The sequence below is a fragment of the Bacillus sp. RB3 genome, assembly GCF_030164735.1.
In the GTDB taxonomy this organism is placed as follows: Bacteria; Bacillota; Bacilli; order Bacillales; family Bacillaceae_G; genus Bacillus_A; species Bacillus_A cereus.
The window spans coordinates 1-57,671 of sequence record NZ_JASNGE010000003.1 but is presented as its reverse complement, the minus strand read 5'-3'; the positions used below and the strand labels follow the sequence as shown (position 1 = coordinate 57,671).

Below are 57,671 nucleotides of genomic sequence, written 5' to 3'. Positions count from 1 at the left end.
TTCTTTATTTTCGGTATGTTTAACATCGCTACCTTTTCTCCTTCTTTATGTTCTGTTTGAGAAGAAGGCACTTGAGAAGTTACAGGTGTTTCATGAGAAAGTTGAGTATCTTGTATATTTTTAAGGCTCTTTATTTCTTCTGCCGTTAATTGCCCGGCAGAGCTTCTTCCTTTATACCATTCCACAGCATAATAGGATCCCATGAATAGCCCTATAGCCATCAATATGATACCGATATAATTGAGTAACTTCATTCTTCATTCCTCCATGCCAAAAATGGTAGGAGTAACCTACCATTTTTAATATATGAAATTATCCCATTCTTTATAGGAAAATATTTTATTTACGCTTGAATCTTATTGCGACGATTCAAACCAAATAATGTACCTACCGCTACAAGACATGCACTTAATCCCATCATTGCTACATTATTTGATGCTGTATTTGGTAATTTTTCACCTTGTACAACTGGCTTTGCTTCTTCTTTTTTAGCTACTTCATTCTTTTGCTCGGCTTTTATCGCTGCTTCTTTTTTAGCCATATCGTTTTTTAACTGTTCTTGCGCTATTCTCTTTTTCTCTTCTTCACTTTTTTTCTCAGCTTTTATTGTTTCCTCTTTTTTAGCCATATCATTTTTTTCTTGTACTTGTGCCGCTTGCTTTTTCTCTATTTCACTTTTTTGCTGTTCCTTAATTGCTTCTTCTTTTTTAGCTTTATCCTGTTGTACTTGCGCTTCTTCTTCCTTTGTTACTGTTCCAGTATCCGCACTCGCTACTGAAGAATATCCTACTGTTAAAAGTGCCATTGCACAAATTGGTAATAGTTTCTTTTTCATTTTCACTCTCTCCTTATATTTTATTCACATCTACTCGCATCGGATGTATTACTAGAATAAGCAAGAGATATAAATATAAGATGCAGATGAAATATATTTCATTTAAAGATTTCATTGTAGAAAAAGAAAAAAACATCGCAATATGTACGATGTTTTTTTCGGGTGTGTGTCTCAATTATTTACATGTTACTTTCGCGTGATTTGGAAGTAGAACGGGCCGGAGCGATAACTAATTGTCTCGGCTCAGTTTTCTTGAAGTGATTTTTGACGTTACACTTACGACGTTGAACAACCCACGCTTTAATAGGGTTTGTTAAAATAATCTTTTGCTCTTCGTTAGGGGCCTCTTCTTCAATCTTACAACTCTCGCTCCATTTATTCCATTTCATTGTAAATTTAGAAGAAGAATGATCATTTTCACGATCAAACAAGTGCAAAAAATCCATTTTTCCATCTAGCATTACGGTGTTACTAGTCGCTAAAAAAGAAAAGGTCGTCCAACGTTTCTCCATGCCCTCCTACTCCTTTTTCACATATAGAGTGCCTAAAACTTAATTTACCTAAAATATGCTTGCCTTTTACCTTACACCCATAGTTTATCCAAAATGCTCTTATGCAACTATCGATTTGCCTTACAACTACCTTACATTTTTGTAAGAAACAAAAAAACCTTCACTCTATATAATGAAGGTTTCTCACTTTTTATCTATATGATCTCTCATATCATCAAGTCCAGCTTCTTTTAGCTGCGACATCATACCGTGCGAAATTGCTCCTAACACTAAAGTCATTCCAATTAATGAAATACGAATCGCAGGTACATCAATTACGTAAGCCAACAGGCCAAGAACAATTGTTAAAAGTAATGCTTTTATAAATGTTACACTTGTGTACTGTTTCTTCTTCATCATATTCACCCTTTATGGAAGCGTTTTCTTTATATACTTAGTATATCATATCATCAGATGATTTTGTCGTTATCTTTGTAAAAAATTACTATCTCCTTTGACTTTTTCTATTCTATCCTTTACAGTCGAAATGTTCGTAAGTTTTACACTGTAGGAGGATTACAATGAATATTGAAATAAAAGACACTTTAATTTCTGAAGAACAATTACAAGCAAAAGTTAAAGAATTAGCACTTCAAATCGAACGTGACTTTGAAGGAGAAGAAATCGTAGTTATCGCAGTATTAAAAGGTTCATTCGTATTTGCTGCTGATTTAATTCGTAACATCAAAAATGATGTAACAATTGACTTTATTTCTGCATCTAGCTACGGAAATCAAACAGAAACAACAGGAAAAGTGAAACTACTAAAAGATATCGACGTAAACATTACTGGGAAAAACGTAATTGTTGTAGAAGATATTATCGATTCTGGTTTAACACTTCATTTCCTAAAAGATCACTTCTTTATGCATAAACCAAAAGCACTCAAGTTCTGTACATTACTTGATAAACCAGAACGTCGTAAAGTAGACTTAACAGCTGAATATGTTGGCTTCCAAATTCCAGACGAATTCATCGTTGGATACGGTATCGACTGTGCTGAAAAATATCGTAACTTACCATTCATTGCTTCAGTTGTAACGGAATAATCGTATAACTTAAAAAATCGATAGTACATAAAATGTATATCGGCGATTTTTTAAATATATCGACTTACCGACAATAACTGACAATCTTAGCACCCAATTAATAGGGAGAAGCTGTTCTAAAATACATGGGAACAGCTCCTTTCTTTCCATTACAAACTACAGGGAGAGATGAAATATGACAAAGACAAAATTTGAAAAAGTACTCCTCATCGTAAATCCGAAAGCTGGTCAAGGTGACTTACATACAAATTTAACGAAAATCGTACCACCTCTTGCCGCAGCTTTTCCTGATCTACATATCCTTCATACGAAAAAACAAGGTGATGCAACAAAATATTGCCAAGAGTTTGCTAGTAAAGTAGATTTAATTATCGTCTTTGGTGGTGATGGAACAGTATTTGAATGCACAAATGGCTTAGCACCTCTCGAAACTAGACCTACACTTGCAATCATTCCAGGTGGAACTTGCAACGACTTCTCTCGCACACTTGGTGTTCCGCAAAACATTGCAGAAGCGGCAAAACTTATTACAAAAGAACATATAAAACCAGTTGACGTTGCAAAAGCAAATGAACAACATTTCTTAAACTTCTGGGGCATTGGACTCGTATCTGAAGTATCAAACAATATCGATGCAGAAGAAAAAGCAAAGCTTGGTAAAATCGGTTACTATTTAAGCACAATTCGAACTGTAAAAAATGCTGAAACATTCCCAGTAAAAATTACTTATGACGGACTAGTATATGAAGACGAAGCTGTCCTTGTCATGGTTGGAAATGGTGAATATCTTGGTGGTATTCCATCCTTTATTCCGAACGTAAAATGTGATGACGGAACACTTGATATTTTCGTAGTCAAATCAACAGGTATTCAAGCATTTAAAGATTACATCGGAAAGAAACTATTTGAAGACTCAAATGAAAATGACATCTTCCACGTAAAAGCGAAATCCATTCATATTGAAACGAAAGAAGAAAAAGAAGTAGATACAGATGGAGAAAGTTCGCTTCATACACCTTGTCACATTGAATTATTACCAGGACACTTTACGATGATTTATAATCCTGCGGTTGTGTAAAGAAAAAAACGAGTGCTAGCACTCGTTTTTTCTCTTCTAATCTAGTTATGTCGTTGAATCATTTCTTGTATTTCTTTAACTCTACCTAAAGTAATTCCATTTCTTTGTTCAATCGCTAAAAGATGGTCGGTTGGCTCTAATTCAACATATGGTGCCATTCCAACTTCTCTTATATGTACATTTGTTTTTAAATTTAATGTTTCTGGATAAACTGGTATCTCTACAGATAACCATCCAAAATAAGGATCACTATTTTCCCTGCCTCTTTCATCCCACTTTTCTAATACTTCATCATAACTTTCTTTACTAAGTGATACCCACACAGTCCAAATAAAATTTTCGTGGTAATCAATGATAGGAATCTCTAAGCATCCTCTAATAAAATAGAAGAATGGCTTGTTTGCATACTCTAGTTCTTTTTATGTACAATGAAGGAAAGAAGTACCTTCATATAAGGGAGAGGACAAACTTTGTTCAACCAACAGTTAGTTAATTTACGCATTGATTTTGCATTTAAACAATTGTTTGGTACGAATGGTAGCGAAGATATTCTAATTGCATTTTTAAATGCTATGTTACAAGAGTCTTTAGAGTCGCCCATTGCTTCTCTACAACTAGAAGATCCACATTTACACAGGGAATATGAAGAGGATAAGTTATCTATTTTAGACATTTCAGCAACATTAGACACAGGAACAAAAGTCAATATAGAAATACAACTCAATAATAATCACGATATGGTTAAACGCAGTTTATATTATTGGGGAAGACTATACACATCTCAACTACAAAAAGGGATGCCCTACAGTGCACTTCACAAAACCATCACCATAAACTTACTAAACTTCGTAATGTTTTCGGAACACCCAGCCTTCCATACAACAAGCATATTATGGAATACACAACAACAAAAACTCCTGAGTGACGACATTGAAATCCACATTATAGAAATTCCAAAGTTAACTGAACAATGGCATGAAGAAAAAGTAAATCCGTGGAAAGATCCATTTGTTCGTTGGCTTTTATTGCTTTCAGCAAATGAGGATGAGCACTTAACTAAACTATTGGAGGATATTGCTATGAACCAAGACCCTATTTTACAAAAAGCGATAAATAAATGGGAACGTATGAGTCAAGATTCATCTTTCCGACAAGCCTATGACGCAAGGGAGAAAGTTTTAATGGATGAAGCAGCAAAATTCGCCCATGCAGAGACAGAAGGAATAAAAAGAGGAATGGAACAAGGGATGAAACAAGGAATTAAAAAAGGCATTGAACAGGGCATTGAACAGGGCATTGAACAAGGTCGAAAAGAAGGAGTTCAGCAGGGAAAAATTCAAATGATTAAAAATATGTATGATCTTGGTATACCACTTGAAACGATTGCTAAGGCAAGTAAATTAAGTTTGCATGAGATTGAGCATATTTTAGGACATAAATAGTGATAAAAAAAGAGCTTGAATAGTTTCAAGCTCTTTTTTATCAACTCTCCTCAATATCATCCAATTGAGTCTTATAACATTCATCACACTCTGGCCTCGTAGGAAGAATCCCTCTTTCATCAGGTAATAAAACCCTCAAAACTTCTCGATCCATCTCTACGAAAGACTTCATAATAATGGGATATCCTTCAATAATATTCGTATACTCAATCCCTTGTTCAAACTTTTTTCCTCTCTTTATTTCTTCTATTATGGTACAAAAAACACTATGCGCGACTTCAGGATCCATATTTAATGCTATTTGTAAATCTTGATGATTAAAGTTATCTCTTAGACCATGCGTATGATAATTAGCATGGATGCCATCAATATCTTCTGCTAATATGCTATGCATGTACCATCCATACTCTTGTAGCATATTTTCTTCCCATTCATCTGCATCCTCTTCTAAATCTTCATCAAACAAATTCGGATCATACCACACGTCCTCGTAATCTCCAGCAATTAAAAATCTCCAACCAGGTGGTAACCCTAAATACTTCTTTATTTCAGGTGCCCATTCATCAATATGTTGAACGTGTAAAGGAAGAAAGAAATCTTCTTCTGTCCCCATTTCTTCACCAGCCCAAATGTACCAACCTGTCGTTCCGTTTTCTATAGGCATTCGTAACCCATTAATCGGAGCGATACCATCTTTCACATTTTGCGCTATTCCTAATTTCAAGTCATTCGGAGATTCTACATACTCCGCTTTATATTTATCACATATACTCCTCTGTTCTTTTATGTATTTTTCCATCCTTTTAGCACACTCCCCAATTTTTGAAAGATAGATTTCTTTGCCGAAGCACTCTCTAACTTCCATACCCCACACGGATTATAAAATGGATCCTCTTGTTCATATATATCAATTTCAAAGCCAATCTCTTTCTCCTTATGGTGCATAACATTTCCCGCTAATATATAGTTACTTTTACTCACAACTTCTTGTATTAATTCTGTTCTATCTTTCCATAAACCAGGTACTCCAATAACGATTTGTGTCTCCATCATATGCACTCCACTTCTCATCTATTTTCAATCTATTCTTTCAATCTTCCAAACTAAATTAGCTGGGATATCTTTCTCTAAAAAGGTTAACATCCATACAGTTTAGGCATCCTACTATGATTAAAATCTCCAAATATAACACTCCATGTGTACATTTATATTTATTTTCGTTTACATACTATTGTTATTCATAATCCATTTTAGCTAATAAACAAACGAAAGAGAACTAGGTGGATTAATGTTTACTTAAAAATAAAAAGTCCGAAACTATATAAAGTGATTTCGGACTTTTTATTTTTAAAATATTAAATTACATTTTGAACAAAAAGGAGCTGAATTTCCTCTTCTAATTTTCGTATCACATTTTGGACAATATACATATCGTTCCTCTACCTTTTGTCGTTCTATCATGTGTAAGGATACTATTTTCATACTGCACATAATTCCAATTAAGATAAGGCTAAAAATAAGTAGCACAACGCTCTTCCTTCCTTAACTACTTACCTATATTTTACCATTAAATAAAGATAATTTTATACTTATAATCCTATCTTGTCCTTCATACTGGAAGAAACTTTCTTTACTTCTATTTACTCATCAGTGTGATTCTTTTTTGTCTATATAAATAAAGAATACCTGTAACTATAAAAACAATCACGCCAAAATACACGCCATATTCTATCGCGATCGCTACAATACTTTCAATATGTTGTCCAAATAAAGCACCGAGCACAAAGTAAACGAGTGTCCAAACAAATCCTGTCGTATAAGAATACAAAGCATACGTCTTAAATGACATGTTATTCATTCCAACTAAATACGGTACGATATGTCTTACAACTGGTATAAAGTAACTTGTGACTAACGCATAATGACCATACTTCTCTACCATTTGTTGAGATTTCAAAAGATATTTCGCCTTTTTCTTTTTCATTAGCTTATCAAGTACTTTCGTACCAAATATTTTCCCTAATATATAACCTAAAGAAAGCCCAGATACAACACCTAAATATGTTAATAAAAATGCAGGAATGACACTTAATATCTCTAGTGAAGATACAAAGCCACCACTCATTACGATCATTTCGTCTGGAATTGGCATACCGATAATACCTAGCCATAAACAGAAAAATAATGCCCAATAACCGTATTGTTCAATATAAGATAATAATTCATGTAATTCCATTATGCATATGCTCTCCTTAGCTCTTTTTTACAGCTAAAGACATACGCTGGTGGGAAATTGAGCCACACTTTCTCTAGCGTAATTTCAGGAAAGAAGTGCTGTATAAATCCTTTTTTCACAAGTGAATATTGAAATGTAATAAATTCACCATTCTCATGTATCCCTTCCATTACATTGTTTAAAATACGCTTTGAAACTTCTTCTGGTAAAGAGGTAAAAGGTAATCCCGATAAAACGTAATCCACGCATTCTATATTGAGATCTTCTATATACTTTTTTATATTTTCGGCTGAACCGTGTACAACAATGACGTTCTGCTCATCTTTAAATTTTCTCTTTAGTTCCTTGCAAAACACTTCATTAATTTCAATAAGAAGAAATATTGTTTCCTTCTTCTTTCTCTTCATAATTTCTTTCGTAAAGACTCCTGTACCAGGACCTAACTCTACAATGCATTTCGCTTTATTAAAATCAATTACATCTACCATTTTCTTTGCTAATATTTTTGAACTTGGCGCAATTGCACCAGTATGTTTCGGATGTTTAATAAATTCATGTAAGAATGTTATGAGTTGCATATAAACCTCTCCTCATTCGTTCAATAGTTTTTAACTTGTTTCTAAGTATAACTATTATTTCTTAACAAAAATTGAGGAGATTTCTTAAGATTTTATGAAGAATAAAAAAACAACTATCGCCTATAGCGATAGCTGTCCCTTATTACTTCGCACTCACGATCTTATAATAAGAACGAACCGTTAAGAAGTAATATCCAATATAAATCGCGCCGTATACTCCGATACTAATTAGAAGCGGAATCATAATTTCAAATGGTAATATATTTGATAAACCTTTTAGTGCAAATAGGCTGTGTAAAATACCAATTACTAACGGAATAGCAAAGATAAAGCTCACTTGTTTTGCGATAGCTCTCTTCATCTCTTGCTTCGTTACACCAATTTTATGAAGAACAACGTAGCGATCACGGTCAGCACTTGCTTCTGTTAATTGTTTAAAGTAAATGATTGAGCCTGTTGCTAATAGGAATACTAATCCTAAGAATAACCCAATAAACATCATTAAGCCTGTTGTTTCAAGCCCCATTTGGAATCCTGTATAGAAATCGTTAAATGGTTTTAAAACTTCTGATTCTCCAGCTGGCATAATGCTTGCTAATTTTGCTGTTAACTCTTTACTATTTCGCTCACCTTTTACATCAATATTTTTTACAGTACGCGTTTCGTTTACTTGTTTCACTTGCTCATATGTTTTATCAGGAACGATTACAAATAGTTCATTTAAATTTGTAAGGCTTCTATTATTTACACCTTTAATTTTTAATTCTTTTGACTCGTTTCCAACAGGGAATACAGCTGTATTTCCTGTATAAAGAGGACCAAAATCAAGTTTCTCAATATATAAGCTATCATATACGAAAGCTTCATTCGCACTTAAATTTACAGGTTCTACATCTAAATGTTTCACAAGTGTATTAAAGCTTGATTGAGAAATAAGCTGGTACTGATTCGTAACATTATAGTGTGTGTTCAGAACTTGATCAGCTCTTTCACCTTTAAATGTTCCTTTCATAGGAATCATTTCAACTTCTGATTCATATGTGACTGGGTGATTATTCTTCTCTCCAGCAAGTATTTCATTTACTTTTTTATCTAATGCTGCATCTTTTTTCTCATAGGAATAACTATACGGCGCAGCAACTTTTGATTGCGTAAATGTGTTGTAATACATCGTAACTGACGTACCAACCGCTGTTAATGTTACCGCACTTAAAATAGCGATTGTCGCCAGTGATTTCGCATTTCCTTTAATACGATATAGTAACTGTGATGTCGTTACCATATTCATACCATTATAAAATGCTGACTTATTATTTCTTGCACGTTTCAATACAAATACTGTGAAGAACATGAACAGTAAATAAGTCCCTGCTACTGTCGCTAATAAAATATATAATGCAACGACCATAAAGTCTGCATACATAACTGCTTTCATGTACATTAATGCTAAAAAATAACCTGAACCGATTAAGAAAACTGAAATTAATGCCATAATGACAGATCCTTTTGGCATTGCTTCTCCTTCACGTTCTGCACGGAAAAGTTCAATTAACTTAAAGCGATAAATTAAACGATATCCTTGAAGTGATGTATATAAAATAATCACAAAGAAAATAATTGCTGTATCAATAATGGCAGCCATCGGTACTTCAAAATGAACGTTTAAATTTAATCCCATCATATTTACTAATAACTCAAGGAATAATTTTGAAAGGACACTACCGATCGCAATCCCAATTACTAATGACATTAATCCCATTAACATATTTTCATAAAAGAGCATTTTACCAATTTGTCTTTTACGAATACCTAATAAGGAATAGAGTCCAACTTCTTTTTTACGTTTACGTGTAAAGAATCCGTTCGAATATATAATAAACACTGCTACGAAGATGATAAGCATCACACTTGAAACTTGGAACGCTCCGCTAATCTTTTTAGAAGCTTCTGCTGCTTTTTCCATTTGTGAATTATATTGCAGTGCTTTAAATGTAAAATAAATAACGATACTAAAAATCATAGATGCAAAATATACAAAGTAGTCTTTAAAGTTCCGCTGTATGTTGCGGAGGGCAATGCTAGATAAGGTCATCAGCCATACCTCCAGAAATAGAAGACATTACGTCAACAATTTTTTGGAAGAACTGTTTACGCGTCGATTCACCGCGGTGTAATTCTTTATATAGTTCACCATCTTTAATGAAAATAACTCGTTTACAATAACTTGCTGCAAACGCATCGTGCGTTACCATTAAAATTGTTGAGTTATCATATTCATTTAACGACTTCATACTTTCAAGTAAATCTGTTGCAGATTTAGAATCAAGTGCTCCAGTTGGCTCGTCTCCGAAAATCATACTTGGATTCGTAACAATTGCACGCGATGCTGCACAGCGCTGCTTCTGTCCACCAGATACTTGATATGGGAACTGACTTAAAATATGATCAATACCGAATTTCTTTGAGATTTCAAGAACGCGGCGATCAATCTCACTCGCTTTCACCTTTGATAACGCAAGTGGTAAAGCGATATTCTCTTTCACCGTTAACGTATCTAATAAGTTATAATCTTGGAAAATGAAACCTAAATGATCACGGCGGAATAACGCTAACTTATCATCATTCATCTTTACAATATCTTTTCCATCAATTAAAATTTCACCGTTCGTCGCATTATCAATTGTAGAAAGAACATTTAGTAAAGTCGTCTTACCAGAACCAGAAGGTCCCATAATTCCAACGAACTCACCTTCTTTTACTTGTAAGTTAATACCTTTTAACGCTGCAAATTTATTCCCACCCGTGTCGTACACTTTTTCAATATTTTTTGCTTCTAACACTGTTTTCATCTCGACATCCCTCATTTCTTCTATTCTCTATTTTCAACTATATACACTCTCTACTCTTGCCACTATCGATGTTTCTTACACAAACATGACAGTTATGTAAGACGCATAAGTAAAGATATAAAAATTTAACCTACTGAACAAAAGTACTTTGTTACTATAACATTGGGATATCATACCATCCATTCATTCTCCTTACAGGAACATTACAATTTTGTAAGGTTAAAAATGTCCCCTACAAAGTTGTGCACGAAATGTCGGGTGGAGCTATTTCGTTCCTGCTATTCTATGTACAGAGGAGGTCATAATATGGATTCACTTAAAAATATGAATACTGCTATGCGCTATATTGAAGATAACCTTACGAATGAAATTGATTTTAAAGAAGTTGCGAGGCTAGCTCTCTGTTCTGAGTATCACTTTAAAAGAATGTTTTCGTTTTTAGCAGGTATATCACTATCTGATTATATTCGCTGTAGACGTCTTACTCTCGCTGCCTTTGAACTAAAAAATAGCGATGCAAAAGTCATTGATGTCGCTATAAAATATGGCTACAACTCACCAGATTCATTCGCTCGTGCATTTCAAAACTTGCACGGTATAACACCTTCAGAGGCCCGAAATAGTAGCCATTCTTTGAAGGCTTATTCACCAATGACCTTCCAATTATCCATTCAAGGAGGAAATGAAATGAACTATCGAATTGAAGAAAAAGAGCCATTTCGAATTATAGGTATTACAAAACGAGTACCAATCGTTTTTAACGGTGTAAATGAAGAAATCACTTCTATGTGGAAAAGTTTAAACCCAGAGTCCATTCAAACGTTAAAGTCACTTTCAAACATGGAACCGAGTGGAATCATTAGTGCTTCTACTAACTTTTCTGAAGGAAGAATGGAGGAAAAAGGCGAACTCGATCACTACATTGGAGTAGCCACAACGAAAGATTGCCCAGAGCAATTCGCGCAACTTGAAGTCGCTGCTTCAACATGGGCTATATTCGAAGCTTTCGGTCCATTTCCTGATGCATTACAAAATGTATGGGGACGTATTTATTCTGAATGGTTCCCTTCTTCGAACTATGAACTAGCGGAAGGACCGGAAATATTGTGGAATGAACAGAAAGATATATCTTCTCCAAACTTTAAAAGTGAAATTTGGATACCGGTTTTGAAGAAGTGATAAAAAACAAAGCTGCTCTTCCCTAAAAGGAAAAGCAGCTTTATTTACATTTACATTTTCAACTCTTCTTTATAAATACTATATGACTTTATTGTTGATACGATAATGCATATTAATATGATTCCAATCCCTATAAAAATATTAAATGGATCTGGAAGCAAAGCCCCGACATATATACAAAGTGAACCTATTACAAATACCCTCGAAGCAAATCTATGTGTTTTCCTCCAAACTACAGGATTTTCTAATGTCCAGTCCATTCGAATGCCTACTAACCCGTTTGGCTTCGTTTGTTGCATGTAATTACCTAGTACAAGAAACAATGTTCCAAGTCCAAAATTAAATGCAATTGAGCCCGATGCAATATAATTAGACGCTGCTAATAGCGCAAATAAGTTACAGCCGAATCCTATCAAAAGAATAGCATAACGGATTGCGGAAAGGACTTTAGCATGCTGTTTATACTTATCTTTCGTTACGTCAATATACCCAAGAGCTAGCCATATCAAATACAGCAACATCATGCTTCCTATTGAAACAGAACTTGCTTCTACTTTAGAAAAATATCCATCTACTACTCCTGCTGCATTATAATGGCGTGGAATTTGTTCTGGTAAATATGGCCATACAATATACCATCCAATTGCAATGCCAATAATTAAACTCCATGGTAATACGTGTCTTTTCATCCTCTCTCCCCCATAATTTTTTATTAGGCCCCTATTTCTTTTTTATAAGCAATATATGAATATCCCATTGTTAATCCTACTGCACCAATAATAATTCCAACCATTACGAAAGATTTCCACGTTACTGGTACAAAAACACTTAGAATCATAATAATTCCTAATATAACAAACACCTTTCCGCTAAAACGGTGTGTCTTTCTCCATACTTCCTCGTTACTTAATGTCCACGGTGTTTTTATACCTACAAAGTAATTTGGTTTACATTGTGGTAAATAGTTTCCGATGACTATAAATAAAATACCAACTAATAATTCCGGCACACGATTAATGAATAAGTTGTATCCTAATCCACTTGTAATAATATCTATATTCCCTACAAATAGTAGCAGTAGTATCCCGTTATTCATCATCATAAAAGCTTTAGAGAACTTCTCGTAATTTACTTTCTTTGGGTCAATCTTTGGTAACACGTTTAGAAAAATATATAAAACAATCATAATTCCAATCATAGAAATCATTCCATACAATTTAGAAGAATATCCATCTACCTTACCACCGCTCCAATGCGTTGCAATTGTATCCGGCAAATGTGGCCAAGCAAACGCCCAAGCTAAACAAGTTATAACAATTAATAAGATTGCAAAAAGATGTTTTTTCATTTCCCCTCTTCCCCCTTATTCGTAAATGTAAACACCCAAGTCAATAAATCTTGAAAGACCGTTGTGTTTAAAGAGTACATAACGAATTGTCCTTTCTTTTCATCTTGAATAAGTTCAGCATTTTTAAGTGCATTTAAGTGGTGTGAAATACTTGGTTTTGTCATATTGAAATGTTTAGCGATCTCACCAGCGGTTAGATCCCCTTCTTTTAATAAGTCTAAAATTTTTCGCCTTGTTGGATCTGCTAATGCTTTGAATGCTTGATTCAATGTCTTTCTTCCTTTCGATAATTAGACATTTAGATACTTATCTAAATGTTAAAATGATTTCAGTTGATTGTCAATTATATACGAGGCCCTTTTTACTTTTCTCACTTTTATCCTATACTGTTTACTAGCTTATCTTTCAACATAATGAAAAGACTTGAAACACATGATACACTATAGCTACAATTGTTTTTCTGAGGAGGAATATACATATGTATAAAATTTTAATCGTTGAAGACGATCCAAATATTTCATCATTACTGCAATCTCACATTCAGAAGTACGGTTATGAAGCTGTTGTTGCAGAGAATTTCGATGATATTATGGAATCGTTTAACGCTGTGAAACCACATCTTGTTTTACTTGATGTAAACTTACCGAAATTCGATGGTTTCTACTGGTGCCGTCAAATTCGTCATGAATCTACTTGTCCAATTATTTTCATTTCAGCGCGTGCTGGTGAGATGGAACAAATTATGGCAATTGAAAGCGGTGCGGATGATTACATTACAAAACCATTCCACTACGACGTTGTAATGGCAAAAATTAAAGGACAATTACGCCGTATTTACGGTGATTATGCACCAAATATTTCTGAACGTATCGTTGAAGTAGAAGGTTTAAAACTATTCCCAGAACGTCCTGAAATTCACTTCGGATCTGAACAAGTTCTTTTAACGAAAAAAGAAGCTATTTTAGCTGAAATGTTATTATCTAAATTCCCTCGTACAGCAAGCCGTGAAGATTTATTAGCTGCACTTTGGGATGACGAAAGCTTCGTTGAAGAAAATACATTAAACGTAAACATTACGCGTCTTCGTAAAAAGTTTAATGAGCTTGGTATTGAGAACTCTATTGAAACAGTACGTGGACTTGGATATCGCTTTAACGCAACTTGGAGTGAATAAGCATGAAGCTATTTTTACGTGATCATTTTGCATTTTTCCTACTGTACGTTTTAAACTTTGGTATCATTTTCGTTCTTTATGATGCAGTAGATGGATTTCAAAACAATAAATTTTACTTCGTCGTTTTAAGTTTATATTTATTTATTTGTTTCCTCGCTTACCGTTACGTTCGCAATCGTAGAATGTACCATAGATTAAGCGAGCAACCAGAAAAAATGGAAGATGCGTTTATTGAAAGAGCAACTGCTCCGATGCCTCACGGTGTCAATGAACTCGTGCGTACGCAGTACCGCCTCTTCCAAAAAGAACTACAATCGTATGAAGTAAAACAACAAGAACATCAATTATTTATTAACCACTGGGTACATCAAATGAAGACACCTGTTTCTGTTATGCAGCTTATGGTGCTAGAAATGGAAGACGAGCATTTAATTCCAAAGTTTAAAAAAGAATTAGAGCGTCTAAACCAAGGGCTTGATATGGCTTTATACATGGCTAGGTTAAATAACTTCCATGAAGATTTCCATGTCGAGACGATTTCATTAAAAGATACGGTAACAAAAAATATTAACGGATTAAAAGAACTATTCATTCGTAATGGTGTCTTCCCTGTTTTAGAAGTCCATTCTGATTTAAAAGTTGCTTCTGATGCAAAATGGCTAAAATTTATCATCTATCAGTTAATGACAAATGCTGTTCGTTACTCTGGGGAACGCGGAAAGAAAGTATTCTTATCTGCTTACCGAAACGGAAAAGATATTATTTTAGAAGTTCGCGATGAAGGTGTTGGTATTCCGCAAGAAGATATTCGAAGAGTATTTGAACCATTTTACACTGGGAAAAACGGTCGCGCATTCGGAGAATCTACTGGTATGGGGCTTTATATTGTAAGTAAAATTTGTGATTATTTAGGTCACTCTGTCAAACTAGATTCTGAAGTTGGTAAAGGAACGACGATTAAAATCATCTTCCACAACGCTGCAAATAATCAAGCAGAACATACGGAGAAGGTGACCGAAGCATGATCGTAACATATGCAGGCAAAATGTATGAGAACACACTCTCATACATTTTTTGCAATACAACTACATATTTTCCTTCTAGCGGGAGGTATGTATTATGACATTTTGGCAGTTTGCCTTTAAAAATGTAACACGTAATTCCAGAGCTTATTTTGCTTATTTTGTAAGCAGTTCCTTTTCGATTGCTGTTTTCTTTTCATTTGCTGTTTATTTGTTTCATCCTAAATTACAAAACTTTGACATGACCTCTGAAATTTCAGGATTAATGATATTTTCAGAAGTAGTAATTATATTTTTCTCTTTCTTCTTTTTACTATATTCCATTGGTACTTTTTTAAAAGTTAGAAAAAAACAATTTGGTGTTTTGACCATTTTAGGAATATCGAGAAAACAATTACATCGTCTTGTTTTTATGGAGAATATGTTAATCGGGATTTTATCTATCTTTTTCGGCATGCAGTTTGGAGTTGTTTTTTCTCAATTTTTCTTATTAGTAACAGCCAAACTTACGCATGTTCCAGGAATATATTTATACAGTCCTACTAACGCGTTTATTTTAACAACCATTGTTTTCCTTAGTCTTTTTATCATTGTATCTGCATTCACACCAATGCTTATTCGTACAAAAAAAGCGGTACACCTTTTAAAAACAAATGGTGGAAAACAAAAAGAAAGAAAACCATCCATACTTGTTTCATTATTTGGTGCGATTTGTTTATTTAGTGGTTATGCGTTAGCTGGAAATCCTAAATATTTCGTATCAGTAAGCCCGCAAATCGGTGTTATATATATGGTTTCGAGTATTTTCGTTATCCCAATGCTTGTTACAATAGGAACATATTTTTTCTTTTCTCAAATTAGTTTCTTACTGATTTATATTTTAAAGAAAAGAAGAAGATTTTATATGAAACGGATTAATATGCTTTGGATTTCAGATTTAGCAAACCGTATTCGGACGAATATTAATATGCTTTTTATTGTAGCGATGCTCTCTACAATTGCTTTCACAATGATCACGTTCCTATATGGATTCGGGAAATTTATTAAGCTAGAGGTGAATAGAACTTCCCCTTTCCCAATTTCTTATTTCTCTTATGATGCGAACCCTTTTGTTACAGAGCATTTAAATTGGCTTGAGCAACAATTACAAAAAGAGCATTTCCCTTATCAAAAAATAAAAGCTGATATATATGAAACACCACTAAAAGAAGATAAAGATATAGCTATTTATAATGACGTATACGCAATTAAGCAAAGTGACTATAACAAACTTGCGAATTCTTTACGAATGAAACAACTATTTATGGATGATAACGAAGCATATGTGTTAACAGGGACATCTTATATCACCATATTCAACGAATTTGAGCAAAGCTACAATAGAGATTACATTACACTCTCTAGTACAAATACGAAATTAAGAGTTAAAGGCTATGAGCATGTAAACGCAATCCCATCTGACTTTTCATATCAAACGATAGTGTTGCCTGATGTTATCGTAAATAACTTACCTAACACCGTAAAACATATATCAGCATACAATTACAAAATTCAAAACTGGGAACAGACATATGAAATTGCTGATAATTTTATAGAAAAAGTGCAAAAAGATCGAAATAAATACCAGTATGAAGGGCCTCTTATTCGTTCCTTTGAATCAGCAGGATCGTTATACAAAATAACATCAGGTAGTGCCGCGTACTTCCTAATCGGGACATTTTTAGGAGTTATTTTCTTCATTGGAGCTGGTAGCGTTCTTTACTTTAGAATGTATACGGATTTGACGAACGAACAAGAGAAATATATAACGATTTCTAAAATCGGTGTAACAGATACAGAGATGAAACGATCTGCAACCATTCAACTTAGTATTTTATTTTTCATTCCGTACATTATGGCATCCATTCATACAATGTTCGCAACAAAAATGCTACAAGATGTAATTGGTTTATCTCTGTTCAAAGAAGTTTCAGCCGTTCTTATTATTTTTGGATTCGTTGAAATCGTATTTTTCTTATTCATTCGTTCACTTTATATGCAAAAATTATCACATTACACGAGTGGACAAAATATTTAAAACAAACTTGATGAAAAGAGTATCTCTCATACTCTTTTCATCCTCACCCTATTAGGAGGTTTAGGTGAATGACATTTTGGCAGTTTGCATTTAAAAACGTCACAAGAAACGCCAGAGCTTATTTCGCCTATTTTGTAAGCAGTGCGTTCTCCATCGCAATCTTTTTCTCATTTGCAGTTTATTTATTTCATCCTAAATTGCATATGACAGACGTGAATTTTTCTCTGAACATATTAATGACAATTTCAGAAGTTGTCATTGTGTTCTTTTCATTTTTCTTTTTACTGTATTCAATCGGGACGTTTTTAAAAGTACGAAAAAAACAGTTCGGGATTTTAACAGTGCTTGGCATATCTCAAAAACAATTAAAGCGACTCATATTTATAGAAAATATGTTAATTGGTGCTCTTTCTATATTTTTTGGCATTCAACTTGGACTTGTCTTTTCACAGTTCTTTTTGTTAGTTACCGCCAAAATTACACACGTACCTGGTTTATATTTATATCCGCCTACAAGTGCTATCGTTTTAACTATCATCATCTTTCTCGGCCTCTTCATTCTCGTATCATCTTTTACACCGATGCTCATTCGTACGAGAAAAGCCGTACGTCTTTTAAAAGAAGGAAAACAACAAAAAGAAAGAAAAGCATCCGTGCTCATCTCTCTATTTGGTGCGACCTGTTTAATATGTGGATATGCGTTAGCCGCAAATCCGCTGTATTTTATGTCGCTAGGTGACATAATTGGGCTTTTATATGCCGTCTCTAGTATATTTGTCATCCCATCGCTTATTGCAGCTGGAACATACTTTTTCTTTTCACAAATTAGTTTTTTACTTATTCGTATTTTAAAAACACGAAGAAAGTTTTATATGAAACGAATTAATATGCTTTGGATTTCAGATCTAGCATCACGTATTCGGACAAACATTAACATGCTCTTTATTGTAGCGATGCTATCGACGCTCGCTTTTACAATGATTACATTCTTATATGGCTTCGGGAAATTTACAAAGTTTGATGCGATTAGACAAAATCCTTTCCCGTTTACTTATTTATCGCATACTGAAAATACGTTAGCTGATGAACATTTAAACTGGTTAGAGCAGAAATTTAATGAAGAGCACTTTACTTATACAAAATTTAAAACAGATATATATGAAGTATCTTCAGCTGAAGATAACACGCAGCTCTATTATGCCATTAAACAAAGTGACTATAATGTACTTGCTAAGGCTTTAAATTGGGAAACGCTCACGGTCAATAAGAATGAATCTTATATTCTTATGAAAGACTTAGATGATCAAGTTATTGGAACGCTCCATAATAAAGAACAGAAAAATACTCTTACACTTACTCAAAACAATTTACAACTACAAGTGAAAGAATATAAAAGTTATAGCCCATTCCCAAACAGCTTAATATACCAATTACTCATACTATCTGATGAAAATGTAGAAGCCTTATCCACCGTTTCCAAACAAATGAGTGTATATAACTTCAAAGTTACAGATTGGGAAAAAGCACATAATATCGGTTCATCGTTTATAACAAAAATCCATAACGATAATGCAGCAATTCAAGCAGAGCATCCACCTTTCCATGCAAGTGAAGCGAGCGATTCTCTATATAAGACAAAACTAAATGTCGCTTCGTTCTTCTTAATTGGTACTTTCCTAGGAGTTATTTTCTTTATCGGTGCTGGCAGTGTTCTTTACTTCCGGATGTATACAGATTTAACAAATGAACAAGAAAAATATATAACGATTACGAAAATCGGCTTAACTGAGACTGAAATGAAACGTTCAGCGACAATTCAGCTTGCGATTCTTTTCTTCGTACCTTACATTATGGCATCAATCCATACGATGTTTGCGACAAAGATGCTACAAGAAATATTACATCTCTCGTTCTTCGCTGAAATTACAGTCGTACTGTTGATTTTTGGAACAGTTGAAATTTTATTTTTCCTTTTAATTCGTTCCTTTTATATGCAAAAATTATCACAACACATTAAGTTTTAAAAAGTAGAAAGGTGATTACTATGGAAGAAGTATTACACATAAAAAACGTCTCAAAAGTATATGAGGGGAAAGTCCCTCATACTGCTTTAAAAAATATAAATTTACACGTGGATAAAGGGGAATTCGTTGCCATTATGGGACCATCTGGTAGCGGAAAATCTACATTTTTAAACGTTATCTCTACAATCGATTCTCCGACTTCTGGTGATGTCGTAATTAACGGAAAAAAACCGCACACATTTCGTAGAGAGAAGTTAGCTATTTTCCGAAGACAAGAGTTAGGATTTGTTTTCCAAAACTTTAACCTACTAGATACACTAACAATCGGTGAAAATATCGTACTACCTTTAACATTAGATAATGTTCCATTAAAAGAAATGGATGAAAAGCTTGATAACATTTCAAAAAAGCTTGGAATTGATCATATTTTGGACAAGCGTATTTTTGAAGTTTCTGGGGGACAAGCACAGCGTACCGCAGTAGCACGTGCTGTTATTCATCACCCTTCTCTCTTACTAGCCGATGAACCGACAGGAAACTTAGATTCAAAAGCGGCAATTGACGTAATGGAGTTATTTACGAAATTAAATAAAGAAGAAGATGCAACGATTTTAATGGTTACGCACGATCCGTTTGCAGCAAGTTATTGTAACCGTGTTATTTTCATTAAAGATGGAGAGCTTTACAATGAACTACACCGCGGATTATATCGCGAGAAATTTTATCAAGAAATATTAGATGTTCTAGCGTTATTAGGAGGAAGACGTGGATGACATTTTGGCAATTCGCATTTAAAAATGTCTCACGTAATTCGAAAGCATATTTCGCCTACTTTGTAAGTAGTGCTTTTTCTATCATGGTTTTCTTTTCATTTACTGTATACGCGTATCATCCGCGCTTACAGAGTGTACAAAGCTTTCAAGAACGTGATCCTCTAATGAACTTAGCTAGTACAGCACAACTTGTGATCGTTATGTTCTCGTTCTTCTTTCTCTTATATTCAATTGGAACATTTTTAAATGTTCGGAAGCAGCAATTCGGGATACTCACTATTCTTGGTATCTCACAGAGACAATTAAAGAGACTGTTATTTACTGAAAATATGATAATCGGGATATTGTCTATCTTTATCGGCATTCAAGGTGGACTTGTATTTTCTAACTTTTTCTTATTAGTCACTTCGAAATTAACAAGTGCGAAAGGTCTCTATTTATATTGGCCAACAGAAGCGATTATCGTTACAACCGTAACGTTTATCATTTTATTTTTAATCGTTTCTACGTTTACACCAATGTTTATTCGTACTCGAAAAACAGCCCACCTCATTAAAGGGAACAAGAAAATGCCAGCTGAAAAAAGACCATCTATACTCATCTCTTTATTCGCTTTAATTTGTTTAGGGCTATGCTATTATATCGCTGGTTATCCGCGAGGCTACGTAACGGAAAAAAATGTGCAAAATGGATCTGTCTTTTTTATTATGTTATCTATTTTACCGCTCGTAATAGTCGGGACATATTTATTCTTTTCACAAACATTCCTTCTTTTCATCTATATTTTAAAGAAGCGCAGAAAGTTTTATTTGAAACAAATAAATATGTTATGGATTTCAGATTTAGTTTCTCGTACACGCAGTAATATTAATGTACTCTTTATTGTTTCTATGCTATCTGCACTTGCATTTACGATTATTATTGGATTATTCGCCGCTAATAACAATACGAAGGCATCAGTACTAGAGCGATATCCCGTTCCCTTCACGTATACATCAGAAGGTGACAATTCCCTTGAACAAAAGCATATTTCTACAATTGAAACGGAGCTTACAACTAATAATTTTCTTTACAAAAAATATAAGTTTACAGTATTAAAAGATACAGCTTCCAAAGAAGATATTATGCTTATGAAGATGAGTGATTATAACGCAATTGCTAAACAATTGAAAAGACCGGAAATAACAATTGATTCTACAGAAGTGTATATTATTTCTCGCCACTCACCAGAACTTCTCGATCTCGTATCTAATCCATTTGCAAAGCAAAATACGATTACACTCGGGTCTAATAAAAAAGAATTTCATATTAAAGGGTTTATTAATAAGGGAATCGAACCATCCTTTGCATTCCCACATTTAGCTGTCGTACAAGATTATGTATTTGATAATATGATTCCTCATATTGAAACAACTGTAATCTATAACTACTTCGTAGAAAACTGGGAAAATGCAATCGTTCCAACCAAAAATATGTTACGTGTTATTAGTGGCGATGCGCGTGAGTTCTACGAAAAGCATACAGAAGAGAACGCTCAAGTTCCTTTCTTCATACATACGGCTACGGATGAACTCATTTACGGTAAAGGAAATGCAGTTGCTCAATTCTTTATTTGGGCATTTCTCGGCTTTATTTTCTTTATCGGTGCGGCTAGTGTTTTATACTTCCGTATGTATAATGACTTAACAACTGAAAGACAAAAGTATATTACGATTACAAAGCTTGGCTTAACTGAATCAGAAATGTATCGCTCTGCTACCATTCAATTAGGAATTTTATTTTTCGTTCCTTACATCGTTGCTGGTGTTCACACGTTATTTGCGGTTAAGTTTTTACAAAGCATGTTTTCTTTCTCATTACTAAAAGAGACATGTATCGTACTCACCTTTTTCGGGATTATCGAGATTATTTTCTTCTTCTTAATCCGTTCTCTGTACATTAATAAATTATCACAGCATATAAAAATATGAATAAAATGGCCTTGTGCATATTGCACAAGGCCATTTTCAATAGTTTTTAATAATTAGCAGCAATATCCGCCGTAGCCACCATATCCGTAGCCGCCGTAACCGCCATAACCACAACCGCCGCCGCCGAAGCAGCTAGCACCGATGATAATTAATAAAATAAACAATACGATTAGAAGCGCAAAACCGCCTCCGCAACCATGTCTGCGGTTACAATCATCATGTCTGTGTTCACACTTTTCGCTCATTACCCTATTCCTCCTTTAGTATCATTCATAACAAGTTCACCTTGCTCTAAATGAGGGGATTCCATTTATATTATGTTTTCAGGGCGAATAGGAAGCTTGGCTTACCTAAAAACGGGCTTGTTTCAGAAAATGAGCCTTATCAAGATGTAGGTATAAAACATTTGACATACTAATAATTTCTTACTAATATTTAATTGAACGATCAATCAATTTTTTGATTATACATTCAAATTATATAAATCAGGAGTTGAATAGCATGACTGATTCTTTTATTGCAGAGGCTAGGCGTGAACAAATTATTCTTGCATGTATTGATACATTAGAAGAGGTTGGATATAACAACTTGAGCTTAACGAAGGTGGCAAAAAAGGCTAAGATTAGTACCGGACTTATTTCTTATCATTTTAATGATAAGCTTTACCTTATGAACCGTACATTACAATTTTTAGTTGCCAAACAACATGAATTTATTAGTAATCGAGTACTATTAGCTCAATCTGAAATAAATAAACTAGAGGCTTTTATTGAAGCACACTTGGCTTATCAAGAAACTCATTACAAAAATAATATTGCCTTAATTGAGATTGTCTTTAATGCAAGAAATGAAGAGAACATTCCTTATTACAGAATCGAAGACGACGAAGAGGATGCTCTTAGAACGATGTTATTAGATATTTTGAAGACTGGACAACAAAATGGTGTGTTTTCTAACTCTTTTCAAACCGACACATTAGCTTCATTTATTTTAGGAGCAATCGAAGAAAGAATGTTGAAGGCAAATTCATCTATATCCATAGAAAATTACTCAGATGAGCTCATAAAAATGGTGAAAAAACTCACTATTTAAAACATGCCCTGGTTAAAAAATATATATAAGAAAGGATGAACTACACATGAAAAAGGCATCTGTCATTGGATTAGGTTTTTTAGAAAAGTTACTTGCTATAGTAAGTCCAATCCTTTTAAGCGTTATTGGATATTTTTCACCTAAATTAATAGAGATTATAAAAAAGATTCCTCTCTTTTCTGATTCAAAAATTATAGAACTTTTAAATTTTATTAATCCCTTCTGGCTTCCTATTATCCTCATGCTAATTGGTGTTATTGCAGGAATTTTATTTTCTTTAATTATTTATAGTGAAGCTTTAAAAATGAACATTACTTCGGAAAGCATTCACGTGAATAAGGACGATCAAAAGAAACAAATCACCAGATCAAATGTAAAAGCCGTTTTTGTAGATAAGCGTCAAGTGGTTATCATTGATCAAGAAGACCGAGAATGGTTACGTGAAACATCTGACATTACCCCAAGCAAAATTAAAGATACTTTCTTAATGCACGGCTTCCCCTGGGTGGAACAAGATCCTTATAAACATGAGTATAGCTTATGGAAATTAGAGGATGCGCGATTTAATAAAAGCATAAATACTATTTTGTATGAAAGACGAAATGCCCTTCGAGAAGGAAACTCGAAAAAAAAGAAGCATTTACGCAAAGATTTGAATGAGCTAGGAGTCTTTGTCAAAGACGATGGAGAAAATCAGTATGTCCGTTCTATTAAATAATAGGACAATAGAAAAAAGATATAAAAAGCACCTTGCCCTGTATATTTGTAAGTAACTACGATTAAAAAATAGCAAAACCCACAGAGAAATTGAATTTCTCCTGTGGGTTTTATTAATTAAAATGGGCTTTTCTCCCTAAAGAAACATATTCAACAAAAGAGCAAAACCAAATGCAATAAATGATAACAATGTCTCGAGTACCGTCCACGTTTTAAACGTTTCCTTCACCGTCAAACCTAAATACTCTTTTACAAGCCAGAACCCTGCATCATTTACGTGAGAAAACATTAATGATCCTGCACCGGTTGCAATAACTAGCAACTCTAAATTCACACCAGACATGTGCTGAATAACTGGTGAAACAATCCCTGCTGCTGTCGTTAATGCTACTGTAGCTGAACCTGTTGCAATTCGAATTAATCCAGCTACCATGAAAGCTAATACAATTGGTGATAACGAAATATGTTCTGCCATTTGCGCAATCGCCGTTCCAACGCCGCTTTCAATTAATATTTGTTTAAATCCACCGCCTGCACCAATTATTAAAATAATAGAACCGACAGGCAATAAACTTTCATCTGTTAATTTTTTAATCATCTTTTTATTAATACCTTGTTTGATACCAAGTAAATAAAATGCTGCGAAACATGAAATAAGTAAGGCGATTACTGGACTCCCTATAAACACAAAAAATTCAGTCATTTTTTCCGGTAATGAAATATATGGTGCAACTACTGATAAAATCATCAATACAACTGGTAATAAAATAATAAAGAATGAAACTTTACGACTTGGCAAATCAGTTGATACTGTCGTAACTCGAACAAGCTCCGGTTCATTTTCAGGTATAACCCTCTTATGTACCCACTTTGCAAATATTGGGCCTGCGATAATGGCTGTTGGTAACGCGATAATTAATGAATATAAAAGTACCTTTCCTAAGTTCGCGTTATAAATACCGATTGCTGTCATCGCCCCTGGATGTGGTGGTACGAGCCCGTGAACAATAGATAATCCTGCAATGACAGGTAACGCAATTAATAATATATTTTGCTTCGTCGTTTTTCGAATGGAAATAACGAGTGGTAATAAAATGACAATCCCCACTTCAAAAAATACGGGAATCCCTATAACAAACCCTGCAAATAACATAGCCCAAGGTAATTTTTTTACCCCGAAAAATCGAATAAAGAAATCTGCAACTTGCATGCCTGCCCCTGAATCGGACATCATTTTTCCTAAAATTGTTCCAAGTGCTAAAATACCAACTAAATGCCCTAGTACACTACCAACACCAGTTTCATAGGCAGCCACTATTTTCGTTAAGTTCAGTCCAGACATAATAGCTAAAAATAAACTCGCAACTGTTAAACTAATAAATGCATGCCATTTCCACCATGATACCCCTAAAATAACAATTGTGATCGCAAGTAACGTGACGATTAATAAGTATATATCCATCTCTCATTCCCCTTACTTTTATCCCGATTGGTGTGAGCTAATAATTAGTGGATGATGCCCTCCTCCACTAATTAAAGTTTTACTTTATAAAAAAAGAGGGAACATCCCCTCTTTTTTATACGTCATAATTCACTACATAATGCTGCATCTCTGTATTGTAGTAGCCTTCGCTATATTCAATTACTTCGCCAACTTCATCATAAGAATAGCGCATACGTTTTAATAACGCTGTCCCCTCTTTTTCACCTAGCGCTTCTGCAACGAAACTAGGCGCGAGTCCAACAGCGAATTCATCTCTGAAGTTTTCTAAGTGAATGCCTCGGTCTTCAACTAAATCATAAAGCGATTGCAAGTCAAAGTCCGATAAATCTGTACTTGCCATTCCTGCTGAGAAATAGTGCGTATAATGAATGTAAGGTGCATCATTTAACGTATATAAACGTTCAATACGAAAACTCTCCTTGCTGAATAATCGAAATGGCACCGTTCCTTCTTCATTATGAACGATTTCTGCTTTTATCAATTTCTTTTGTACTTTATATCCTTCTTCCACTAACACTTCAGTAAATTTCTTACCCTTTGACAACTTTGTCGCAGAAGTATTGCGGATAACTTTCGTTCCTTTACCGCTTTTCTTTTCCAAATATCCTTCTTGAGCGAGTTCTTTAATCGCATTTCGCACTGTAATTTTACTCACTTTGAACTCTTCTTCTAACTGCGGTTCGGAAGGAATATTCGTATGAATCGCATATACACCATGCAATATTCGATCACGAATAATATTTTTTATTTGTAAATATAATGGTCCTTTTTTCCTCGTTACGTTCACCGTTACACCCACTACCTTTCTACATCACCTACTGATGCCGTCATTGCTCGAAGTATATCCTTCTCTGATGACATTGGCGTATCACCGACGATTGTATGTGCAAGCATTCCAGCTGCTGACGCAAATGAAACAGCTTTCTCTGGTGCAAACTCTTTTATCTCGCCATGAATAATCCCGCTCGTATAAGCATCTCCAGCACCTATTCTATCATATACAGAAAACGCAAGTGTTTTTGCAAAAGTGAACGCACCATCTTTACATATAAATCCGCGAAGCGAGTGTGTATTATCACTATTAATAGAGCGATGTGTACCAGCGATTGTAGCAATATGATATGTTTCAGCCACCTTTGGAATAAGATCAATAAGTTGTGCTTCTCGCTCCGTCTCCTCTGTTTTCATTCCAAGAACGAACATTGCATCTTTTTCATTCATCATAACGATATCAGCAAGAGCCAGCATTTCTTCATAATGTGGTTTCGCCTGCTCATACCCATCTTCTCCCCAAAGAGATGGACGATAGTTGCAATCAAAAACGACAGTGCCTCCGTTGTCTTTCACTGCTTTCGCTAAAGATTTCATATGATGGCGTACAGTATCATTCATCGCAAGTGTAATCCCGCAAAAATGAACGATATCAATTTCCTTTGTGATTTCTTCAAATTGATACATGTCTTCACATGCCGTATTGAAGCTACTTTCTAATCGATTTGAATATGTAACGCGGCTTGCACGTGCACCAAATCCATTTTCTAAAAAGTACATGCCGACATATTTGCCATCTCTTGAAACAAGTGAGGTTTGCACACCTAATTTTTGAATGTAAGATAATGCAGCATCTCCAACCGAATTTTCTGGTAAAGTTGAAATAAGAAAGCCTTCATGCCCGAGATGAGAAAGTGCCGCTGCCACGTTCACACCTGTACCAGAAAAGGAGTAATTTAATGTGTTAGCTTGCGACAATAACTCATATCCTGGTACTTGCAGGCGCATCATTACTTCACCAAATGCTGCAATTTTCTTACGCATATTGATCAACTAACTTCTTCACGACTGCTAATAATTCACGAACATCTTCTACTTTCGTATTGCCAGTTTCTTTATCAATAATAGAAGAGTACACGTGCGGGATAACTTGCTCTACGTTTGCTTCAAGCGCAATACTTACAATTGTTTCGAAGTTTTCTTTATCAATTCCGCCTGTTGGCTCTAATGCAAATCCTTCTTCTGCACAAGCCTTCGCAACTGCGCGATATTCTTCCTCATGAGCTAAACCTTTCATTGGGAAGTATTTCAATGAATTTCCGCCCATATCACGTACAAGTGCAATTGCTGTTTTAATTGGAACGATTGCTTTTTCTTCTCCAGCTGCGCTAATTGGACCAGTAGAAATATTTACGTAACCCACTTTTCCTGTTGGGGATACTAAACTATTAATCCAGCTATCTTTTTCGCCAAGATTTGCACGTGTCGCTCCAACTGAAGGGAACACTTGGTTAATATGGCTGCCAGGATAATGCTTCGCAATTTCAGCTACAACTGCCGCTTGGCGATTATCTCCTGCTCCTAGTCCGATTGATACAGCGTCATCAATTTCTTTTCCGTATGCTTTCATCGCTGTAACGGCTTCTTCTACTGTTGGGTAGTCTTTTGATAATACCCCCACTACTACATACCCTTCTGCTGCTTCAAAAATATCTTTCGCATTTCGGGTATTGTTCGCTAATACATTTAATGCTACGCGGCCTTTATAAAAACGTTTTTGAATATTTGTCATTTTAGTTTCCCCCTACAATTTCTCTCAATTTTTCTTCAATTACATGTATGTCATCACCTTGAAGTGGACGTGGATCAATATCAAAGAATCCTTGTCTTACTCCGTAATCACGTGTATAGATTGCGATTTCCCCTTCGCGTAATGCTGTCACAACGTCTTTTGCCGATTTATTTAACTCTTTTTCGTTAATATGAATACGTGCTCTAAAGATTGCTCTTCCGGCTTCATCTTGAACGATCGTTACATTTACACCTTTTAATTCTTTTAGCGGCATAAGTACTTGTAGCAATTCTTTTTCTTGCTCACTTTTATCTTCTTTTACGCCGTACTCATCAAGCGCTTGAAGTAAGCCGAAAGTTGTTTCTTTCCCAACTTTCATACTTCTTCCGATGCAATGTAATTGCACTTTCAGCCATTCGATATATTTTCGTTTACCGCCAACAATACCAGAAGTAGGTCCTTCAATTGCCTTTGAACCACTATAAATGGCAAGGTCTGAATACTCCACATATTTTTGAATGTCTTCTTCAGCTGCCGCATCAACGATAAGTGGTACGTTATTTCGCTGCGCTACTTCCCATGCTTCTTCAACAGAAATCATATTTTTTTGCACTGCATGATGTGATTTCACATACAGAATCGCTGCTGTATTTTCACCAATTGCATCTTCAATATGCTCTGCTTTCCCTTCATTTGCGTAACCCACTTCAACAGGCTTACCGCCGCCTAAATAAATCATCGTTTCAACTGGAGCACCGTATTGAACGTTATGACCTTTTAACATAATTACTTCGTTTTTCGCGATTACTTCTTGATGAAGTCTTTCACTTTTACGGCGATTTCCTTCCGTCACGATACCAGCGATAGAAAGCGCAATGCCACTCGATGCTGAGTTCACAACGACCGCTGCCTCTGAATCTAGAATTCTCGCAATATGGTCTCCCGCTTTATCTACTAAATCAGCAATTTCCACATAATTTTGTCCACCATGTTTCATCGCATCCATAACTGTATCTGTAGGAGCGGATACACCTAAAATACTCATTCTACCGCTCGCATTAATTACTCTTTTTAATCCGTACTTAGCATTCAATGAATGACCCATTGATTACAACCCCTTTCGTATCAATCCTTCTTTCAGCAATGCGCTGATCCCCTTCTGAATCAATTAACGTAACCTTCTCATCTTTCACTGTAAATAAAGTTAAGTTTGCAATATCTCCTTCTTGAATGCGGCCAAGCTCTGGTTTTTTCAGCCACTCTGCTGCATTTTTCGTAACCGCGTCAATTACTTCTTCTAGCGGATAACCTAAGTAAAGGAATTTCGAAAGAACGTGAGCCATACTATACACGGGACCGTGTATACGATTCTTCCGGTAAATATCTGTACTAATTGTATTAAAAGCAATACCGTGATGCTTCGCCGCCTCTGCTACTTTAAAAGAAAAACTAGCATTACCGTGACCAACATCTAAATGAACACCACGATTCACTGCATCTAGTAATACAGGTAGCGGTTTGCCTTCTTCATCGAATAAATTATTTTCTTTCCCGTTTAAGTAATGTGTAATGACATCATCTTTTTCTAAAAGAGGTACAACTTCCTCAATGCGAGGAGGCGCTGAACCGATATGTACCATAATTGGTAATGATGTTTCACGAGATAAAGAGCGTGCAACATGAAGCGGTTCAATTCCACTATCACAAACGACACTTTTACTCATTCTCGCCTTTAACCCAACGATTACATCTTTATACTTTTCTACTGCTTCTATTACTTTCTCTTTATCTATCCATTCCATATTGGATAATTCATCGATTCGTCTCAAACCGATACGAGAAATATTTAAAAAGGCAAATAAATTCGTTTTTGCCTGCTCTCTACTTTTTACTAAATCTGCAATACGATCAGCTCCGCAGCTACCCGCATCAACAATTGTCGTTACCCCTTGCTTAACGCCAATTTCATCCACCTCATCGCCATACGGATCAAACTCCGGAAAAGCATGAACGTGCAAATCAATCCAACCACTCGATACGTAAGTACCTGAGTAATCAAGAACCTTTCCACCTTCGCCAGCACCAGCTTTCGTCACCTGTGCGATTTTATTATTTTCAATTACAATGTCAATCTCTTCCCCGTTCACACGTTTTACATTACGTAGTACGAATCGTTCTGTCATTGTACTTCCACCCTTTTCTATAAGAAGCCATAAGAATACGCTTACATTAAAGTTTCATTTTATATGTCTTTCACACGTTTAGCGTAACACAAAAAAAGGGGGAAGTAAATATAACGTTATAATGTTTGAAAGTGAATAAAAAGATGCTCCTCCAAAATGGTAATAGTATAGGAAATTATATCATCGATTTTTTGAATATATCTATCATAACTTACAATATATCAACGATTTTTCAATTATATCTATCATAACTTACAATATATCAACGATTCGACAAGGAATATCGATTTACCGACAAAAAAACTTCAATTCCTTTCTTATATAAGAAAAGGCTGTCCCAAATGGCACAGCCTTTTTCTCTATTCCTGAACCGTCACAATAACCCCATCCATATTGTTCCCGGAAATTTCATACTGCTTGTTTGCTGGAACGTTCACTTTCGTATTCTCAGAAACTTTATAATAAGAAACAGTATATTTCTTACCTTCTACTTCAGTTGAAACCTCTTTTTCCTCTTTTAAAAACTCTAAATATTCCTCTAGTGTGAAATTCTTTTTTTGCATAATTGCGCTATGAGGTAGGCCAACATAACGGATATGCCATGGCTCATATTGAATTCCAGTAATGTTACTTTTATTTTTCGGATAACGTAATACAAAGCCATGCTTCCATACGTTCTCTTCGATCCATTTTCCTTCAGGCGCTTTCTCCATCTTCTTTTGCGTTGATCCAACGTCTAGTGATAATCCTAAATTATGTTCACTATATCCTGCTGGAAGCGCGTAATCAGATCCCATTTCTTTATATAATTTACTTTGTTCTTTAAAATCTCGATACCCACTACTCATTAAGAAATGCTGTACGCCATCTTTTCCAGCCGCATCGACAACGTTCAAAAACTTTTTTACAACATACTTTGATAAACGAAGATTTCTATCAAATATTACGTAGCCTCTTACTAATTCACTATTATGATTTACATTTATAATATCAGACCTAATACTATCTTTTTTTACTGGATAATCCCTATTAACTAATAATAAATCACCCTTATAAATTTGTTCCTTCGTAATCTCTTTCCTCTCGGTATTTGCCGCCTTTACTAGCTCATCTTTTCCGACAACTTTAACATTGATTTCCTTTTGAAATAACGGTGATATATAAAAGCCTACACATACTGTGCATGCTATAAAAAAAGAAATAAATACCCACTTTTTCATTTCTAGTTCCTCCTTAACGTAACTTACGTATAGAATAGAAAAAACTATTAAAATAAAAAGTGGGGTAAAGTTTAAATTTTTATTAAATTGTTAAGTTCTCGTCTTTTGGCAATCGCACTTCAAACATTGTTCTAACTACATTACTTTCAGCAGAAATTGTACCGTTATGCTGCTCAACAATATTTTTCGCAATAAACAGTCCAAGGCCTGTCCCGCCACGGTTCTCAGTTCTCGATTTATCACCTGTATAAAACATATCAAAAAGATACGGTAAATCTTCTTCTGGAATGCTGTCTCCATAATTCATAACTTGTACGACAACTTCTCCATTATCGATATACCCATTCAGATCAACAAATTGCCCATCATATCCGTATCGAACGGCATTTGTTAACAAGTTTTCAAATACTCTAGCTAACAATTTTCCATCACCGTTAATTGGCAAATGAGGATCAATATTCAACCTAGCTTGTAAATGATGTTTCTCTAATAAAGGATACAATTCCTCATCTAACTGTATAAGTAGTTCACTTATATCAATCGGCTTTTTATCCAGCTTTAGCATGCCATAATTCATACGTGTAATTTCAAATAACTCATCGATTAAACTTTCGAGCCTTTGCGATTTCGTATATGCAATTGTGGAGAAATGTTTAATTTGTTCTTTTGTTAAATTCTCATCTTTAAGAATTAAATCTAAATACCCTAACACGGATGTTAATGGAGTTCTTAAATCATGAGCTAAGTTTACAACGAGCTGATCTTTACTACTTTCAGCAAAGTCTCCTCTTTCCACCGCTTCTTTTAACTTTTCACTCGCAACATTTATTTCACGTGCGATATCTCCAAACTCATCGTTTGATGAAACTTGAACTTTATTCGTAAAGTTACCGTTCGCAAGATGATGAATCCCGTTAGAAATCTCACTAAAATACTTTAAATACGGTTTTGTCAAAAAGAAGAAAAAGATAATAGATAACGGAATAAAGAAAATTAAAAAGAAGTTAATGTCTCCAACTTCCCTTACCACTGACCTAAATTGCGCTAAAGGCTCTTCGTAGCGAACCATCGTTTTATAATACAGCTGTAATCCTTTATAAATTATATAAGTTACAGTTGCTGCAAGCACCATACTTAACGCAAATAAGGCAATCATTTTAAATCGAAAACTTTTCATCATATTAGCCATTGAAAGTATAACCTACTCCCCACACTGTTTTTATTAATTTATCCTTTCTTTTATCTTCCCCAAGCTTTTTCCGCAACGTACGAATATGTACCATAACTGTATTTCCGCCTTCATAATAATCATCTGCCCATACTTGCTGAAAAATATTTTCCACATTATACACTTTCTTCGGATGGCTCGCTAATAAATATAAAATATCAAACTCTTTCGGTGTTAACTCAATTTGCTCTCCATAGACGCTCACTGTTCTTCGCTCAGGATCAATAATAACTCCGCCTATCTCTAAAGCAGATTTATTCTCCGCTACTTTCGGCTGATTTAATGTAAGAAACCTACGTAATTGTGCATTTACACGCGCAACTAATTCAATCGGTGTAAAAGGTTTCGTCATATAATCATCTGCGCCTAATACAAGACCTGTCACCTTATCAAAGTCCGAAGTTTTCGCACTTAAGAAAATGATTGGCATATGGTGCTTCGCGCGAATTTGACGCGTCACTTCATACCCATCCATTTTCGGCATCATAATATCTAAAACCACTAAGTCGATTGGCTGCGTTTCAATAATATGAACAGCCTCTTCCCCGTCTGCTGCCTTCACGACGTGGTACCCTTCTTTTTCTAAATGTATCTCAATTAAATCAGCAATTTCTGCCTCATCATCCACTATTAAAATTGAAATGCGCTTCATTTTACTCCCCCTTTTATACGCTCGATTGTAAACTAGTCTATCCAATTTGTACAATACGAAAAGGTTACCCGTTAGAGTAACCTTTGTAAATAAAATTATATCAGCGATTTTCCAAATATATCGACCATAACTTGAATTATATCGGCGATTTCTCAATTATATCGACCGTAACTCGCATTATATCAGCGATTATTGAAATATATCGACTTACCGACAATTAACAACGAAATTCGCCCGCTACTTTAAAGACTCAAGTTACCGCTCCAAAACAATTCGCTGTTTCGTGATCTCCGCCAACCTTCCGCGGTCTACTTCATACTCAGCTTCAACACTTTGCGGCACCATAACTTTTCCGCCCTTAAGCGTCACTTCCGGCGAAATAATATCCTGCTCCCAATGTCTGCTAGAAGCAGATATATCGCCTGGAATCGTAAAGTTCGGCAATGAGGCAAGCGCAACATTTTGTGCTCTTGAAATCCCCATCTCCACCATACCGCCGCACCAAACGGGTATGTTGTGCTCCATGCAATAATTATGAATTTGAACCGATTCTGTTACTCCGCCCACTCGCCCTGGTTTAATGTTCACAATTTGGCAGCTACCAAGGGTAATCGCAACGCGTGCATCTTCTAAACTATGAATACTTTCATCTAAACAAATCGGCGTTTCAATTTTCTTTTGCAACTCCGCGTGATCAAGAAAATCATAATCGGCTAACGGTTGTTCAATCATCATTAATTGGAATTCATCTAGTCGTTTCAGCCTCTCCGTATCCCCTAATGTATATGCTGAATTTGCATCTGCCATTAGCGTGATATGCGGAAACTCTTTTCGAATCTCTTTCAATAATTCGTAATCATGCTCTGGCTTTATTTTCACTTTAAAACGCTCGTATCCTTCTTCTGCGTACTTCTCGATTTGTTTTAACATAACGGGAATCGTATTGATCCCAATTACAACGCCGACTTCAATTTCAGACTTCGTTCCGCCAAGCACTGTCGCTAACGATTTCTTTTGACACTTCGCATATAAATCCCAAACAGCCCCTTCAATTCCGGCCTTTGCCATTCGGTTTCTTTTTATATGTTGAAATAGACCCGGTACCTCATTCGGATGAGAAATTTCAGCCTTTAATAAATCAGGTATTAAAAAGTCTTGCAGTACATGCAGCGCCGTCTTCACCGTTTCTTCCGTATACCACGGTTCAGAGAACGCAACGACTTCGCCAAATCCAATGTACCCGTCTTCATCTTCTAATTCAATAACGATACTCTCACGCTTTTCGTAAGTCCCGTAGCTTGCAGCAAACGGGATTACGAGTGGCATTTCCGTTATATACAGTGTCGCTTTTTTTATTTCCACCTACATCTCCTCCACTAATTCTCTTAACTCTCGTCTTAACAATTTTTTCGAAGCGTTACGTGGTAATTCCTCTAAGAAACATGCTTTCTTCGGCACTTTATATTTCGCTAATTTCTCCTCGCAAAAGTGAAGAATTTCTTCTTCTGTTACCGCCCCGCTTTTCACAACAAAAGCAGCGGGTACTTGTCCCCATTTATCATCAGTCATACCTACAACACCAGCTTCCGCTACCGCTGGATGGGACAGCAACACTTCTTCAATTTGAGCCGGATATATATTCTCTCCGCCAGAAATAATTAAATCACTGCGGCGATCTAATACGTATAAAAATCCTTCTTCATCTAAATAACCGAGGTCGCCAGTATGAAGCCATCCGTTTTGAATAGTCTCACGCGTCGCATCTTCACGGTTAAAGTAACCACCTGTTACGTTCGGTCCTTTTACTACAATTTCACCTTCCGCATGTGGCGGCACTACTACGCCATCTTTTTCAATACGAAGTTGGCACTGAAATAGTGGCTTTCCAGCTGATCCTACTTTCGTTAACATGTAATCTGCGGACAACGTACAAATTTGCGAAGACGTTTCTGTCATACCGTACGTTTGATACACAGGAATTCCTTTATCTACACACGTTTCGAGTAACGGTTTTGGCGCTGGTCCTCCGCCAAGTAACATACATCGTAAAGAAGATGGATATGTTTCTTCTCCAAGTCTCTCTAATAAATCAGTTAACATTTTTGATACGACTGAAATAATCGTTACGCCTCTCGTTTGAAGTGCTGTATGAATAAAATCAGCATCATATTTCGGAACGAGTAAAATGCGCATGCCGTACATAATATTTTTCATTAGAAGAGATAACCCGCCAACATGGAACATCGGCATACACGCTAACCAGCAATCATCATCACGAAGTCCTAAATTAAGCGAAGAGCCAACCGCGCTGGCCCAGTGATTTCCATATGTTAAAATAACGCCTTTCGGTTTCCCTGTCGTCCCTGACGTATAAATAATCGTCATCGCTTCTTCTAAAGAGAATTCTTCTTGTATAGAGGCTTCCTCTTTTGGTCCATTCATCACTTCGGCGAATGAATAGACAGGAACATCTTTAGCCTCAAAATCTTGATCCGTCACTAAACAAATAACTTCAGCATCATCCATTTGCCAAAGTAGCTCTTCTCTTGAAAGACGCGTATTTAAAAGTACAGCTACTGCCCCTACGTACGATAGGGCGTGAATAACTGTAATCATCTCCATACCATTTTTCATCAGAACAGCCACCTTTTGCCCTCGCTTCACTCCAACATGCGTGAGACGTTCACAAACAGATACTACTGTTTCATGCAGCTGCATAAAAGTAACTTTCTCTTCCTCTATTTCAATTGCAGTACGATCTGGTGTTAAAAATGCACGTTGCTTTAACCAATTTGGCATCGTCTCCATCATACATTCTCCTTTCATGAAAGAAAGAGACTTGATGTGACATCAAGTCTCTTAGTTGTTTTGTTTCCGGTTTGATCATTTGGTTGCGACTCACTTTGTGGGCGAGCCGCTTCCGTCTAAGAACCTTAGCCAACGGGGCTAAACAGTCGGCTCCGCTTTTGGTTTCATCCAGCTACAGCGGCTAGAATGTTCGGTGGCTTCACTTCTTCCTACGAGGCAAAAAACGCCTCTACGTCAGAAGCTCCATCCCCCTCATATTCTAAGCGAGCCGCTTCCGCTTTTGATTTGATCAAGGGAAACGAGGGAATTGACCGAAGTCCGGACTGCGTTTTTCTTTGAATGCGTCGCGACCTTCTTTTGCTTCGTCAGTTGTGTAGTACAATAACGTTGCATCTCCAGCTAGTTGTTGAATACCAGCTAGACCGTCTGTGTCTGCGTTGAATGCAGCTTTTAGGAAACGAAGTGCCATTGGGCTGTTTGCTAAGATTTCTTGTGCCCATTGTACTGTTTCTGCTTCAAGTTGTTCTAATGGTACTACTGTATTTACTAAGCCCATATCAAGCGCTTCCCCAGCACTGTATTGACGGCATAGGTACCAAATTTCGCGAGCTTTCTTGTGGCCTACCATACGAGCTAAGTAACCAGCTCCGTATCCACCGTCAAAGCTTCCTACTTTAGGACCTGTTTGTCCGAATACAGCATTGTCTGCAGCGATTGTTAAGTCACATACGATATGAAGTACGTGTCCACCACCGATTGCATAACCTGCTACCATTGCGATAACTGGTTTAGGAATTGCGCGAATTAGACGTTGTAAGTCTAATACGTTTAGACGTGGGATTTGGTCGTCACCTACATATCCACCATGACCACGAACTTTTTGGTCGCCGCCAGAACAGAATGCACGTCCACCTTCACCTGTTAAAATGATAACGCCAACATTTGCATCATCACGAGCTTGTGCAAAAGCGTCGATTAACTCCATTACCGTTTTTGGACGGAATGCGTTATGTACTTCAGGACGGTTAATCGAAATTTTTGCGATACCATTGTATGTTGAATAAATAATATCTTCGTAATTGCCTTCTTTTACCCATTCAATAGCCATTACAACTACCTCCTTGTATATTTCTGATCTCATCTATAAGTGTAACTTCATTCTTAACTGAAAAAAGCATCACTGCATAGTTTTTAGAAATCCCTTTACTATTGTATCAAACTTTTCCGGTTGTTCCACATGAATTGCATGGCCAGCACCATCAATTTTGACAAATTTCGCGTCAGAGACGCATTTTTCGATGTTTTTTAATATGCGAAAGAACTTTTCATCATGCTCTCCGTTCATTAAAAGAACAGGTATTTTTAAGTTTTTTAGCTCATCCCACCATGAAGGCTGAGCCCCAGTTCCCATGCCGCGCAAGCTATTTGCGAGCCCTTTTGGGTTGTTAGCAAGTCGTTCTTTTCGCACCGCTTCTTGTACGTTTTTTGCTAAACGTTTTTGCGTTTCAAACAGCGGAATATTTTCCCACATCGATACAAAACTTTCTATGCCTTCTCGCTCAATTTTATCGGCAAGTCGCTCATCTTTTTCACAGCGTTCTTTTCGCTCATCTTCACTTTTGAGTCCAGCTGTACAATTTTCTAATAAAAGAGAACGTACATATTCTGGATATAGACACGCCATCGTAATCGCCAGTCTACCGCCCATTGAATAGCCAAGTATATGTGCTTTTTCAATATGAAGGTAATCTAATAGTTCTTTCATTTGCAATGCCACATTTCGAATGTCATAATGCGCAACATCTTCAGGACTCTCGGTCTTTCCGTGTCCAACAAGATCCACTACAATAACTTGAAACTGCCCACTCCATGAAGAGATAAAAGAACGCCACGTTTCCATGCTTCCCGTAAAACCATGAAGAAGTAGAAGTGGTTCCCCGCTTCCGACTACTTCATATTCATACGATACACCTTGCAGCGTTACTTTCATTTTGATTCACCTTGCAATGATGTAGTAATTACGTCCTGTGTTTTTGCCCATAACGTACGGTGCAACGTTAAGTTTTCATCACGGTTCGTACAAATTTCTACAACGTGTAAACCTTCTGTCGTTGCTCCCTTTTGTACTTCCTCCCGGAATTGCTCCCAACCATTTACACGGCTAAATGAACCACCGTACATTTTAACAACATGCTCATAGTCAAGCCCAATCGGCGTTCCAAATAACGATTCGAAGTGTTCCTTTTTCTCATATTGTGGTAAGAATGAGAAAATACCCCCACCATCATTATTTACAACGACAATCGTTATATTTAATTCATGTAATTTTGCAGCTAATAGTCCATTTAAATCGTGATAGAATGATAAGTCACCGATGACTAATACGAGCGGATCGCAAATCATGCTCGCTCCTAAAGCTGTCGAAATGATGCCATCAATCCCATTTACACCGCGGTTTGCCATCACTTGAATATTTTTATCTGATGTGAAGAAGAATGAATCTGTATCACGAATTGGCATACTATTACTCGCAAATAACGTTGCTCCTTCTGGTAATACGCGTACAATATCTGTAATGACTTTTCCTTCAAATGCAGTTTCATATGTTTCCATTTCACGAAGCGTTTCCTTCGTTTTTTCGTTTATATGTTGCCACATTTGGGACCAATCATTCTTTTTCATAACTGACATTTTTTCTATTAATGTACTGCAAAATGCAATATCACTTGCCTGTACAACTTCTGTCGCAACAAGAGCTGGATCTCTCCATTGTCCAGATTCGTCAACAACGATATGAACAGCTTTCGTTTGTTTTTTAATGAACTGCGTTAATGCTTTCGAAACAGGCATACCACCAAAACGAATTAAAACGTCCGGCTTCCACGTCTCTTTTAACAATTCATTTCGTAAAAATGTATCATAACAGTCGATTACCATCGTTTTATCGTGGTGTCCGCTACGAATATTAGAAAGTGGGTCTGCTAATATTGGGTATCCCGTTTTTTCAGCTAGTTGCGTTGCAAACGTTGCGATTTCTGAATGACTATCATCTCCACAAATAATAAGCCCCTTTTCCATATGTGAAAGGCGCCCTACAAGAGAATCTACATATTCACTCGGCATCACCACGTTCCCTTGCTGAACTACTCCTGTATATTCCCCGCGTCCTTTATCCCATAAACTTTCTAATGAAAAGTCCGGGATAAGCGGTTCACGAACTGGAAAATTAAGATGAACAGGTCCTTGCGGCGCTAAACAAGCACTTGCTATCATGCGCTGCGTTGTCATGCGAGCGTAGTGGTACATCGCTTCACTCGCTTCTGGAAGTGCCATCTCTGTAAATTGCTTCACAAACGTACCGTATAAATTAAATTGATTCATCGCTTGTGGTGCACCGACATCTCTTAATTCATGCGGTCTATCTGCTGTTAAGACGATAAGCGGCACTCGTGAATGGAAAGCTTCACATACAGCTGGATAGTAGTTCGCTGCTGCCGTTCCTGACGTACATAATAATGCAACCGGACGTTTTTTCGCTTTTGCGATACCGAGCGCAAAAAATCCTGCAGATCTTTCATCTACATGTAAATATGTGTTCATTCCTTCGTGTTGTTCCATTAGTAGAGCAATCGGCGTTGACCGTGAGCCTGGACTAATGACAACATCACATACATTTAGACGCGTCAGTTCATCCACGAACGCGCCTAAATAATATGATAATGCTTCTATATGATTGTTCATTTCATTAATTCCTCCAAAGCACCAAGCATCGGTCTAAACTTCAAACTTGTCTCTTCATATTCAAGTTGCGGTACTGAATCAATTACAATCCCGCAACCGGCAAATAAGGATGCTTTCTCGCCATTTAATAATCCGCAGCGAAGTGCAACCGCAAATTCACCATTTCCTTCATCATCTATCCAGCCAATCGGTGCACCATATAATCCTCTGTCTAACAATTCAACATCACGAATCAGTTTCATCGCTTCCAAACGAGGTGTCCCGCCAAGAGCTGGTGTTGGATGTAATTCTTCTACCATCGTTAAAAGACTCGCAGTGCCTTTTGCCTCTACAGGCGTATATAAATGAATTAAGTTTTTCGTTGTTAATAGACCTGGACTCTCCGGAATATTAACGTATTCGCAGTGCTCATTTAATACCGACCTGATCATGTTCACAACATAACCGTGTTCAGCTAAATTCTTTTCATCATGAAGAAGCGCATTACTATTTCGCTTACTTTCTTCTATAGATTGACCATGACCAGTTGAACCAGCAAGACACATCGAAGTAAACTTCTCATCTTCTTTGCGAATTAACCTCTCTGGCGTCGCTCCTAAGAAGCATGCTCCTTTATAATCAAAAGAAAATACGTAACAATCCGGTTGCCCAATGCGAAGTGCTTCTAAAACAAGAGCAGAATCAATATGATGATCCATTTCTACTTTTAGCTCCCTCGCTAATACAACCTTCTGCACGTTACCCTGCTTCATCTCATCTTGCACTTTCTCAATGGCTTTCATCCAGCCTTTCGGATCCACTTCCACTTTAGAAGTAACTGTTAATTTCGATCCTTCTAATGCACATTTACTCTCCCCAAAAATTTTCTCTTCTAAAGAAACAATTTCGTTATAAAGAGTTTCTGCACAATCTGTTGCTGAAACGAATGTATTCATCGTTAACCATGCTTTTTCATTTTTTACAGTTAATAAAAATGCTGGTAGTGAAAATGTCGTATCATCGAATTCTTTCCATAAGTCCGTTTTCTCTTTTTCTTGGTCAAATGAAAATCCACCAAATAAAAGAGGACCTGTTCCAAATTCATATTTTTCTCTTTGTACAAATGCTTTCTCTTTTACTTTATCCCACTCGTCACGAGCCGCTTGAAAGCGTTTGTGAGAAGAATTTGCTATAGTGAAAACAGAGCCAATTCCAGCAAATATTACATGCTGAGCTGGATCTGCAAAATAACATCTATTTTCCAATGCAATCCTTTTTCCTGCTGCATAAAACAGAAGCGGATCCATCCAGTCTATTTGTTTTACAAAACTAACCAATATTTTTTCATCAGTTGCATGCTTAATGGCTGCACTAAGAACTTCTTGCAAGCCTTTTTGTTTCGTTTGAATCACAATTGTCTCCCCCCTATGGGCGAAAAATAGTCATAATTACGCTTGATTTTAAGATACACCTCAAACGAAAGGCCTGTCAACGTTTAGCATTTCTGAGAAATTCACCTTCTCTTCCTAGAAAATAAACGTTGACACTAAATGATGCTTTTTCTACACTTAGTTGTGTACAATATGTGACCAAAGGAGGATTCAACATGGAAATGAACGTCGAAACGAATTCCTCTCCTACGGCGCCAAAACCAAGCAAGCAAACAGGCTGGCGCATTTGGTGGAGTTTACTACGTCCCCATACATTAACAGCAGCTTTCGTTCCTGTTTTCATCGGAACAGCCTATGCAATGCAGGTCGGAGGTATAAATCAAATCCATCTCCCTCTTTTCCTTATAATGCTTCTTGCTTGTCTTCTCATTCAGGCAGCAACAAACATGTTTAATGAATACTTTGATTATAAAAGAGGACTCGATCACGAAGGTTCAGTTGGTATCGGCGGCGCTATCGTTCGCGATGGCATTCAGCCAAAAACAGTGCTTAACTTAGCATTTGGATTTTTCGGCATCGCAATACTATTAGGTGTTTATATTTGTATGAATTCTAGCTGGTGGCTTGCTGCAATCGGTCTTGTTTGTATGGCCGTTGCTTACCTTTACACGGGTGGCCCACTTCCCATTGCCTATACACCATTTGGAGAGTTAACAGCCGGATTATTTATGGGTGTTATCATTATTGGAATTTCATTCTTTATTCAAACTGGAACTGTAACATCAGAAGTCATTTTACTATCTATTCCAAGCTCCATTTTAATTGGTGCCATTTTACTAGCTAATAATATTCGTGACTTAGATGGCGATAAAGAAAACGGTCGTAAAACGTTAGCAATTCTCGTTGGACGTGAAAGAGCGGTTGGTGTACTTGCTTCTATGTTCATCGTTTCCTACATTTGGACAATTGCTTTAATTATCGTGGGCATCGTATCACCATGGATGCTTATCGTATTTTTAAGTGCACCGAAAGCATTTAAAGCGACGAAAGGCTTTATCGGCAAAAGCATTCCAATGGAAATGGTACCTGCGATGATTGCAACAGCAAAAACAAATACGATCTTCGGTCTCCTCATGGGAATCGGATTATTACTTGGATACTTTCTATAAAAGGAGCTGCTTATGCGGCTCCTTTTTCATATCTGAAATTCATCTCATAATTCCTACTCGCAACGCTCATACTATGTAAAGAAACTGAATTGTAGGAAGGTGGACGACTATGTTAACTCCACAACAAATAAATCAATTTAAATCCGTTTTAGAAAAACAAAAACACGAACTAGAGCAAACGATACAAACACACGAAAATGAAGATCGTGCATCTGAACGTGAGTCTGTTGGAGAATTATCTAGCTATGATAACCATCCAGCTGATATGGCAACAGAGCTATATGAACGCGAAAAAGACTTCGGGCTTATTGAACTTAGGCATAAACAGCTAGAGGATACGAAACATGCCTTGCAAAAAATAGAAGCGGGTACGTACGGCATTTGCGAAGTGTCTGGCGAAGAAATTCCATTTGAAAGATTAGAAGCAATGCCGACTGCTACAACATGCATCCAGCACGCGACAAATAAGCTAAATATGAATACACGACCAGTTGAAGAAGAAGTATTGTCTCCCTCTTTCCATAAACACGATGAGGATCGCTCTGTTGAGTACGATGCAGAAGATTCGTGGCAAGATGTTGCCAATTATGGAACGTCTGAAACACCGTCTGATTTAGAAAGACGAGATTCGAAAAACTATAATGGCATGTACGTAAACAGTGAGGAAAATGTAGGATACGTAGAAGATTTCGAAAACTTTATTGGTACAGATATGTATGGAAAAAATCCGCAAGTTTTCACTACGGAAGAACATGAAGAATATGAACAAATGCTTGATGACTTTGAAGAGCGTACCTTTAAGGGCGAATTATCTTCAAATGATTCGAGTTCCAAAGAATAAAAAAAAGCATTCCGAAAATCGGAATGCTTTTTATCGCTAGCTAATTAGTTTTTTGTAACGTTAGCAGCTTGTGGTCCACGGTTACCTTCAACGATTTCGAAAGAAACTTCTTGACCTTCTTCTAAAGTTTTGAATCCGTCACCTTGGATAGCTGAGAAGTGAACGAATACATCGTCTCCACCTTCAACTTCGATGAAACCGAAACCTTTTTCGCTGTTGAACCATTTAACTTTACCTGTTTGCATGTCATGTACCTCCTAAATAAAAATGAAACTATGAATCCACATGAAAAGGTGGATATAAAGGACATGAATGTATAACAAGCTTACAGCCTTTAATTCAACGTGCTTTATTTCCGTACCACATTATGTAGCTCAATAGTGATTTCACTATATCACGCTATATCCAAAACGTCAAATGAGAACACTTTCATTCCACCATTTTTTTATAATTTTAATATAATGTTGAATTTCCATATTCATATTTTAGCCCGGTATTTGCGGACAGCTTGATTGGCGGGAGCTGATAATCAGTTTTGGTTTGTTCCACTTTATTTGAAAATTAACAAAACTAAAGTATTCTAATCCTATTAAATTCTGTACAATATAAGTATCTATTACATACGAGGTGAAAAAAATGAGAGCACACGAAATTGAGTATAAGTTATATGGCGATGATATGCAGTTTGTTGAAATTGAGTTAGATCCAGAAGAAAGCGTGATCGCAGAAGCTGGCGCAATGATGATGATGGAAGATTACATAGAAATGGAAACAATCTTCGGTGATGGTTCTGGCCCATCTGGAGGTTTATTCGGAAAATTAATGGGCGCTGGTAAGCGTCTCGTTACAGGCGAAAGTATGTTTATGACTGTATTTACAAATACAGGTCACGGCAAACGCCACGTCTCATTTGCTGCTCCTTATCCTGGTAAAATTATTCCTGTAGATTTAACAGAATATCAAGGAAAAGTAGTTTGTCAAAAAGATGCCTTTCTTTGTGCCGCAAAAGGTGTTTCTATCGGAATTGAATTTACGAAAAAAATAGGAACTGGTTTCTTCGGTGGTGAAGGTTTTATCATGCAGAAACTTGAAGGTGACGGTCTTGCTTTCATGCACGCAGGTGGAACTGTATATAAACGTGAATTAAAACCTGGTGAGAAACTTCGCATTGATACAGGTTGTCTCGTTGCTATGACAAAAGACATTAACTATGATGTCGAGTTCGTTGGAAAAGTAAAAACAGCTCTATTTGGCGGCGAAGGTTTATTCTTCGCAACGTTAGAAGGACCTGGAACAGTTTGGATTCAGTCCTTAACACTTAGCCGATTAGCAGCACGCCTTACAAGCCCAGCAGCGCAAAGTACTGGCGAAGGTAGTGTATTAGGTGGCCTTGGTCGTTTATTAGATGGGAAAGAGTAAACTGTGCCCTTATGTGGGCATGGCCATCAACTAATAAAATAATAAAATTAAAACACCCTTGCTTGCAGTAATAAAGTGAAAGGGTGTTTTAATTTACGTCTACAAACGAGAAAAAGCAGTTAAAATAAAGTAATAAGGTTTACTTCAGGAAAATAAGGTATATTATATTTGTTGAGTAGATTCTCTTTAGAGACAAGAAAAGTAGGTGAACAAAGTGGGAAAATATCAATTGGATTCCAAAAGTCAGGTAGCTGTGGCAAAGTTCCATGAAAAACAGAAGCCTGCCAAATTTGATAAAAAGCAGCAACTTGAAAAATTGCGTACGGAGTATTTGAAAAAGAAGCAAAAACAAACAGATAAATAATATGTTTTATTTTCCGAATTTTTTCTGTATGTAACGCAAACAAACACAAGAAAATAGGTAAGTTATTCATCATTCAAATATATACAGGCTATTTTTTCAAACCTCTTACTTATGCAACTAACGCATGCGTCAGTTCATTAAGAATAACTAAAAAAGTCGATTCCTTGAGATGAAAAAGAGTAAACAGTGCCCTTATCAGGCACTGTTTTATTTTGCCATTATAATTTCCTCCACTGATTTAGGTAAGCGATACAAGCTATTCCCCACCTCCAAAAGAATGAATCAAGTTCCTCACCGCATATATTAAACTATACCTTTTCTTAAGGAGGGCTACCTTAATGCGTACTCCTTTATCCTTTGATAAAGAAACTGCCATACTGTTAGCTTCTTGTTGTGAGTTAACGTATGAACAATATAAACAAAATGGTATTTTCGAAATACCAGATGGTTTTCAATATGTACAAGGTTTTCAAGGAAAGGCCATTCAAACAACAGAATGGTTCGGATTTATATTAGAATCTGAGGATACAATTATCGTTGCCTTCAGAGGCACTCAAACAGATCCAGATTGGATTATTGATTCTCTCGTCAATCAAAAACCTTATCCTTATGCTTTAAATGGCGGAAATGTCCATAACGGTTTTCTCTCTATTTATGAGTCTTGTCGTGATTCTATTATGGATATGCTCGTATCATTGCCAGCACATAAAAAACTGCTAGCTACTGGGCATAGTCTAGGTGGCGCGCTTGCCACATTACACATATTAGATGCACGTATAAATACTGCCTTCGCACAGTATGGACTTTATACATTCGCTTCTCCAAAAGTAGGAGATATCGCTTTTCGAAATTATTATAAACTACAAGTAGCTAGTAGCTTTCGTTTCGTCAACTTATTCGATGTCGTTCCACTTCTCCCTCCCCGAACCATAAATTTTAATGATCATGACTGGGAGTATGCACACGTCCATCACAACATGACATTTACAAAAAACACAAAATCCATTACAAATAATCATTCCATTACAACATACAAAACATGTCTGACTTCTCATTTTTAACCAGTAAACAATTGGAAATAAAATATTCGTATACTATAATAATCTATGAAGTTATTTTTGGATGAGGGGACCTTACATGTTAAAATTTATCTTCGCATTTTTCCTTATTATAATTTTTACGGTTACAGGTTTCTTTACATTTTCATACTTTGCGACAGGAGAGTATGATGGGGCAGGTATCATATATACCACTGTTCCATTTCTTTCTTAAGCAAAATAAATAAAACGAGCTTAATTTTATTAAGCACGTTTTATTTATTAATATCCATTTCTGTTGGTAAATCGATAATATATCTCCCAATATAGCAACCTCTTTAAAACTGTTTAACTGTATTACCAATACCCCAAATTTCATTACTGTACTGCAAAATCGTTCGATCGCTCGCAAAATGACCAGACTGTGCAATATTTAAAATCGACATTTCTAGCCACTTCGTTCGGTTCTCATAAGCTCTACCGACAGCTTCTTGTCTTTCAGCATATGGACCAAAATCTCGCAGAACAAAATATTCATCATTTTGAATAACGAGAGAATCGTAAATTGCTTCAAATTCGGCTCCCGACTGTGCAAAGAAACCATTCGTTAACTGATCTACTACCTTTTTAATGTGCCCATTGTGGTGATAATAATCACTTGCACGATATCCACCATTTTGATAGTAATGAAGAACCTCTTCTGCTGTTAAACCGAAAATAAAACAGTTATCATCACCGACCCGGTCTTTTATTTCAACGTTAGCACCGTCTAGCGTTCCGAGTGTAATCGCACCATTCATCATAAATTTCATATTACCTGTTCCCGATGCTTCTTTACTCGCCGTTGAAATTTGTTCACTTACATCCGCCGCTGGGAATATATCTTCTGCTAAAGAAACTCGATAGTTTTCTAGAAAGATAACTTTCATATATTGACTGACATACGGGTCATTATTTACTTTTCTTGCGAGTTCATTTATTAATTTAATAATTTTTTTCGCGTAATAATAGCCAGGTGATGCTTTCGCTCCAAAAATAAAAGTACGCGGATAAAATGTAAAACTAGCATCCTCTTTCAAACGGTTATACAAATATAAAATATGAAGAACATTTAATAATTGTCGTTTGTAAGCATGTAATCTTTTCACTTGCACATCAAAAATAGAATTTGGATCAATGGTAATCCCCATTGTATTATGAATACGCTCCGCTAAAATCTCTTTACGCTCTTGTTTTACCTCTGCAAATTTCTCTTGGAAACTCGCATCATATTGAACTAATTGTAGCTCTTGAAGCTTAATCGGTTCTTTCTTCCACTCTGTTCCAATCGCCTCTGAAATGAGATTTGTTAACTGTGGATTTGCTTTCATAAGCCAGCGCCTATGAGCAATTCCATTCGTCTTATTATTAAACTTATCTGGATAAAATTCATAAAACAATCGCATTTCCCGCTGCTTTAATATTTCCGTATGAATTTTCGCTACACCGTTTACGCTATGGCTACCGACAATCGCTAAATGAGCCATTTTCACAAGGTCATGTGCAATAATCGCCATTGCTTCAATACGATCCCACTCATACGGATACTGTTCCCACAGTTCATGACAGAAACGTTCATTAATCTCTTCAATAATCATATAAATTCTCGGTAATAACGGTTTAAAAATGTGAATTGGCCACTTTTCGAGCGCTTCTGATAACGTCGTATGATTCGTATAAGAAATCGTCTGCGTCGTTATGTGCCAAGCTTCTTCCCATGCTAACTTTTCTTCGTCTAGTAAAATACGCATCAGTTCCGGAATTGCTAAAACCGGATGTGTATCGTTAATGTGGATCGCAATTTTTTCATGTAGTTGACGAAGGTCACCGTATCTTTCTCTATGCATTCGAACGATATTTTGCAAACTTGCTGATACGAGGAAATACTGTTGTTTTAAACGAAGTATTTTTCCCTCATCATGCGTATCATCTGGATATAAAAACTCCGATACAGCCTCTGTTTCACGCTTATATTTCAAAATATCTTTGCAGTTTTGCGGGAAAGGAACTGGTTCAGCATTCCAAAGTCTAAGTGTATTTACAGTACTCGTCTCATAGCCAACTACCGGCACATCATATGGCACGGCCATAATGACTTCTGCATTTGTATGCCTAAACTCTAAACGCCCGTCAATTTCTAGCGGTTCAACACTGCCGAAATAACTTACTTCTACAGCTTGATCATGCCTTCTTACTTCCCATACGTTTTCATGAAGAAGCCACTGTTCTGGAAATTCGACTTGATAACCATCAACAATTTTCTGATCAAACAAACCATGTTTATAACGAATTCCACAGCCGTGTCCTGGCAAGTTTAAAGATGCAAGTGAATCGAGAAAACAGGCTGCTAAGCGTCCAAGCCCACCATTACCAAGGCCTGCATCTGCTTCCACTTCTTCTAACTCTTGTAACGAAATCCCTAGTTCAGATAACCCTTGCTCGCATACATCTCTAATACCTAAATTCAAGATGTTACTTCCAAGCAAACGTCCAAGCAAAAACTCAATAGACAAGTAATACATTTGCTTTTGCTCTCCGGATCGATAACTCTCATTCGTTGCAATCCATTGACTATTCATATACTCACGTACCATATGGCCGAGCGTATTATATTGATCACGAGTTGTAGAATCTTTGAAACTTTTCCCATACATCGTCTCTAACTTTTCTAGAAAAGTTGATTTAAAACTTTCAACATGAGTAAACATTTTTTCACCACCTACATGTTATTCCATGAGACTTTTATACAATTCCTTATAAGCAAGAGCCGATTGCTCCCAGCTATAATCTTCAGTCATCGCTTGTTTTACAAGCTGCTCCCATACCGGTTTATCGTGATAGAATTCAATTGCACGATGAATCGTATGCAGCATGTCATGTGCATTAAAATTCGTGAAACTAAAACCATTTCCTTCTCCAGTTTCTTCATCATAAGAATGTACCGTATCGTTTAATCCACCTGTTTCTCTTACAATTGGAATCGTACCGTATGCTAATGCGATAAGTTGTCCAAGTCCACACGGTTCAAACAGCGATGGCATTAAGAATAAATCACTTCCTGCATACACTTGATGAGCTAATTCTTCATTAAATCCAATATAAACTTTTACCTTCTCCGGATACTCATATGCCATCCATTCAAAGAATTGCTCATATTCCGAATCACCTGATCCTAAAATAATACATTGTACATCTTCTTCCATTATTTCGCGGAATACAGTACGTACTAAATCAAGACCTTTTTGCTTCGTTAATCTCGTTACCATTGAAATAATTGGTGTATCCTCTTTTTCTGGCAAACCAAAATAACGCTGCAAGGCGCGTTTATTTTCACTCTTTTCATATAATGACTCTGCATCATACTGAGCCTTAATATACGAATCCGTTTCTGGATTATATACGCTCGTATCAATACCATTTACAATGCCGCTAAGCTTATCATTATATTTTCGCAGTAATCCATCTAACTTCTCACCGAAAAATTCATATTGAATTTCTTCTTTATATGTCGGGCTCACCGCTGTAATTTGATCCGAAGCGATAATACCGCCCTTCATAAAGTTCACATTCCCATAAAACTCTAACTGCTCACTGTGGAAATATTCATCACCAAGTTCTAACAAGTCGTACATTACTTCAGGAGGAAATACACCTTGGAACTGTAAGTTATGAATTGTATATACCGTTTTAATACGCTCATATAACGGGTTATCTTGATACTTTTCACGAAGTAAGAAATTAACCATAGCCGTATGCCAATCGTGGCTATGAAGAACATCCACTTCAAAATCAAGGTGCGGAATACACTCTAACACCGCTTTTGAGAAATAAGAAAAACGCTCTCCGTCATCATAATGACCATACAGAGAATCTCTCTTAAAATAATATTCATTATCTATTAAGTAATACGTAATTCCGTCTTGCTCACCTTTTAAAATTCCACAATATTGATTTCTCCACCCAAGCGGGACGTTAATTACTTTATGTAACGTACATCCATCTCTTAACTTTTGCGGAATGAGGCTATAATTCGGAAGTATAATACGAACGTCCACTCCTAATTTTTTCAGCTCTTTTGGGAGCGCACCCGCTACATCAGCTAATCCTCCCGATTTCACAAACGGTACACATTCTGATACTGCAAATAAAATATTCACTTGTTGTCCCACTGCGCGAAAAGTTTTTATTACTCCTCTTGCAGCTTCCTCCCTTCGAGTTTTCATTTGAATTAAAACTTTAATCAGTGGAGGAAGACCCCCACTGATTCTTTTAAGAATAACTATTAATCGTACTGTTTTGTACGCTTCCTTTTTCTACAACATACGGCCCATCGGCGTTTCCTTTTAATACGACACCGTCACCAATTTTCACGTCTTTATCAATAATAACACCATCTATTATACAGTTATCTCCAATTTGGCTCTTTTGCATAATAATACTGTTACGAATAATTGAACCTTTTCCAATTTTAACTGAACGGGAAACAACACTGTTTTCGACTTCCCCTTCAATAATACTACCGTTTGCAATCATTGTATTTTTCACGACTGCACCCTTTAAATAACGAGTTGGTGGCTCATCTTTTACTTTCGTAAAGATCGGTGCTTCTTTCTTAAATAATTGCTTCCAAATAGCAGGTTGCAAAATTTCTAAGCTATGTTTATAGTAACTTTCAATCGAGTCAATAATTGCTACATATCCAGTATGTTCATATGTAGCAATGTGTAATGATTTCCCGCGCTTTTCTCTCACTACATCAAATAAACTGTATTGTTCCACATCTTTATATGACTCAAATAAGTCTAACAATAATTGTTTCTTTAACACATATGTTTGAAGTGAAACCCCTTCATGGCAAACTTCCGTAATATCAGCTGCCGTATGTATATGCCGCTCTAACACCGCTTGAAAATTTAATGCTGTTACGAGATGGCTATTCGTAATAACAACGTACTCTTCTCTGCTTCTTAGAAAATAATCAATATGTCTTCTAAAGTGTGCAAAAGACCCAAATTCATCTTGGTCACATTGGCAGTTTGGCGGGAATAAAAATAGTCCGTCTCGTTTTCTATCTAAATCCCACTGTTTTCCTGAACCAACATGGTCCATTAACGAACGATTTTTATGGCTTGTAAAAACTGCCACACTATGAATACTAGAATTCACCATATTTGAAAGCATGAAATCAATGAGTCGATAACGGCCCCCAAACGGTAACGCCGCTAGTGAACGATGCCCTGTTACTTTCTTTAAGGAAGGAAAACTTCCCGTTGCATTAATAATTCCTAACATTTTTTCTCCCATTCATTTCATCCCCCTTTTCTATTTCCCTTCAGCAATTAATACTACATCGTCAACATTCTTTTCTGGACGAATGATTGTTCCATCCTCGATAACCATTTCTGATCCAACAATCGCTCTTTCAATCACAACATTTTTACCAATCTTAGCCCCTGGCATAACGACAGAATCAATCACCATACTTCCTTCTTCCACCGTCACTCCTTGGAATAACACAGAATGCTTCACGTCCCCTTCAATGACGCACCCTTCGTTAATAAGCGATTCTTCTACTTTCGCCTTTTCAGCAATATATTGAGGCGGTTCGTTTGGATTGACAGAGTAAATACGCCAATTACGATCGTTTAAATTCAGTGATGTTTCATCGCGAAGCAAATCCATATTCGCTTCCCATAAGCTCTTCACCGTTCCAACATCTTTCCAATATCCTTCAAACGGATACGCCATTAGCTTCTTCCCTTCATCCAATAAAAGCGGAAGTACGTCTTTTCCAAAATCGTTACTAGATTCAGGGTTTCTTGCATCCATCTCTAAATACTCTTTCAAAATTGACCAATTAAAAATATAGATTCCCATTGATGCAAGATTACTTCTTGGAAATTGTGGTTTCTCTTCAAACTCAACAATCTCCATTTCTTCATTTGTATTCATAATGCCAAAGCGACTCGCTTCATCCCAAGGTACTTCAATAACAGAAATGGATACGTCCGATTCTTTCTGAATATGGTAATCTAGCATCTTACTGTAATCCATTTTATAAATATGGTCGCCTGATAAAATGAGAACATACTCCGGTTCATACTGACTTAAATAGTTTAAGTTTTGATAAATGGCACTTGCCGTACCTGTATACCACTTAACCCCTGAAGACTCCGCATAAGGAGGTAAGACTGTGACCCCACCGTTTACTCGGTCTAAATCCCACGCATTTCCGATTCCGATATAATTATGAAGTTCGAGTGGTTGATATTGCGTTAAAATCCCAACCGTTTCAATACCAGAATTCGCACAGTTACTTAGCGTAAAATCAATAATGCGATATTTACCACCAAATGGAACAGCTGGCTTGGCTAAATTCTTTGTTAATGCACTTAAACGACTACCTTTTCCCCCTGCTAGTAACATTGCTACGCACTTTTGTTTTTGAGCCATCTTGTTTTTTGCTCCCCTTTCTCGTCTTCACTGGTCGTAATATGGATACGCCAAATGGTGGAATTGTAATCTCTACATGTGCTGCTTGATTATGGTACGGTTCTAGAATCGTCTTAAGACGTTTCTTATTCACTTGTCCCGAACCGCCATATTGCTGTGCATCACTGTTTAAAATCTCGTTATAATACTCGAAATCTGGTACACCTACTTTATAGTTTTCATATGTAGCTTTCGTAAAATTACATATGATAACTAACGCATCTTCTTGTTTATCCCCTTGGCGGATAAACGAGAAAATACTTTGCTCGTTATTATTAGCATCAATCCACTGAAAACCTTCAGGCGAATGATCAAGCTGCCAAAGTGGTTTTGAGCGCTTATACAATGCTATGAGCTCTTTAAAGTAATCATGCATATAACGATGCATTTCAAAATCATGTAAATTCCAATCTAAATCTTCAAGGTCTTTCCACTCATCAAACTGCCCGAATTCTCCTCCCATGAAAAGTAATTTCTTTCCTGGGTGAGTAAAGAAATATCCATATAACAAACGAAGCTGAGCAAACTTATCCCAGTAATCACCTGGCATTTTATTTAATAACGACTTTTTCCCATGAACGACTTCATCATGAGAAAGGGGTAATATGAAGTTTTCAGAGTAAGCATATAGTAAAGAGAACGTCATTTTCTCATGAATATATTTTCTGTACTCTGGCGCACACTCCATATATTTCAGCACGTCATTCATCCAGCCCATATTCCATTTGTAATTGAATCCAAGCCCACCTTCATACGTTGGTGCTGTTACAAGTGGCCAAGCTGTTGAATCCTCTGCCGTCATAAGAAAATCTTCATCCTCTGCAAACACTGCTTCATTTAACTCCCGTAAAAATGACACAGCGTACTCATTACTTTGCTCTTGTCCTTCTTTATTCCAGTACAACATGTTCGCAACTGCATCTACTCTGAAACCATCAATATGGAAATATCTCATCCAAAATAACGCATTTGAAATTAAGAAATTACGTACCTCTCTCTTTCCTAAATCAAAATTGACAGTTCCCCATACTAGATTTTCTTGTACATCTTTATCTTTATATTCATAGGTCGGTGTGCCATCAAACAAATATAAACCGTGAGCATCTTTACAAAAATGCCCCGGTACCCAATCTAAAATGACACCGATTCCATATTTATGACATTCGTCGACAAAATACATTAAATCATGCGGTGTACCAAATCTACTCGTCGCTGCATAATATCCCGTTCCTTGATATCCCCAAGAACGATCATATGGATGCTCAACAAGCGGCATAATTTCAATATGTGTAAATTGATGTTCCACCACATACGGAATGAGTTCTTCTGCCATTTCCCTGTAAGAATATAGTGTTCCATCTTCTTTCTTTTTCCAAGAACCAAAATGTAATTCATAAACTGTCATCGCTTCTTTATAAATCGGTTTTTTCTTTTTCTTACGATTCCAGTTTTTATCATTCCATTCATATCCTTTTATATCAAAAACTACAGATGCCGTATTCGGTCTTACTTCTGCATATATAGCATACGGATCTGCCTTTAAAATGACGTCACCAGCCAACGTTTCAATCGCATATTTATATATTTCTCCTTCTTCAATATGCGGTATAAATAAGGACCAAATCCCTTCTTCTGTCACTTGTAGCATCTTATGTTGCTCATAATCCCACTCATTAAAATCTCCAACAACACTCATTGCTTTCGCATGAGGAGCCCAGACTGTAAATCGTACCCCTTGAATCTCATCTTCCGTCACAACATGTGCGCCAAAGATGTTATAACTTTCATAGTACTTTTCTGTATGAAACTCATCTCGTTTCACTTCTTCACAATTTATTACACTCAATATGCTCACCTCACTTAGATGACAGAATTTTTTATACTTTAACTATTTCTGCGAAAAACTGCAATATCCTTGTTAATTTATAAAAAACATTCGTTTTTTTCTTAAAAATGTTAGTTTTTCTTCACATTTCCGTGTAAAATATCGAATTTTGACGAATATTCATTGAAAACGTTTTATTATTCTTCTATATTTTTACCAATTATTTTTTCTCAACCTTTATTTTATTATGTTTATCCTATTTTTCATGCTATTTTCCACTCAAAATCAAAACAAAATAATCTGTCATAAAAAAATGTTTCTCAATATTTTTTGTCACAATGTTATTGAAATGCGAAATTTAATCCTGCTTTTGAAAAGCTACTTTCCGAAAAAGGAGTAACCGCAAAAGTAAATGAACCGAAATTAGAGGCAGGTTCTGTTACAGTTGGCGGCGCTATCGATGACAAAAACTTTGCTGGATTAGATGGTGATTTCCCGTTCCTTGATGTAACTTTCAAAGTAGAAAATGATGAATTTTATGAAGCAAACGCTCAATTAGAGTCACCAATTTTTGTTTACTGGAAACAAGGTGAATCAGAACCAAATAGAATGCGTGTACTTCAAGATCAAACATTCTCAGTTATGTCCTTAAACTCACTAGTAGAAGGAAATATTAAACCTGGTGCGTTCTTAAATGAACGCGAATATTTAGATGAAAAGTTCGATTATACAAAGCTTGGCGTAAAAGTATATGCGACTGATTCTTACCGTCATAGGTTTGAAGGCTCACTAGATAAATACGGATACTTCAAACTAAATGGACTTCCAGTTAATAAACGCGACTATAACTTATATGTAGAGGTGCCAGGACATTTAACAAGCCGCCTAACAACGAAACTTGGTACTGAAAAAGACGGTAAGCTGCTTGGCCAATATTATTATGCAAGACCTGACGAAAACCTTACCGGCGATGTAAATGCTGATAAAGTAATCGATATTAAAGATGCTGAAATTATCGCTAGCAACTATGGTAAAAAAGGAGTAACTGTAAAAGACGGAGACCTTAATAAAGATGGTATTGTCGACGAAAAAGATATTCGCTTCGTTGAAAGGAACTTCTTGAAAAAAGGTCCAGATGCATCTAAATCACAAACACCTGTAGAAAAATCCAAAAGCGGTACACTGGCAGATATTTTAAAGAAATTAGGATTAACACCTAAAAAATAATAAAATGAAACTTTAATCAGTGGGTTTTTACTGCCCGGCAAATAGCGGAATAATAAAGAGCACTCTACGTAAAATAGAGTGCTCTTTTCTATAAACGACCCTTATCCAGCAAAAGGGGTATATTGGGGATATACAAGGGAAACCGGAAAAGGAATTTATATTAAATTATATAAGTTCAGAGGTAAGAAGCAGTTTCCCACCTCTGAATTATTTAGCAATTATTATAGTACTGGTGCCATTGTTTCTTTTAATACTTTTACAGAATGAGCGAACTTCACTTTTTCCTCTTCATTTAGCTCAAGTTCTACGATTTCACGTACACCTTCGCGGTTAATTACAGCTGGAACACCTACGTAAGCATCTTTCTCGCCGTATTGACCTTCAAGGTATGCAGATACAGTTAATACGCTGTTCTCGTTGTTTAAGATTGCTTTAGTTACACGAAGTAGTGACATACCGATTCCGTAGTAAGTTGCACCTTTACGCTCGATGATATGGTAAGCTGCATCACGTACGTTTTCGAAGATTTTGTCTAAGTCTTCTTGTTTGTACTGTTCGTTGTTAGCTAAGATTGTTTCTAATTTTTGTACACCGATAGTAGCGTGGCTCCATACTGGAAGTTCAGTGTCACCGTGTTCACCAACGATGTAAGCATGAACGTTACGTGGATCTACATCTAAGTAGTCACCTAACATGTAACGGAAACGAGCAGAGTCTAAAGTAGTACCAGAACCGATTACGCGCTCTTTCGGTAAACCAGATTCTTTCCAAGTTACGTAAGTTAAAATATCAACTGGATTAGTTGCGATTAAGAAGATTCCATCGAATCCGCTATCCATAATGCCGCGAACGATTTGTTTAAAGATCTTTGTATTTTTCTCAACTAAGTCTAAACGAGTTTCACCTGGTTTTTGTGGTAACCCAGCAGTGATAACAACTAAATCTGCATCTTTACAATCTGCATAGCTACCGCTCCAAACTTTTGTTGGTGATGGAGAGAATGGTACCGCATGGCTTAAGTCCATTGCTTCCCCTTCTGCTTTTGCTTCATTAACATCTACTAATACGAATTCTTCAGCTACACCTTGGTTGATCATTGAGTAAGCGTAACTACAACCTACAGCTCCTGTTCCTACTAATACTACACGATTGATACCTTTTTTCATGGTAATTTCCCCTCTCTATTGTTCACATATATTTTTTTATGATTGTTTAAGTAATTAATTAAAATACTAATTTAATGTTGTTTAACTTCTTTACATTCATATTGTAGCACGTATTATTGTGAATTACTTCACAAATTATGACCTATTTGTGAACTTTTTCACATAGAGTGTAAAGTTATTGGAATAGGTGTGGAATCCATTTCAATGGAGGCGTTTTCTTTAGATTGTGAAAGGGTTTTTCTTGTGGTTTTCATCGGTAAGTGAAATTATATCGGCGATTTTTAGAATATATCGACCGTAACTCCAAATATATCAGCGATTATTAAAATTTATCGATCGTAACTCAAATTATATCAGCGATTTTTGCAATATATCGACTTACCGACAAAACTCGACAATAATGACAACATAAAAAAGCTGTCTCCAGTAGGTCACCCTATTGAGAGGCAGCTTCTTCTATATATTATTTATTTTCCACAGTAGCTCCCGGATGTATTTTCATCGGTTTCTCCAAGTGTAGGAGGCTACAGCCATACAGCTGGGGTAAAAGTTCAACTTGAGGTATCATTTTAGATAGATAGTTCCTTCATATTCATACAAGCCCAAATAAACAACATGATTGTATTTACGGCTCTATATACCCAACTGCAACAGCCCATACTTCATATTTCTTCTATTGCATAAAAAAGCAGACTATCCAAAGTTCACTTTTATACAACAAAAAAGAGATAGCAGATTATGCTATCTCTTTTAGTATAGTATGACCCGTACGGGATTCGAACCCGTGTTACCGCCGTGAAAGGGCGGTGTCTTAACCACTTGACCAACG

General features: G+C 36.3%; 55 protein-coding genes and 3 pseudogenes (1 of these 58 running past the window's edge). 20 read left to right on the top strand and 38 right to left on the bottom strand.

The window, feature by feature from the left end:
• The 4 genes from QO049_RS05640 to QO049_RS05625 form a co-directional block, all read right to left on the bottom strand.
• Positions 1 to 254 carry the start of a class D sortase gene (locus tag QO049_RS05640; protein ID WP_000771590.1) on the bottom strand. Its footprint begins 367 nt before the window's first position, so the window shows 254 of its 621 coding nt (coding positions 1-254); the start codon lies at positions 252 to 254; its stop codon lies off the left edge, out of view.
• A gap of 89 nt (positions 255 to 343) precedes the next feature.
• Complete coding sequence (locus tag QO049_RS05635) at positions 344 to 835, bottom strand: LPXTG cell wall anchor domain-containing protein (RefSeq protein WP_000728023.1); 492 nt, start codon at positions 833 to 835, stop codon at positions 344 to 346.
• A 179-nt stretch (positions 836 to 1,014) separates the two neighbouring features.
• Entirely contained in the window at positions 1,015 to 1,347 is a 333-nt protein-coding gene (locus QO049_RS05630; protein ID WP_000415619.1) for a hypothetical protein, read from the bottom strand.
• Positions 1,348 to 1,530: 183 nt separating this feature from the next.
• A complete protein-coding gene (locus tag QO049_RS05625) occupies positions 1,531 to 1,746 on the bottom strand; it encodes a hypothetical protein (protein WP_002001286.1) in 216 nt (71 codons plus the stop codon).
• 161 nt (positions 1,747 to 1,907) lie between these two features.
• Here QO049_RS05625 and hpt point away from each other — a divergent pair, with 161 nt between their 5' ends.
• Positions 1,908 to 2,435, top strand: a complete 528-nt coding sequence (gene hpt, locus QO049_RS05620; protein ID WP_001019298.1) for a hypoxanthine phosphoribosyltransferase — start codon at positions 1,908 to 1,910, stop codon at positions 2,433 to 2,435.
• 175 nt (positions 2,436 to 2,610) lie between these two features.
• A complete protein-coding gene (locus QO049_RS05615) occupies positions 2,611 to 3,513 on the top strand; it encodes a diacylglycerol/lipid kinase family protein (protein ID WP_246961447.1) in 903 nt (300 codons plus the stop codon).
• Positions 3,514 to 3,554: 41 nt separating this feature from the next.
• On the opposite strand, the pseudogene QO049_RS05610 reads toward QO049_RS05615, so the two are convergent.
• Positions 3,555 to 3,899, bottom strand: a pseudogene (locus QO049_RS05610) (DUF2199 domain-containing protein); the annotation flags it as partial.
• 84 nt (positions 3,900 to 3,983) lie between these two features.
• Between QO049_RS05610 and QO049_RS05605 the strand changes: the two are divergent.
• The gene (locus QO049_RS05605; RefSeq protein ID WP_246961449.1) at positions 3,984 to 4,955 is read left to right on the top strand and encodes an Rpn family recombination-promoting nuclease/putative transposase; all 972 of its coding nucleotides are present in this window, start codon (positions 3,984 to 3,986) and stop codon (positions 4,953 to 4,955) included.
• Between the two features lie 40 nt (positions 4,956 to 4,995).
• Here QO049_RS05605 and QO049_RS05600 read toward each other — a convergent pair whose 3' ends face one another.
• The 7 genes from QO049_RS05600 to QO049_RS05570 form a co-directional block, all read right to left on the bottom strand.
• Positions 4,996 to 5,754: a DUF4262 domain-containing protein gene (locus tag QO049_RS05600; protein ID WP_097842350.1), complete on the bottom strand. Its 759-nt coding sequence runs from the start codon at positions 5,752 to 5,754 to the stop codon at positions 4,996 to 4,998.
• Positions 5,739 to 6,008 (bottom strand): hypothetical protein, encoded by a 270-nt coding sequence (locus tag QO049_RS05595; protein WP_000970753.1) that lies wholly within the window; start codon positions 6,006 to 6,008, stop codon positions 5,739 to 5,741. Before QO049_RS05595 ends, QO049_RS05600 begins: the two co-directional genes overlap by 16 nt.
• 294 nt (positions 6,009 to 6,302) lie before the next feature.
• A complete protein-coding gene (locus tag QO049_RS05590; RefSeq protein WP_001986677.1) occupies positions 6,303 to 6,482 on the bottom strand; it encodes a hypothetical protein in 180 nt (59 codons plus the stop codon).
• 109 nt (positions 6,483 to 6,591) lie between these two features.
• A complete protein-coding gene (locus QO049_RS05585; RefSeq protein WP_246961452.1) occupies positions 6,592 to 7,191 on the bottom strand; it encodes a DedA family protein in 600 nt (199 codons plus the stop codon).
• Positions 7,191 to 7,769 (bottom strand): class I SAM-dependent methyltransferase, encoded by a 579-nt coding sequence (locus tag QO049_RS05580; protein WP_001176053.1) that lies wholly within the window; start codon positions 7,767 to 7,769, stop codon positions 7,191 to 7,193. Before QO049_RS05580 ends, QO049_RS05585 begins: the two co-directional genes overlap by 1 nt.
• Before the next feature lie 142 nt (positions 7,770 to 7,911).
• Complete coding sequence (locus tag QO049_RS05575) at positions 7,912 to 9,861, bottom strand: ABC transporter permease (protein ID WP_246961454.1); 1,950 nt, start codon at positions 9,859 to 9,861, stop codon at positions 7,912 to 7,914.
• Positions 9,848 to 10,618: an ABC transporter ATP-binding protein gene (locus QO049_RS05570; RefSeq protein WP_000859655.1), complete on the bottom strand. Its 771-nt coding sequence runs from the start codon at positions 10,616 to 10,618 to the stop codon at positions 9,848 to 9,850. The genes QO049_RS05575 and QO049_RS05570 overlap by 14 nt, the downstream gene beginning before the upstream one ends.
• 306 nt (positions 10,619 to 10,924) lie before the next feature.
• Here QO049_RS05570 and QO049_RS05565 point away from each other — a divergent pair, with 306 nt between their 5' ends.
• Positions 10,925 to 11,797, top strand: a complete 873-nt coding sequence (locus QO049_RS05565; RefSeq protein WP_246961456.1) for an AraC family transcriptional regulator — start codon at positions 10,925 to 10,927, stop codon at positions 11,795 to 11,797.
• Positions 11,798 to 11,847: 50 nt separating this feature from the next.
• Here the strand turns inward: QO049_RS05565 and QO049_RS05560 are convergent, their stop codons facing one another.
• Genes QO049_RS05560 through QO049_RS05550 form a run of 3 tightly spaced genes read right to left on the bottom strand, consistent with a single transcriptional unit; the run spans position 11,848 to position 13,414 of the window.
• Positions 11,848 to 12,486: an SdpI family protein gene (locus QO049_RS05560; RefSeq protein WP_246961458.1), complete on the bottom strand. Its 639-nt coding sequence runs from the start codon at positions 12,484 to 12,486 to the stop codon at positions 11,848 to 11,850.
• A 23-nt stretch (positions 12,487 to 12,509) separates the two neighbouring features.
• Complete coding sequence (locus QO049_RS05555) at positions 12,510 to 13,145, bottom strand: SdpI family protein (RefSeq protein ID WP_226604557.1); 636 nt, start codon at positions 13,143 to 13,145, stop codon at positions 12,510 to 12,512.
• Complete coding sequence (locus tag QO049_RS05550) at positions 13,142 to 13,414, bottom strand: autorepressor SdpR family transcription factor (protein WP_098508076.1); 273 nt, start codon at positions 13,412 to 13,414, stop codon at positions 13,142 to 13,144. Before QO049_RS05550 ends, QO049_RS05555 begins: the two co-directional genes overlap by 4 nt.
• A gap of 209 nt (positions 13,415 to 13,623) precedes the next feature.
• On the opposite strand from QO049_RS05550, the gene QO049_RS05545 reads away from it, so the two are divergent.
• The 6 genes from QO049_RS05545 to QO049_RS05520 all read left to right on the top strand — a co-directional run bounded on the left by QO049_RS05545 (position 13,624) and on the right by QO049_RS05520 (position 22,185).
• Positions 13,624 to 14,319, top strand: a complete 696-nt coding sequence (locus tag QO049_RS05545; RefSeq protein ID WP_000276738.1) for a response regulator transcription factor — start codon at positions 13,624 to 13,626, stop codon at positions 14,317 to 14,319.
• A gap of 2 nt (positions 14,320 to 14,321) precedes the next feature.
• Positions 14,322 to 15,344 (top strand): sensor histidine kinase, encoded by a 1,023-nt coding sequence (locus QO049_RS05540; RefSeq protein WP_000765341.1) that lies wholly within the window; start codon positions 14,322 to 14,324, stop codon positions 15,342 to 15,344.
• Positions 15,345 to 15,438: 94 nt separating this feature from the next.
• Positions 15,439 to 17,418, top strand: coding sequence for an ABC transporter permease (locus QO049_RS05535; RefSeq protein ID WP_246961460.1), 1,980 nt, complete (start codon positions 15,439 to 15,441; stop codon positions 17,416 to 17,418).
• 68 nt (positions 17,419 to 17,486) lie between these two features.
• A complete protein-coding gene (locus QO049_RS05530; protein WP_000144973.1) occupies positions 17,487 to 19,442 on the top strand; it encodes an ABC transporter permease in 1,956 nt (651 codons plus the stop codon).
• A 20-nt stretch (positions 19,443 to 19,462) separates the two neighbouring features.
• Positions 19,463 to 20,215 (top strand): ABC transporter ATP-binding protein, encoded by a 753-nt coding sequence (locus QO049_RS05525; RefSeq protein WP_000393250.1) that lies wholly within the window; start codon positions 19,463 to 19,465, stop codon positions 20,213 to 20,215.
• Positions 20,212 to 22,185, top strand: a complete 1,974-nt coding sequence (locus QO049_RS05520) for an FtsX-like permease family protein (protein ID WP_246961462.1) — start codon at positions 20,212 to 20,214, stop codon at positions 22,183 to 22,185. Before QO049_RS05525 ends, QO049_RS05520 begins: the two co-directional genes overlap by 4 nt.
• Before the next feature lie 53 nt (positions 22,186 to 22,238).
• Here QO049_RS05520 and QO049_RS05515 read toward each other — a convergent pair whose 3' ends face one another.
• The gene (locus QO049_RS05515; RefSeq protein ID WP_001290390.1) at positions 22,239 to 22,430 is read right to left on the bottom strand and encodes a YjcZ family sporulation protein; all 192 of its coding nucleotides are present in this window, start codon (positions 22,428 to 22,430) and stop codon (positions 22,239 to 22,241) included.
• A 256-nt stretch (positions 22,431 to 22,686) separates the two neighbouring features.
• On the opposite strand from QO049_RS05515, the gene QO049_RS05510 reads away from it, so the two are divergent.
• Both QO049_RS05510 and QO049_RS05505 read left to right on the top strand, forming a co-directional pair.
• Positions 22,687 to 23,277, top strand: a complete 591-nt coding sequence (locus tag QO049_RS05510) for a TetR/AcrR family transcriptional regulator (RefSeq protein WP_000132246.1) — start codon at positions 22,687 to 22,689, stop codon at positions 23,275 to 23,277.
• A gap of 46 nt (positions 23,278 to 23,323) precedes the next feature.
• On the top strand, positions 23,324 to 23,995 hold the full coding sequence (locus QO049_RS05505) for a YqeB family protein (protein ID WP_246961465.1): 672 nt from the start codon (positions 23,324 to 23,326) through the stop codon (positions 23,993 to 23,995).
• A gap of 135 nt (positions 23,996 to 24,130) precedes the next feature.
• Here QO049_RS05505 and gntP read toward each other — a convergent pair whose 3' ends face one another.
• From gntP to QO049_RS05430, 15 genes are all read right to left on the bottom strand, one after another.
• Positions 24,131 to 25,456, bottom strand: coding sequence for a gluconate permease GntP (gene gntP / locus QO049_RS05500; RefSeq protein WP_097999326.1), 1,326 nt, complete (start codon positions 25,454 to 25,456; stop codon positions 24,131 to 24,133).
• Between the two features lie 115 nt (positions 25,457 to 25,571).
• Entirely contained in the window at positions 25,572 to 26,297 is a 726-nt protein-coding gene (locus QO049_RS05495; RefSeq protein ID WP_246961467.1) for a GntR family transcriptional regulator, read from the bottom strand.
• On the bottom strand, positions 26,297 to 27,313 hold the full coding sequence (locus tag QO049_RS05490; protein WP_229163724.1) for a sugar kinase: 1,017 nt from the start codon (positions 27,311 to 27,313) through the stop codon (positions 26,297 to 26,299). Before QO049_RS05490 ends, QO049_RS05495 begins: the two co-directional genes overlap by 1 nt.
• Positions 27,306 to 28,061 carry a 2-dehydro-3-deoxy-phosphogluconate aldolase gene (gene dagF, locus QO049_RS05485; RefSeq protein ID WP_246961469.1) on the bottom strand — a complete coding sequence of 252 codons (756 nt, stop codon included), beginning with the start codon at positions 28,059 to 28,061 and terminating at the stop codon, positions 27,306 to 27,308. The genes QO049_RS05490 and dagF overlap by 8 nt, the downstream gene beginning before the upstream one ends.
• Before the next feature lies 1 nt (position 28,062).
• Positions 28,063 to 29,166 (bottom strand): DgaE family pyridoxal phosphate-dependent ammonia lyase, encoded by a 1,104-nt coding sequence (locus QO049_RS05480; RefSeq protein ID WP_246961471.1) that lies wholly within the window; start codon positions 29,164 to 29,166, stop codon positions 28,063 to 28,065.
• The gene (locus QO049_RS05475; RefSeq protein ID WP_284489199.1) at positions 29,144 to 30,244 is read right to left on the bottom strand and encodes an amidohydrolase/deacetylase family metallohydrolase; all 1,101 of its coding nucleotides are present in this window, start codon (positions 30,242 to 30,244) and stop codon (positions 29,144 to 29,146) included. The genes QO049_RS05480 and QO049_RS05475 overlap by 23 nt, the downstream gene beginning before the upstream one ends.
• Before the next feature lie 359 nt (positions 30,245 to 30,603).
• Positions 30,604 to 31,464: a M15 family metallopeptidase gene (locus QO049_RS05470; protein ID WP_246961475.1), complete on the bottom strand. Its 861-nt coding sequence runs from the start codon at positions 31,462 to 31,464 to the stop codon at positions 30,604 to 30,606.
• An 82-nt stretch (positions 31,465 to 31,546) separates the two neighbouring features.
• Entirely contained in the window at positions 31,547 to 32,653 is a 1,107-nt protein-coding gene (locus QO049_RS05465; RefSeq protein WP_000002610.1) for a HAMP domain-containing sensor histidine kinase, read from the bottom strand.
• Positions 32,646 to 33,344: a response regulator transcription factor gene (locus QO049_RS05460; protein ID WP_098020776.1), complete on the bottom strand. Its 699-nt coding sequence runs from the start codon at positions 33,342 to 33,344 to the stop codon at positions 32,646 to 32,648. Before QO049_RS05460 ends, QO049_RS05465 begins: the two co-directional genes overlap by 8 nt.
• A 255-nt stretch (positions 33,345 to 33,599) precedes the next feature.
• Complete coding sequence (menC, locus tag QO049_RS05455) at positions 33,600 to 34,706, bottom strand: o-succinylbenzoate synthase (protein WP_246961484.1); 1,107 nt, start codon at positions 34,704 to 34,706, stop codon at positions 33,600 to 33,602.
• Positions 34,707 to 36,152: an o-succinylbenzoate--CoA ligase gene (locus QO049_RS05450; protein ID WP_246961486.1), complete on the bottom strand. Its 1,446-nt coding sequence runs from the start codon at positions 36,150 to 36,152 to the stop codon at positions 34,707 to 34,709.
• 289 nt (positions 36,153 to 36,441) lie between these two features.
• A complete protein-coding gene (gene menB, locus QO049_RS05445) occupies positions 36,442 to 37,260 on the bottom strand; it encodes a 1,4-dihydroxy-2-naphthoyl-CoA synthase (protein WP_000963884.1) in 819 nt (272 codons plus the stop codon).
• A gap of 69 nt (positions 37,261 to 37,329) precedes the next feature.
• Complete coding sequence (gene menH / locus QO049_RS05440; RefSeq protein ID WP_098450175.1) at positions 37,330 to 38,142, bottom strand: 2-succinyl-6-hydroxy-2,4-cyclohexadiene-1-carboxylate synthase; 813 nt, start codon at positions 38,140 to 38,142, stop codon at positions 37,330 to 37,332.
• Positions 38,139 to 39,893 (bottom strand): 2-succinyl-5-enolpyruvyl-6-hydroxy-3-cyclohexene-1-carboxylic-acid synthase, encoded by a 1,755-nt coding sequence (gene menD, locus QO049_RS05435; protein WP_246961488.1) that lies wholly within the window; start codon positions 39,891 to 39,893, stop codon positions 38,139 to 38,141. The genes menH and menD overlap by 4 nt, the downstream gene beginning before the upstream one ends.
• Complete coding sequence (locus QO049_RS05430; RefSeq protein WP_000616750.1) at positions 39,890 to 41,284, bottom strand: isochorismate synthase; 1,395 nt, start codon at positions 41,282 to 41,284, stop codon at positions 39,890 to 39,892. Before QO049_RS05430 ends, menD begins: the two co-directional genes overlap by 4 nt.
• A gap of 194 nt (positions 41,285 to 41,478) precedes the next feature.
• Here QO049_RS05430 and QO049_RS05425 point away from each other — a divergent pair, with 194 nt between their 5' ends.
• Both QO049_RS05425 and QO049_RS05420 read left to right on the top strand, forming a co-directional pair.
• Positions 41,479 to 42,432, top strand: a complete 954-nt coding sequence (locus tag QO049_RS05425) for a 1,4-dihydroxy-2-naphthoate polyprenyltransferase (protein ID WP_000425740.1) — start codon at positions 41,479 to 41,481, stop codon at positions 42,430 to 42,432.
• 109 nt (positions 42,433 to 42,541) lie between these two features.
• On the top strand, positions 42,542 to 43,273 hold the full coding sequence (locus tag QO049_RS05420) for a yteA family sporulation protein (RefSeq protein ID WP_284489198.1): 732 nt from the start codon (positions 42,542 to 42,544) through the stop codon (positions 43,271 to 43,273).
• 44 nt (positions 43,274 to 43,317) lie between these two features.
• On the opposite strand, the gene cspD is transcribed toward QO049_RS05420, so the two are convergent.
• Positions 43,318 to 43,518 carry a cold-shock protein CspD gene (gene cspD, locus QO049_RS05415; RefSeq protein WP_001193054.1) on the bottom strand — a complete coding sequence of 67 codons (201 nt, stop codon included), beginning with the start codon at positions 43,516 to 43,518 and terminating at the stop codon, positions 43,318 to 43,320.
• 391 nt (positions 43,519 to 43,909) lie between these two features.
• Between cspD and QO049_RS05410 the strand changes: the two genes are divergently transcribed.
• From QO049_RS05410 to QO049_RS05395, 4 genes are all read left to right on the top strand, one after another.
• Entirely contained in the window at positions 43,910 to 44,692 is a 783-nt protein-coding gene (locus tag QO049_RS05410; RefSeq protein ID WP_001201257.1) for a TIGR00266 family protein, read from the top strand.
• A gap of 214 nt (positions 44,693 to 44,906) precedes the next feature.
• Positions 44,907 to 45,056 (top strand): hypothetical protein, encoded by a 150-nt coding sequence (locus QO049_RS05405; RefSeq protein ID WP_000521639.1) that lies wholly within the window; start codon positions 44,907 to 44,909, stop codon positions 45,054 to 45,056.
• Positions 45,057 to 45,394: 338 nt separating this feature from the next.
• Positions 45,395 to 46,117, top strand: a complete 723-nt coding sequence (locus QO049_RS05400) for a lipase family protein (RefSeq protein ID WP_144502270.1) — start codon at positions 45,395 to 45,397, stop codon at positions 46,115 to 46,117.
• Positions 46,118 to 46,193: 76 nt separating this feature from the next.
• A complete protein-coding gene (locus tag QO049_RS05395) occupies positions 46,194 to 46,328 on the top strand; it encodes a hypothetical protein (RefSeq protein WP_000911064.1) in 135 nt (44 codons plus the stop codon).
• A 103-nt stretch (positions 46,329 to 46,431) separates the two neighbouring features.
• Here the strand turns inward: QO049_RS05395 and glgP are convergent, their stop codons facing one another.
• The 5 genes from glgP to glgB all read right to left on the bottom strand — a co-directional run bounded on the left by glgP (position 46,432) and on the right by glgB (position 54,470).
• On the bottom strand, positions 46,432 to 48,840 hold the full coding sequence (gene glgP / locus QO049_RS05390; RefSeq protein WP_061884703.1) for a glycogen phosphorylase: 2,409 nt from the start codon (positions 48,838 to 48,840) through the stop codon (positions 46,432 to 46,434).
• Between the two features lie 18 nt (positions 48,841 to 48,858).
• Positions 48,859 to 50,289, bottom strand: a complete 1,431-nt coding sequence (glgA, locus tag QO049_RS05385) for a glycogen synthase GlgA (RefSeq protein ID WP_023901191.1) — start codon at positions 50,287 to 50,289, stop codon at positions 48,859 to 48,861.
• A 112-nt stretch (positions 50,290 to 50,401) separates the two neighbouring features.
• A complete protein-coding gene (gene glgD / locus QO049_RS05380; protein ID WP_000504164.1) occupies positions 50,402 to 51,436 on the bottom strand; it encodes a glucose-1-phosphate adenylyltransferase subunit GlgD in 1,035 nt (344 codons plus the stop codon).
• 18 nt (positions 51,437 to 51,454) lie between these two features.
• Positions 51,455 to 52,585, bottom strand: coding sequence for a glucose-1-phosphate adenylyltransferase (gene glgC / locus QO049_RS05375; protein WP_000057606.1), 1,131 nt, complete (start codon positions 52,583 to 52,585; stop codon positions 51,455 to 51,457).
• Positions 52,533 to 54,470: a 1,4-alpha-glucan branching protein GlgB gene (gene glgB / locus QO049_RS05370; protein ID WP_246961492.1), complete on the bottom strand. Its 1,938-nt coding sequence runs from the start codon at positions 54,468 to 54,470 to the stop codon at positions 52,533 to 52,535. Before glgB ends, glgC begins: the two co-directional genes overlap by 53 nt.
• A 327-nt stretch (positions 54,471 to 54,797) precedes the next feature.
• Here glgB and QO049_RS05365 point away from each other — a divergent pair.
• Positions 54,798 to 55,676, top strand: a pseudogene (locus tag QO049_RS05365) (dockerin type I domain-containing protein); the annotation flags it as partial.
• Between the two features lie 221 nt (positions 55,677 to 55,897).
• Here QO049_RS05365 and QO049_RS05360 read toward each other — a convergent pair.
• Positions 55,898 to 56,842: an L-lactate dehydrogenase gene (locus tag QO049_RS05360; RefSeq protein ID WP_000715340.1), complete on the bottom strand. Its 945-nt coding sequence runs from the start codon at positions 56,840 to 56,842 to the stop codon at positions 55,898 to 55,900.
• A gap of 483 nt (positions 56,843 to 57,325) precedes the next feature.
• On the opposite strand from QO049_RS05360, the pseudogene QO049_RS05355 reads away from it, so the two are divergent.
• Positions 57,326 to 57,501 (top strand): annotated as a pseudogene (locus QO049_RS05355) (IS4 family transposase); the annotation flags it as partial.
• Positions 57,502 to 57,671 lie beyond the last annotated feature (170 nt).

Coding starts and splice junctions, on each gene's coding strand:
- QO049_RS05635 (WP_000728023.1), bottom strand. CDS start 835: ATGAAAAAGAAACTATTACCAATTTGTGCAATGGCACTTTTAACAGTA.
- QO049_RS05630 (WP_000415619.1), bottom strand. CDS start 1,347: ATGGAGAAACGTTGGACGACCTTTTCTTTTTTAGCGACTAGTAACACC.
- QO049_RS05625 (WP_002001286.1), bottom strand. CDS start 1,746: ATGATGAAGAAGAAACAGTACACAAGTGTAACATTTATAAAAGCATTA.
- hpt (WP_001019298.1), top strand. CDS start 1,908: ATGAATATTGAAATAAAAGACACTTTAATTTCTGAAGAACAATTACAA.
- QO049_RS05615 (WP_246961447.1), top strand. CDS start 2,611: ATGACAAAGACAAAATTTGAAAAAGTACTCCTCATCGTAAATCCGAAA.
- QO049_RS05600 (WP_097842350.1), bottom strand. CDS start 5,754: ATGGAAAAATACATAAAAGAACAGAGGAGTATATGTGATAAATATAAA.
- QO049_RS05595 (WP_000970753.1), bottom strand. CDS start 6,008: ATGATGGAGACACAAATCGTTATTGGAGTACCTGGTTTATGGAAAGAT.
- QO049_RS05585 (WP_246961452.1), bottom strand. CDS start 7,191: ATGGAATTACATGAATTATTATCTTATATTGAACAATACGGTTATTGG.
- QO049_RS05580 (WP_001176053.1), bottom strand. CDS start 7,769: ATGCAACTCATAACATTCTTACATGAATTTATTAAACATCCGAAACAT.
- QO049_RS05575 (WP_246961454.1), bottom strand. CDS start 9,861: ATGACCTTATCTAGCATTGCCCTCCGCAACATACAGCGGAACTTTAAA.
- QO049_RS05570 (WP_000859655.1), bottom strand. CDS start 10,618: ATGAAAACAGTGTTAGAAGCAAAAAATATTGAAAAAGTGTACGACACG.
- QO049_RS05565 (WP_246961456.1), top strand. CDS start 10,925: ATGGATTCACTTAAAAATATGAATACTGCTATGCGCTATATTGAAGAT.
- QO049_RS05560 (WP_246961458.1), bottom strand. CDS start 12,486: ATGAAAAGACACGTATTACCATGGAGTTTAATTATTGGCATTGCAATT.
- QO049_RS05555 (WP_226604557.1), bottom strand. CDS start 13,145: ATGAAAAAACATCTTTTTGCAATCTTATTAATTGTTATAACTTGTTTA.
- QO049_RS05545 (WP_000276738.1), top strand. CDS start 13,624: ATGTATAAAATTTTAATCGTTGAAGACGATCCAAATATTTCATCATTA.
- QO049_RS05540 (WP_000765341.1), top strand. CDS start 14,322: ATGAAGCTATTTTTACGTGATCATTTTGCATTTTTCCTACTGTACGTT.
- QO049_RS05535 (WP_246961460.1), top strand. CDS start 15,439: ATGACATTTTGGCAGTTTGCCTTTAAAAATGTAACACGTAATTCCAGA.
- QO049_RS05530 (WP_000144973.1), top strand. CDS start 17,487: ATGACATTTTGGCAGTTTGCATTTAAAAACGTCACAAGAAACGCCAGA.
- QO049_RS05525 (WP_000393250.1), top strand. CDS start 19,463: ATGGAAGAAGTATTACACATAAAAAACGTCTCAAAAGTATATGAGGGG.
- QO049_RS05520 (WP_246961462.1), top strand. CDS start 20,212: ATGACATTTTGGCAATTCGCATTTAAAAATGTCTCACGTAATTCGAAA.
- QO049_RS05515 (WP_001290390.1), bottom strand. CDS start 22,430: ATGAGCGAAAAGTGTGAACACAGACATGATGATTGTAACCGCAGACAT.
- QO049_RS05510 (WP_000132246.1), top strand. CDS start 22,687: ATGACTGATTCTTTTATTGCAGAGGCTAGGCGTGAACAAATTATTCTT.
- QO049_RS05505 (WP_246961465.1), top strand. CDS start 23,324: ATGAAAAAGGCATCTGTCATTGGATTAGGTTTTTTAGAAAAGTTACTT.
- gntP (WP_097999326.1), bottom strand. CDS start 25,456: ATGGATATATACTTATTAATCGTCACGTTACTTGCGATCACAATTGTT.
- QO049_RS05490 (WP_229163724.1), bottom strand. CDS start 27,313: ATGCGTAAGAAAATTGCAGCATTTGGTGAAGTAATGATGCGCCTGCAA.
- dagF (WP_246961469.1), bottom strand. CDS start 28,061: ATGACAAATATTCAAAAACGTTTTTATAAAGGCCGCGTAGCATTAAAT.
- QO049_RS05480 (WP_246961471.1), bottom strand. CDS start 29,166: ATGGGTCATTCATTGAATGCTAAGTACGGATTAAAAAGAGTAATTAAT.
- QO049_RS05475 (WP_284489199.1), bottom strand. CDS start 30,244: ATGACAGAACGATTCGTACTACGTAATGTAAAACGTGTGAACGGGGAA.
- QO049_RS05470 (WP_246961475.1), bottom strand. CDS start 31,464: ATGAAAAAGTGGGTATTTATTTCTTTTTTTATAGCATGCACAGTATGT.
- QO049_RS05465 (WP_000002610.1), bottom strand. CDS start 32,653: ATGGCTAATATGATGAAAAGTTTTCGATTTAAAATGATTGCCTTATTT.
- QO049_RS05460 (WP_098020776.1), bottom strand. CDS start 33,344: ATGAAGCGCATTTCAATTTTAATAGTGGATGATGAGGCAGAAATTGCT.
- QO049_RS05450 (WP_246961486.1), bottom strand. CDS start 36,152: ATGGAGACGATGCCAAATTGGTTAAAGCAACGTGCATTTTTAACACCA.
- menB (WP_000963884.1), bottom strand. CDS start 37,260: ATGGCTATTGAATGGGTAAAAGAAGGCAATTACGAAGATATTATTTAT.
- menH (WP_098450175.1), bottom strand. CDS start 38,142: ATGAAAGTAACGCTGCAAGGTGTATCGTATGAATATGAAGTAGTCGGA.
- menD (WP_246961488.1), bottom strand. CDS start 39,893: ATGAACAATCATATAGAAGCATTATCATATTATTTAGGCGCGTTCGTG.
- QO049_RS05425 (WP_000425740.1), top strand. CDS start 41,479: ATGGAAATGAACGTCGAAACGAATTCCTCTCCTACGGCGCCAAAACCA.
- QO049_RS05420 (WP_284489198.1), top strand. CDS start 42,542: ATGTTAACTCCACAACAAATAAATCAATTTAAATCCGTTTTAGAAAAA.
- cspD (WP_001193054.1), bottom strand. CDS start 43,518: ATGCAAACAGGTAAAGTTAAATGGTTCAACAGCGAAAAAGGTTTCGGT.
- QO049_RS05410 (WP_001201257.1), top strand. CDS start 43,910: ATGAGAGCACACGAAATTGAGTATAAGTTATATGGCGATGATATGCAG.
- QO049_RS05400 (WP_144502270.1), top strand. CDS start 45,395: ATGCGTACTCCTTTATCCTTTGATAAAGAAACTGCCATACTGTTAGCT.
- QO049_RS05395 (WP_000911064.1), top strand. CDS start 46,194: ATGTTAAAATTTATCTTCGCATTTTTCCTTATTATAATTTTTACGGTT.
- glgP (WP_061884703.1), bottom strand. CDS start 48,840: ATGTTTACTCATGTTGAAAGTTTTAAATCAACTTTTCTAGAAAAGTTA.
- glgD (WP_000504164.1), bottom strand. CDS start 51,436: ATGGGAGAAAAAATGTTAGGAATTATTAATGCAACGGGAAGTTTTCCT.
- glgC (WP_000057606.1), bottom strand. CDS start 52,585: ATGGCTCAAAAACAAAAGTGCGTAGCAATGTTACTAGCAGGGGGAAAA.
- QO049_RS05360 (WP_000715340.1), bottom strand. CDS start 56,842: ATGAAAAAAGGTATCAATCGTGTAGTATTAGTAGGAACAGGAGCTGTA.